Origin of the sequence: Burkholderia sp. BCC0322 (assembly GCF_902833045.1) — a bacterium.
In the GTDB taxonomy this organism is placed as follows: domain Bacteria; phylum Pseudomonadota; class Gammaproteobacteria; order Burkholderiales; family Burkholderiaceae; genus Burkholderia.
The window spans coordinates 637927-693359 of the sequence record NZ_CADFDU010000001.1 but is presented as its reverse complement, the minus strand read 5'-3'; the positions used below and the strand labels follow the sequence as shown (position 1 = coordinate 693359).

At 67.4% G+C, this 55433-nt stretch carries 55 protein-coding genes, 1 pseudogene and 1 riboswitch (1 of these 57 running past the window's edge); of the genes and pseudogenes, 21 read left to right on the top strand and 35 right to left on the bottom strand.

The genetic code is table 11. The features are described from left to right. The 4 genes from HWX39_RS03255 to HWX39_RS03240 form a co-directional block, all read right to left on the bottom strand. Positions 1 to 704, bottom strand: partial view of a copper oxidase gene (locus tag HWX39_RS03255; protein WP_175965534.1) — the 5' portion only. The gene continues 592 nt to the left of window position 1, outside the view; 704 of the gene's 1296 nt are visible here — the first part of the coding sequence; the start codon lies at positions 702 to 704; its stop codon lies beyond the left edge, outside the window. Position 705: 1 nt separating this feature from the next. Further along, positions 706 to 2202: a TolC family protein gene (locus HWX39_RS03250; RefSeq protein ID WP_175965533.1), complete on the bottom strand. Its 1497-nt coding sequence runs from the start codon at positions 2200 to 2202 to the stop codon at positions 706 to 708. Next, positions 2199 to 2480: a hypothetical protein gene (locus HWX39_RS03245; RefSeq protein ID WP_175965532.1), complete on the bottom strand. Its 282-nt coding sequence runs from the start codon at positions 2478 to 2480 to the stop codon at positions 2199 to 2201. Before HWX39_RS03245 ends, HWX39_RS03250 begins: the two co-directional genes overlap by 4 nt. 90 nt (positions 2481 to 2570) lie before the next feature. Then, positions 2571 to 2963: a hypothetical protein gene (locus HWX39_RS03240; protein ID WP_175965531.1), complete on the bottom strand. Its 393-nt coding sequence runs from the start codon at positions 2961 to 2963 to the stop codon at positions 2571 to 2573. 233 nt (positions 2964 to 3196) lie between these two features. Here HWX39_RS03240 and HWX39_RS03235 point away from each other — a divergent pair, with 233 nt between their 5' ends. Together HWX39_RS03235 and HWX39_RS03230 are read left to right on the top strand one after the other, a co-directional pair. Next, a complete protein-coding gene (locus tag HWX39_RS03235) occupies positions 3197 to 3868 on the top strand; it encodes a heavy metal response regulator transcription factor (RefSeq protein ID WP_175965530.1) in 672 nt (223 codons plus the stop codon). Next, entirely contained in the window at positions 3865 to 5274 is a 1410-nt protein-coding gene (locus tag HWX39_RS03230) for a heavy metal sensor histidine kinase (RefSeq protein ID WP_175965529.1), read from the top strand. The genes HWX39_RS03235 and HWX39_RS03230 overlap by 4 nt, the downstream gene beginning before the upstream one ends. A gap of 82 nt (positions 5275 to 5356) precedes the next feature. Here HWX39_RS03230 and HWX39_RS03225 read toward each other — a convergent pair whose 3' ends face one another. The 3 genes from HWX39_RS03225 to HWX39_RS03215 are packed head-to-tail and all read right to left on the bottom strand — an operon-like array spanning position 5357 to position 7114. Beyond that, positions 5357 to 5542 (bottom strand): DUF1289 domain-containing protein, encoded by a 186-nt coding sequence (locus HWX39_RS03225; protein WP_175965528.1) that lies wholly within the window; start codon positions 5540 to 5542, stop codon positions 5357 to 5359. Positions 5543 to 5544: 2 nt separating this feature from the next. Next, positions 5545 to 6828 carry a CDF family Co(II)/Ni(II) efflux transporter DmeF gene (dmeF, locus tag HWX39_RS03220; protein WP_175965527.1) on the bottom strand — a complete coding sequence of 428 codons (1284 nt, stop codon included), beginning with the start codon at positions 6826 to 6828 and terminating at the stop codon, positions 5545 to 5547. A 10-nt stretch (positions 6829 to 6838) separates the two neighbouring features. Then, positions 6839 to 7114: a metal/formaldehyde-sensitive transcriptional repressor gene (locus tag HWX39_RS03215; RefSeq protein WP_039354022.1), complete on the bottom strand. Its 276-nt coding sequence runs from the start codon at positions 7112 to 7114 to the stop codon at positions 6839 to 6841. Between the two features lie 120 nt (positions 7115 to 7234). Beyond that, a riboswitch (yybP-ykoY riboswitch) is annotated at positions 7235 to 7402 on the top strand. An 81-nt stretch (positions 7403 to 7483) separates the two neighbouring features. On the opposite strand from HWX39_RS03215, the gene HWX39_RS03210 reads away from it, so the two are divergent. Next, positions 7484 to 8494, top strand: a complete 1011-nt coding sequence (locus HWX39_RS03210) for a sodium:calcium antiporter (RefSeq protein ID WP_175965526.1) — start codon at positions 7484 to 7486, stop codon at positions 8492 to 8494. An 81-nt stretch (positions 8495 to 8575) separates the two neighbouring features. Here the strand turns inward: HWX39_RS03210 and arsH are convergent, their stop codons facing one another. From arsH to HWX39_RS03160, 10 genes are all read right to left on the bottom strand, one after another. Next, the gene (gene arsH / locus HWX39_RS03205; protein ID WP_175965525.1) at positions 8576 to 9313 is read right to left on the bottom strand and encodes an arsenical resistance protein ArsH; all 738 of its coding nucleotides are present in this window, start codon (positions 9311 to 9313) and stop codon (positions 8576 to 8578) included. Beyond that, positions 9291 to 9713, bottom strand: a complete 423-nt coding sequence (arsC, locus tag HWX39_RS03200; protein WP_175909135.1) for an arsenate reductase (glutaredoxin) — start codon at positions 9711 to 9713, stop codon at positions 9291 to 9293. Before arsC ends, arsH begins: the two co-directional genes overlap by 23 nt. Positions 9714 to 9733: 20 nt before the next feature. Continuing rightward, the gene (gene arsB / locus HWX39_RS03195) at positions 9734 to 10804 is read right to left on the bottom strand and encodes an ACR3 family arsenite efflux transporter (RefSeq protein ID WP_175965524.1); all 1071 of its coding nucleotides are present in this window, start codon (positions 10802 to 10804) and stop codon (positions 9734 to 9736) included. Then, on the bottom strand, positions 10801 to 11133 hold the full coding sequence (locus HWX39_RS03190; protein WP_175965523.1) for a metalloregulator ArsR/SmtB family transcription factor: 333 nt from the start codon (positions 11131 to 11133) through the stop codon (positions 10801 to 10803). The genes arsB and HWX39_RS03190 overlap by 4 nt, the downstream gene beginning before the upstream one ends. A 193-nt stretch (positions 11134 to 11326) precedes the next feature. Continuing rightward, complete coding sequence (locus tag HWX39_RS03185; protein WP_175965522.1) at positions 11327 to 11695, bottom strand: copper-binding protein; 369 nt, start codon at positions 11693 to 11695, stop codon at positions 11327 to 11329. Next, a complete protein-coding gene (locus HWX39_RS03180) occupies positions 11692 to 14898 on the bottom strand; it encodes an efflux RND transporter permease subunit (protein ID WP_175965521.1) in 3207 nt (1068 codons plus the stop codon). The genes HWX39_RS03185 and HWX39_RS03180 overlap by 4 nt, the downstream gene beginning before the upstream one ends. Next, positions 14895 to 16430: an efflux RND transporter periplasmic adaptor subunit gene (locus HWX39_RS03175; protein ID WP_175965520.1), complete on the bottom strand. Its 1536-nt coding sequence runs from the start codon at positions 16428 to 16430 to the stop codon at positions 14895 to 14897. Before HWX39_RS03175 ends, HWX39_RS03180 begins: the two co-directional genes overlap by 4 nt. Before the next feature lie 11 nt (positions 16431 to 16441). Continuing rightward, positions 16442 to 17734, bottom strand: coding sequence for a TolC family protein (locus tag HWX39_RS03170; RefSeq protein ID WP_175965519.1), 1293 nt, complete (start codon positions 17732 to 17734; stop codon positions 16442 to 16444). 92 nt (positions 17735 to 17826) lie between these two features. Next, entirely contained in the window at positions 17827 to 18213 is a 387-nt protein-coding gene (locus HWX39_RS03165; RefSeq protein ID WP_175965518.1) for a hypothetical protein, read from the bottom strand. Positions 18214 to 18289: 76 nt separating this feature from the next. After that, complete coding sequence (locus HWX39_RS03160; RefSeq protein ID WP_175965517.1) at positions 18290 to 18922, bottom strand: glutathione S-transferase C-terminal domain-containing protein; 633 nt, start codon at positions 18920 to 18922, stop codon at positions 18290 to 18292. A 136-nt stretch (positions 18923 to 19058) separates the two neighbouring features. On the opposite strand from HWX39_RS03160, the gene HWX39_RS03155 reads away from it, so the two are divergent. Genes HWX39_RS03155 through HWX39_RS03145 form a run of 3 tightly spaced genes read left to right on the top strand, consistent with a single transcriptional unit; the run spans position 19059 to position 20771 of the window. Further along, positions 19059 to 19454 carry a helix-turn-helix domain-containing protein gene (locus HWX39_RS03155; protein ID WP_175965516.1) on the top strand — a complete coding sequence of 132 codons (396 nt, stop codon included), beginning with the start codon at positions 19059 to 19061 and terminating at the stop codon, positions 19452 to 19454. A gap of 31 nt (positions 19455 to 19485) precedes the next feature. Then, the gene (locus HWX39_RS03150; RefSeq protein ID WP_175965515.1) at positions 19486 to 19854 is read left to right on the top strand and encodes a hypothetical protein; all 369 of its coding nucleotides are present in this window, start codon (positions 19486 to 19488) and stop codon (positions 19852 to 19854) included. Between the two features lie 47 nt (positions 19855 to 19901). Continuing rightward, the gene (locus HWX39_RS03145) at positions 19902 to 20771 is read left to right on the top strand and encodes a hypothetical protein (RefSeq protein WP_175965514.1); all 870 of its coding nucleotides are present in this window, start codon (positions 19902 to 19904) and stop codon (positions 20769 to 20771) included. A gap of 157 nt (positions 20772 to 20928) precedes the next feature. Here the strand turns inward: HWX39_RS03145 and HWX39_RS03140 are convergent, their stop codons facing one another. From HWX39_RS03140 to HWX39_RS03125, 4 genes are all read right to left on the bottom strand, one after another. Beyond that, on the bottom strand, positions 20929 to 22005 hold the full coding sequence (locus HWX39_RS03140; protein ID WP_175965513.1) for a C45 family peptidase: 1077 nt from the start codon (positions 22003 to 22005) through the stop codon (positions 20929 to 20931). 71 nt (positions 22006 to 22076) lie between these two features. Continuing rightward, complete coding sequence (locus tag HWX39_RS03135; RefSeq protein WP_244134925.1) at positions 22077 to 23642, bottom strand: DUF3138 family protein; 1566 nt, start codon at positions 23640 to 23642, stop codon at positions 22077 to 22079. Positions 23643 to 23754: 112 nt separating this feature from the next. Continuing rightward, positions 23755 to 24870: a polyamine ABC transporter substrate-binding protein gene (locus HWX39_RS03130; protein WP_175965511.1), complete on the bottom strand. Its 1116-nt coding sequence runs from the start codon at positions 24868 to 24870 to the stop codon at positions 23755 to 23757. A 216-nt stretch (positions 24871 to 25086) separates the two neighbouring features. Continuing rightward, on the bottom strand, positions 25087 to 26817 hold the full coding sequence (locus HWX39_RS03125; protein ID WP_175965510.1) for an amidohydrolase: 1731 nt from the start codon (positions 26815 to 26817) through the stop codon (positions 25087 to 25089). Between the two features lie 238 nt (positions 26818 to 27055). On the opposite strand from HWX39_RS03125, the gene HWX39_RS03120 reads away from it, so the two are divergent. Further along, positions 27056 to 27886, top strand: a complete 831-nt coding sequence (locus HWX39_RS03120; RefSeq protein WP_175965509.1) for a helix-turn-helix transcriptional regulator — start codon at positions 27056 to 27058, stop codon at positions 27884 to 27886. 15 nt (positions 27887 to 27901) lie between these two features. Here HWX39_RS03120 and HWX39_RS03115 read toward each other — a convergent pair whose 3' ends face one another. The 4 genes from HWX39_RS03115 to HWX39_RS03100 all read right to left on the bottom strand — a co-directional run bounded on the left by HWX39_RS03115 (position 27902) and on the right by HWX39_RS03100 (position 32136). Further along, positions 27902 to 28822 carry a LysR family transcriptional regulator gene (locus HWX39_RS03115; RefSeq protein ID WP_175965508.1) on the bottom strand — a complete coding sequence of 307 codons (921 nt, stop codon included), beginning with the start codon at positions 28820 to 28822 and terminating at the stop codon, positions 27902 to 27904. A 129-nt stretch (positions 28823 to 28951) separates the two neighbouring features. Next, a complete protein-coding gene (locus HWX39_RS03110; RefSeq protein WP_175965507.1) occupies positions 28952 to 30142 on the bottom strand; it encodes an MFS transporter in 1191 nt (396 codons plus the stop codon). 105 nt (positions 30143 to 30247) lie between these two features. Continuing rightward, positions 30248 to 31705 (bottom strand): FAD-dependent oxidoreductase, encoded by a 1458-nt coding sequence (locus tag HWX39_RS03105; RefSeq protein ID WP_175965506.1) that lies wholly within the window; start codon positions 31703 to 31705, stop codon positions 30248 to 30250. 86 nt (positions 31706 to 31791) lie between these two features. Next, on the bottom strand, positions 31792 to 32136 hold the full coding sequence (locus tag HWX39_RS03100; protein WP_175965505.1) for a cupin domain-containing protein: 345 nt from the start codon (positions 32134 to 32136) through the stop codon (positions 31792 to 31794). A 197-nt stretch (positions 32137 to 32333) separates the two neighbouring features. Here HWX39_RS03100 and HWX39_RS03095 point away from each other — a divergent pair, with 197 nt between their 5' ends. The 3 genes from HWX39_RS03095 (at position 32334) to HWX39_RS03085 (ending at position 35840) form a co-directional block, all read left to right on the top strand. Continuing rightward, on the top strand, positions 32334 to 33218 hold the full coding sequence (locus HWX39_RS03095; protein WP_175965504.1) for a helix-turn-helix transcriptional regulator: 885 nt from the start codon (positions 32334 to 32336) through the stop codon (positions 33216 to 33218). Positions 33219 to 33385: 167 nt separating this feature from the next. Continuing rightward, complete coding sequence (gene speB / locus HWX39_RS03090) at positions 33386 to 34336, top strand: agmatinase (RefSeq protein WP_175965503.1); 951 nt, start codon at positions 33386 to 33388, stop codon at positions 34334 to 34336. 22 nt (positions 34337 to 34358) lie between these two features. Further along, positions 34359 to 35840 carry an aldehyde dehydrogenase family protein gene (locus HWX39_RS03085; RefSeq protein ID WP_175965502.1) on the top strand — a complete coding sequence of 494 codons (1482 nt, stop codon included), beginning with the start codon at positions 34359 to 34361 and terminating at the stop codon, positions 35838 to 35840. Positions 35841 to 35979: 139 nt separating this feature from the next. On the opposite strand, the gene HWX39_RS03080 is transcribed toward HWX39_RS03085, so the two are convergent. After that, entirely contained in the window at positions 35980 to 36906 is a 927-nt protein-coding gene (locus HWX39_RS03080; RefSeq protein ID WP_244134886.1) for a patatin-like phospholipase family protein, read from the bottom strand. Positions 36907 to 37344: 438 nt separating this feature from the next. Between HWX39_RS03080 and motA the strand changes: the two genes are divergently transcribed. From motA to HWX39_RS03065, 3 genes are all read left to right on the top strand, one after another. Further along, complete coding sequence (motA, locus tag HWX39_RS03075; protein WP_175965500.1) at positions 37345 to 38214, top strand: flagellar motor stator protein MotA; 870 nt, start codon at positions 37345 to 37347, stop codon at positions 38212 to 38214. Between the two features lie 10 nt (positions 38215 to 38224). After that, positions 38225 to 39181 carry a flagellar motor protein MotB gene (gene motB, locus HWX39_RS03070; RefSeq protein ID WP_175965499.1) on the top strand — a complete coding sequence of 319 codons (957 nt, stop codon included), beginning with the start codon at positions 38225 to 38227 and terminating at the stop codon, positions 39179 to 39181. A gap of 427 nt (positions 39182 to 39608) precedes the next feature. Continuing rightward, positions 39609 to 40964, top strand: a complete 1356-nt coding sequence (locus HWX39_RS03065; protein ID WP_175965498.1) for a DUF2325 domain-containing protein — start codon at positions 39609 to 39611, stop codon at positions 40962 to 40964. 97 nt (positions 40965 to 41061) lie between these two features. Here the strand turns inward: HWX39_RS03065 and HWX39_RS03060 are convergent, their stop codons facing one another. The 4 genes and pseudogenes from HWX39_RS03060 to HWX39_RS03045 form a co-directional block, all read right to left on the bottom strand. Continuing rightward, a complete protein-coding gene (locus tag HWX39_RS03060) occupies positions 41062 to 41385 on the bottom strand; it encodes a LysR family transcriptional regulator (protein ID WP_175957278.1) in 324 nt (107 codons plus the stop codon). A gap of 105 nt (positions 41386 to 41490) precedes the next feature. Further along, positions 41491 to 41706 (bottom strand): annotated as a pseudogene (locus tag HWX39_RS03055) (molybdopterin-binding protein); the annotation flags it as partial. Between the two features lie 50 nt (positions 41707 to 41756). Next, on the bottom strand, positions 41757 to 42524 hold the full coding sequence (locus HWX39_RS03050) for a DeoR/GlpR family DNA-binding transcription regulator (RefSeq protein ID WP_175965497.1): 768 nt from the start codon (positions 42522 to 42524) through the stop codon (positions 41757 to 41759). Positions 42525 to 42567: 43 nt separating this feature from the next. Then, positions 42568 to 43248 carry an MgtC/SapB family protein gene (locus tag HWX39_RS03045; RefSeq protein WP_175965496.1) on the bottom strand — a complete coding sequence of 227 codons (681 nt, stop codon included), beginning with the start codon at positions 43246 to 43248 and terminating at the stop codon, positions 42568 to 42570. Between the two features lie 270 nt (positions 43249 to 43518). On the opposite strand from HWX39_RS03045, the gene HWX39_RS03040 reads away from it, so the two are divergent. The 4 genes from HWX39_RS03040 to HWX39_RS03025 are packed head-to-tail and all read left to right on the top strand — an operon-like array spanning position 43519 to position 47974. Continuing rightward, complete coding sequence (locus HWX39_RS03040) at positions 43519 to 44469, top strand: choline ABC transporter substrate-binding protein (protein ID WP_175966066.1); 951 nt, start codon at positions 43519 to 43521, stop codon at positions 44467 to 44469. 22 nt (positions 44470 to 44491) lie between these two features. After that, entirely contained in the window at positions 44492 to 45172 is a 681-nt protein-coding gene (locus tag HWX39_RS03035) for an HAD family hydrolase (protein WP_175965495.1), read from the top strand. 46 nt (positions 45173 to 45218) lie between these two features. Then, positions 45219 to 45479, top strand: coding sequence for a hypothetical protein (locus tag HWX39_RS03030; protein ID WP_244134884.1), 261 nt, complete (start codon positions 45219 to 45221; stop codon positions 45477 to 45479). Positions 45480 to 45523: 44 nt separating this feature from the next. Next, entirely contained in the window at positions 45524 to 47974 is a 2451-nt protein-coding gene (locus HWX39_RS03025; RefSeq protein ID WP_175965493.1) for a phospholipase C, phosphocholine-specific, read from the top strand. A 156-nt stretch (positions 47975 to 48130) separates the two neighbouring features. Here the strand turns inward: HWX39_RS03025 and HWX39_RS03020 are convergent, their stop codons facing one another. Next, positions 48131 to 48304 (bottom strand): hypothetical protein, encoded by a 174-nt coding sequence (locus HWX39_RS03020; RefSeq protein WP_175965492.1) that lies wholly within the window; start codon positions 48302 to 48304, stop codon positions 48131 to 48133. A gap of 264 nt (positions 48305 to 48568) precedes the next feature. Here HWX39_RS03020 and HWX39_RS03015 point away from each other — a divergent pair, with 264 nt between their 5' ends. Further along, complete coding sequence (locus tag HWX39_RS03015) at positions 48569 to 49159, top strand: GNAT family N-acetyltransferase (RefSeq protein WP_175965491.1); 591 nt, start codon at positions 48569 to 48571, stop codon at positions 49157 to 49159. 29 nt (positions 49160 to 49188) lie between these two features. On the opposite strand, the gene tam is transcribed toward HWX39_RS03015, so the two are convergent. After that, positions 49189 to 49974, bottom strand: coding sequence for a trans-aconitate 2-methyltransferase (gene tam / locus HWX39_RS03010; RefSeq protein ID WP_175965490.1), 786 nt, complete (start codon positions 49972 to 49974; stop codon positions 49189 to 49191). 137 nt (positions 49975 to 50111) lie between these two features. Here tam and HWX39_RS03005 point away from each other — a divergent pair, with 137 nt between their 5' ends. From HWX39_RS03005 to HWX39_RS02995, 3 genes are all read left to right on the top strand, one after another. After that, complete coding sequence (locus HWX39_RS03005) at positions 50112 to 51002, top strand: LysR family transcriptional regulator (protein WP_175965489.1); 891 nt, start codon at positions 50112 to 50114, stop codon at positions 51000 to 51002. A 146-nt stretch (positions 51003 to 51148) separates the two neighbouring features. After that, positions 51149 to 52432 (top strand): cystathionine gamma-synthase family protein, encoded by a 1284-nt coding sequence (locus HWX39_RS03000; RefSeq protein ID WP_175965488.1) that lies wholly within the window; start codon positions 51149 to 51151, stop codon positions 52430 to 52432. A gap of 95 nt (positions 52433 to 52527) precedes the next feature. Then, positions 52528 to 53103 carry a hypothetical protein gene (locus HWX39_RS02995; RefSeq protein WP_175965487.1) on the top strand — a complete coding sequence of 192 codons (576 nt, stop codon included), beginning with the start codon at positions 52528 to 52530 and terminating at the stop codon, positions 53101 to 53103. 28 nt (positions 53104 to 53131) lie between these two features. Here the strand turns inward: HWX39_RS02995 and HWX39_RS02990 are convergent, their stop codons facing one another. From HWX39_RS02990 to HWX39_RS02980, 3 genes are all read right to left on the bottom strand, one after another. Then, complete coding sequence (locus HWX39_RS02990) at positions 53132 to 53566, bottom strand: GNAT family N-acetyltransferase (protein WP_175965486.1); 435 nt, start codon at positions 53564 to 53566, stop codon at positions 53132 to 53134. A 166-nt stretch (positions 53567 to 53732) separates the two neighbouring features. Continuing rightward, on the bottom strand, positions 53733 to 54572 hold the full coding sequence (locus HWX39_RS02985) for an ABC transporter permease subunit (protein ID WP_175965485.1): 840 nt from the start codon (positions 54570 to 54572) through the stop codon (positions 53733 to 53735). Continuing rightward, on the bottom strand, positions 54569 to 55433 hold an 865-nt coding region (locus HWX39_RS02980), incomplete at its 5' end, for an ABC transporter permease subunit (protein WP_175965484.1). The genes HWX39_RS02980 and HWX39_RS02985, both read right to left, overlap by 4 nt.

The window sequence follows — 55433 nt, the reverse complement described above, 5'->3', positions numbered from 1 at the left end:
CGCGAGTTGAAGGTCCACATGTTGAAGTCGGTCATCTCGTTCACGCGAGGCGTGTAGCTGCCCGGATCGATGTCGTACGCGGCGAGCAGGAACACGAAATCACGATCGACCGGCATCGTGCCGCGGTCCTTCGGATGCACGATGAACATGCCCATCATCCCCATCGCCATCTGCACCATCTCGTCGGCGTGCGGGTGGTACATGAACGTGCCGTGCGCTTCCAGCTGGAACTCGTAGACGAAGGTCTTGCCGGGCGGGATATGCGGCTGCGTGAGGCCGCCGACGCCATCCATCCCGTTCGGCAACCGCAGCCCGTGCCAGTGGATCGTCGTGTGCTCGGGCAGCCGGTTGGTCACGAAGATTCGCACCTTGTCGCCTTCGACGGCCTCGATCGTCGGGCCCGGCGACTGGCCGTTGTAGCCCCACAGGTGCGCGTTCATGCCGGGCGCCATTTCGCGCACGACGGGTTCCGCCGTCAGGTGGAATTCCTTCCAGCCGTTCTTCATCCGCCACGGCAGCGTCCAGCCGTTCAGCGTCGCGACGGGCGTGTACGGGCGGCCGTTCGGCGGCATGAGCGGCGGCTGCGTGGCGGTCTTCGCCATCGTGGGCGCTTCGGGCAGCGACGCGGCGCCGGCCTTGCTGACCATCGCCGCGCCCAGCAGCGCGGCGCCCGAGCCGCTGAGAAATTGTCGACGGGACACCATGTCAATGACCTTCCGGATGCGGTTGCGTCGCGGGCACCGGTTGCGCCGCGGGGGTGGAAGCCGGCTGCGGCGCAGCGTCGGCGTTTGAAGTGGATGCGGGTTCGACGGATTGCGTCGTGCGCGGCGTGGCGCCCTCGGTCGGCAGCCGGCCCCCAACGGCCATCTGCAGATCGGTTTCGGCGAGCCAGTAATCCTTCAGCGCATCGATGTAGCCGTTGACCGCGCCGACCTGTTCGCGTGCGTCGGTCAGCAGCTCGAACACGCTCGCGAGCATCCCGTTGTAGCGCAGCAGCAGCTCGTCGGAGATCGTCTTGCGCAGCGGCACGACTTCGTCGCGATAGTGGGCCGCGACGTCGTAGCTCGTCACATATGCCGCATACGACTCGCGCACTTCGGAACGCGCATCGATGGCCGTCTTCGCGAGCCGGTTCGCCGACTGCATGTAGACGGCCTCGGCCCGCGCGACCTTCGCGCCGCCCCAGTCGAACAACGGAATCTCGACGCTGATCTCGTAGCCGTGCTCGTGCCCCTTGCCGGTCTCGTAGTTGTTCACGTAGCCGAGGTCGACCGCATTGACGAAGCGCGTGGCCTTGCTCAGCCCGAGCGACGACGCGACGCCCTGCGTCTGCAGCTTCGCGGCCTGGATGTCGAAGCGGTTGGTCATCGCGAAGCGTTCAAGATCGGGCAGGTTCGGCCGCGCTTTCGGCAGATCGGGCAAGCGCTCCGGCAGCGCGTACTGCGTGCGCTCGCCCCACAGGCCCATCGCGCGCGTGAGCTTCTCGCGCGCGGCCACGGCCTGCTGGCGCGCCTTCGCGTGCTGCGCGACCGCGTCGGCATGAAACGCCTGTTCGCGCGCGTAATCGAGGCGGCTGAAGTTGCCGGCCTGCCGCATGCGCAGCGCGAGTTCAGCGGCGGCGCTCGCGGCATCGCGCACCTGCTCTGCATAGTTCGCGGCCTGCTCGGCTGCGACGGCCTCGACGTACGCATGGCGTGCGTCCGCTGCGACCTTCAGCATCGCGTCGGCCGTCTCCAGCTTGGTCTGCTCGAAGCGGCGGCGCTCGATGTTCGTCGCGAGCGGCATCGTCAGCAGCGCGAACACGTTCGCCGAGAACGTGCGGCCGAGCGTCAGCTCGCCGTCGCCGGCGCGTGTGCGGCTGAACGCGAAGCGCGGGTTCGGCAGCCGGCCGGCCTGGACGAGATCGGCCTCCGATAGTCCCAATTCCGCGTAGGACGCCTGCAGGCCACGGTTGTTCAGCAGCGCGACCTGCACCGCGTCGTCGATCGACAGCGGCTTGGCAAGCAACTCCTTCGTCCGTTTGTCGACGGCTTCGCGGTCGGCGTCGGTCTTGACCACGATCGCATCTTGTCCGATGCGTTCCGATGCGGCGGACGACACCGTGTCGAAGCCGCCGTCCTTCGAGAACGTCGTGCAGCCGGCGAGGAACACCAGCATGGCCGCGGCCGCGCCGATCCTCGGCGATATCGCAAGCATCGTCATTGCGCGGCTCCTCCATGTTTCGAATGCGCGGCGCCGCTTCCGGCCGTGCCGCCAGTCGCTCGTCCTTTCGCCGGTCGTTCCATCACGTCCCGGTTCAGTTGCTTCCAGCCCGGGCCTTCGTCGTCCCGGTACGGCCGGTAGCCGTCGAACGCGGACGTCACTGTGACGTCCGGCACCGCCGCAGCGGCGTCCGCCGGATCGGGCAACGGGGTTTGCGCAGGCGCGAACGACGGCACCAGGGCCGCCGCGCCAAGCAGCGCCGCAGTAATCAATCGCATGAATGGGTCTCGTCTTGAGTCGCCCGGCGGACGGGATGCCGCCGCCGGAGCGGATTGCGGAGCGCGGCCGGTTGGGGCCGCGGGCTGGGGCTAGACGAGAAGCCGGCGCGGCGGCCGGTCGATGCCGCCGGTCAGGAACGACACGACGACCGGCGTCGGCGCGAACGAGACGATCGCGATACCGGTACCCGACGCAACGGACATCGCGGGAAGATCCGCCATGCTGGTGCCGAGGCAGCAGGACCCGCACGCGGCGCACGGCTGGGCATGTCCCGCATGATCACCGTGCGCGTGCGTATGCTGGCCACCCTGCGTGCCCGGCATCGCATGCGGCACGGCCGAGTCACCAGCGCTTGCCCCGCTCTCCGCGTACGGCATTGCCACGCCCGCACCCGCACATGCCATCGACACGGTCGCGAACGACTGGATCGGCAGGCTCAGCGCCAGCAGCACGACGACGAAGAATTTGCGCCAGTACGACATGGATGCGGAATCACGCAGGCAACGACCGGATGGGCCGGCGCGACGCGTAGACGGCGCGCTCCGGGGACAAGACGGCCGCAGCTTATCGCCGCCGCGGTGACGACGACATGGCCGATACATGACCGGGGTTTCATGAAAATTCCGTCATCCTCCGGTCATCCTTCGCGCACGCGCGGCGCCGTAAGCTCACGCGTTACACTGACCGACTGGAATCACGGACAGCCTGCCCCACCATGCGGATACTGATAGTCGAAGACGAACCCAAGATGGCGTCGTACCTCCGGAAGGGGCTGATGGAGGCGAGCTACACGGTCGACGTCGCGGAAAACGGCAAGGACGGGCTGTTCCTCGCGCTGCACGAGGATTTCGATCTCGTCGTGCTCGACGTGATGCTGCCGGAACTGAATGGCTTCGAGGTGCTCCGGCGGCTGCGCGCGCAAAAGCAGACGCCCGTGCTGCTGCTCACGGCGCGCGAGGCGATCGAGGACAAGGTCGCCGGGCTCGAACTGGGCGCCGACGACTACCTGCTCAAGCCGTTCGCGTATGCCGAGTTCCTCGCACGCATCCGCTCGCTGCTGCGGCGCGCGCCGCGCAACGTACGCGACATCCTGCATGTCGCCGATCTCGAAGTCGACCTGATCCGCCGCCGCGTGCGGCGCGCCGACACCCGCATCGACCTGACCGCACAGGAATTCGCGCTGCTGCAGTTGCTCGCCGAGCGCGAGGGGGAAGTGCTGACGCGCACCTTCATCACGTCGCAGATCTGGGACATGAATTTCGACAGCGACACGAACGTCGTCGATGCGGCGATCAAGCGCCTGCGCGCGAAGATCGACAACGCGTATGAGACGAAGCTGATCCAAACGATCCGCGGGATGGGCTACGTGCTCGAGGATCGTTCGTGACGCGCAGCCCCGGCTCGTACTCGCTGCTGCGGCGCCTGACGCTCGCGTTCGCCGCCGTCGCCGCGCTCGTGTTCGCGCTGACCGGCGCGTACCTGTATCGCTCGCTGTCCGCCGAGCTGACGCGGCGCGACGACATCGAGATCTCCGGCAAGCTCAACCAGTTCCTGCAGCTCGCGCACGCGAGCGGATCGATCGCCGCGCTGCGGGCCGATCCGGCCGTGTTTCATGAAGTGCTGTTGTCGCACCCAGGCGTGTATCTCGGCATCTACGATGCGCAGAATCGCGCGATCGTCGCGCATTCCGACGAAGCCGGCAACACGCTGGCGTCGGTGATCGCTGCGCCGCATCCGGCCGGCGGAGCCAACGGGCCGTTCACGTGCTCGCCGCCCGGCATCGGCACGTCGCGTTGCGTCTACGCACGCGCCACGCTGCCGTCCGGCGACGCGATCCAGGTGGCGCTCGCGCGCACGGCGACCGATCGCCAGTCGCTGCTTGAAAGTTATCGCGTCGACATCTGGCTCGCGGCGGCGGTGGGCGCACTGCTGGTCGGCGCGTTAGGCTACGCGGTCGCGTCGCGCGGCCTGCGTCCGGTCGAGAGCCTCGGCCGGCAGACGTCGCGCATCGAGGCCCATAACCTGAATGCCCGGCTCGACGCACGCGGCGGCCCGGTCGAGCTGCGCGAACTCGCGACGTCGGTCAACCGGATGCTCGACCGCCTCGAACGCGCGTTCGTGCGGCTGTCGCAGTTCTCGTCCGATCTCGCGCACGACATGCGCACGCCGCTCGCCAACGTGATCAGCTCGTCGCAGGTCACGCTGTCGCGCGCGCGCACGACCGACGAATACGAAGCGCTGATCGATTCGAACATCGAGGAATGCGAACGGCTGCAGCGGATGATCGAGAACATGCTGTTTCTCGCACGCACCGACAATGCGCGGCAGCACCTGAAAACCGCCGAACTCGACGCGGGCAGCGAGCTGCGCCGGCTCGCTTCGTATTTCCAGGCGCTGGCCGATGAAGCCGGCGTGCGCCTCGACGTGCACGGCGAGGCGCCGGTCGTCGCGGACGCGACGCTGTTCCGGCGTGCGGTGAGCAATCTCGCGTCGAATGCGCTCGAACATGCGGAAGCCGCGTCGACGATCGAGCTGGCGGTTTCCGCGCGAGGCAGCTACGCGGTCGTCGAAGTCACGAATCGCGGCGCCGCGATTCCGCCCGAACAGGTCGACAAGATTTTCGAGCGCTTCTATCGCATCGATTCGTCGCGGCACGGTGCGGCGCGCAACGCGGGGCTCGGGCTCGCGATCGTGAAGTCGATCATGGAGCTGCATCGCGGCAAGGTCGAGGTCGCGAGCCGCGACGGGCACACGACGTTCGCGCTTTATTTTCCGCGGGGCACCGAAGGGTAAGCCAGTTACCCCGCCTGTCGCATCGGCATGACGGCCGGTGCGACGCCGAACGAAACACGACAACCACCGTCGCCGAACACCTTCACTCTCCCAGCTCGCGCCGGATCTTCGCCTGGCGGCGATTGCGGTCGTTCAGTATCTGGTGCCGGCGATGGTCGGTCAGTTTCTTCCAGTCACGTGCCTCGTCGCGCGTCCTCAAGCAGCCCACGCAGAATCCGGTGCGGCCATCGAACGCGCACAGCTCGATACACGGCGATTTCACGGCCACGGTCAGGCCGCCTTCGCCGGCGCCATCACTTCGACGGTCACGTGCGACAAGCCGCCAAAGCTCTTGACCAGTGCATGGTAGAAGCGCGCGTCGCGCACCGCATCGACGGTCTCGACCGACACGATCGCGCTCATGTGGCCGGGGCCGACACGCCACACGTGAAGATCGTTGACCTTGTCGCCAAGCGCCTCGATCGCATGACGCACGCGCTCCGCCAGCTTGCGATCGACGTTGACGTCGAGCAGGATGCCGCCCGTATCGCGCATCAGACCGTACGACCAGTTCGCGATGACGAGTGCGCCGATGATGCCCGCGACGGGGTCCATCCAGACCCAGCCGAAGGCACGCGCGAGCAGCAGGCCGATAATGGCCAGCACCGACACAGCGGCATCGGCGATCACGTGAACGTAGGCCGACCGGATGTTGTGATCGCGGGCCGCGGCAGCGTGCACGCCTTCATGATGATCGTGTTCGACGAACGCAAGTGCGCGCTCGTTGCCGTTCAGCGTCACGATCGCATCGAACGCATGGGGCTCGGGAATGGTCTCGCGCGATTCCAGGAAGCCGTCACGCGCGACCATCGTGAAATGCTGTCGCGATTGGTCGGAGCGGACGGTCGTGATCGATGCAGAAACCCCGTCGAGGCTCGACTCGCCGGTTGCAGGCGCGATCCGGAACACCGGCGGCACGCCGTCCTCGAACACCGATACGTCGAACACGCCGGCTGTCGAGAACACCCTCATGGCTTCATCCGCGTGATCGTCGTGCACGTGCCCATGGCCGTGTCCATGCCCGTGATGGTGGCCATGATCGTGCCCGTGATGCCCACCGCTCAGCAGCCACACGCTCGCCAGGTTGACCGCGAGACCGAGCACCGCGATCGGAATCGCCTCGCCAAAATGGATCGGCACCGGCGCCAGCAAACGCGCAATCGCCTCGTAGCCGATCAGGATCGCGATCATCGCGAGCACGATCGCGCTCGTGAACCCGGCCAGGTCGCCCAGCTTGCCGGTGCCGAACACGAAACGCGGATCGTCGGCATGCCTGCGCGCATAGGTATAGGCCAGTGCGGCGATCAGCATCGCGCCCGCGTGCGTCGACATGTGCAGCCCGTCGGCGACGAGCGCCAGCGACCCGAACAGCGTACCGCCGACTATCTCGGCCACCATCATCGCCGCGCACAGCCCGATCACCATCCATGTCCGCCGCTCGTTCTGCTCGTGCGCGGCGCCGAGGAAGATGTGGTCATGCCCCGCGCCGAACGCGTCATTCGTGAAATTGCTCATATCCCCCCGATTACTTGAAATAGCTGTGCACCACGTCGATCAGTTGCTCGGTCGCGCTGCCTTCGTGCTCATCCGGCCCATGGGCATCGACCATGTGTTCGCGAATGTGGTCCTCCAGCACGACGGCCAGCAGCCCGTTCATCGCGCCGCGACAACTCGTGATCAATTGCAGCACCTCGTTGCAGCCGCGCTCTTCCCCGAGCGCGCGCTCGATCGCCTCGACCTGGCCCTTGATACGGCGCACTCGGTTCAGCAGCTTCTGTTTTTCACGAACGGTATGGCTCATCGCCGACGGACTCCTGGATAGGGAGGGGGAGTATATATCCAGAAGGCTGCCCCTATAGGGGAGAGGGGTATATTTTTGCGAGATGAAGGCTTGCCGAAAGCCATTCGCTCCGCTAGACTGCCCTTCGTCTTTGGGGAGTAGCCTGCTTTCCGTCTCCGGAAAGCGAACGCGTCAACACACTCGGCCTGCGGCCGTGGCGCGTTCAGCCTGATCGGCTTGGCGAGACCATGGGCGCATCGCGTCGTTCCTGGTCGGACGTCGGTGGATGCGCCATGGTTCGTCAGCGTCCGACCACGGAGTCCCCATGTTCCCCACCGTCTTCCCCTCGCGTTTCGCCGCCGTCCGCACCCTTGCCTGCGGAGGTGCCGCATGACTTTCATGTTCGTCGAGCTGGCGTTCATGCTGATCGTCATTCTCATCGCCGCCGAAGTCTTCACCAATGCGCTCGAACATCTCGGCGAACGCCTGAAGATTTCCGAAGGCGTCACCGGTTCGCTGTTCGCGGCCGTCGGCACCGCGCTGCCCGAAACGATGGTGCCGCTGCTCGCGCTCGCCGGCGGCACCGCGAACCATGCCGTGAACGAGGAGATCGGCGTCGGCGCGATTCTCGGCGCGCCGCTGATGCTCGCGACGCTCACCACCTTCCTGATGACGCTCGCCGTGATCCGCTCGCGCGGGCTGCGCGGCACGATCGCGCCCGAACGCACGGGATTCGTGCGCGACATGAACTACTTTCTCGCCGCGTTCTCGCTGGCCACCGCCGCGATGTTCGTCCCGCATCACAACGGGGCCGTGCGTGCGCTGCTCGCGGCGATGCTCGTCGGCCTCTACGTGATGTATGTGGTGATGACGTTCCGCGCATCGAATCAGCTCGTCGATGCCGGGCATGGCACCGAGGCGCCGCACACGATGTTCCTGTCACGCCTCGGTGTGCCGACCAACCTCGCGACGATCGCGCTGCAATTGCTCATCGGCCTCGCGCTGCTGGTTGGCGGCGCGAAGGGCTTCATTCACGGCGTGGAAGGCGTATCGCACGTGCTCGGTGTCTCGGCGCTGCTGCTGTCGCTGATCGTCGTGCCGATCGCGACGGAGCTGCCGGAGAAGGTCAACAGCGTGCTGTGGATCCGCCGCGGGAAGGACACGCTCGCGTTCGGCAACATCACCGGCGCGATGGTGTTCCAGGGCACGCTGCTGCCGGCGATCGGCATCATGCTCACGCCGTGGGAGCCGCGCCCCGAAGTGCTGACCGGCGTGATCATCACGCTCGCGGCGGCGGCATGGCTGCGCTTCAATGCGCGCACGCGCGGCCTCGCGATCCGGGCGTTGCTGGCGAACGGCGCGGGTTATGCGGGCTACCTGTTCCTGACGCTGGCGCGCTGATCCTGCTCAACGGGCCCGCCGCGCGCGATCCCGCTGCCCCGCGCGAACGAAGCACCACTGCACCGCCCGCCGGCGCGCGATTCAGATGCGCGTCTGGTTCACACGCCGCGACAGTTGCTCGGCGCTTTCCTTGCGCTCGCTGTACCGGTCCGTCAGGTACGCGCCGACGTCGCGCGTCAGCAGCGTGAATTTGACCAGTTCCTCCATGACGTCGACGACCCGATCGAAATACGCGGACGGTTTCATCCGGTCGTCGTCGCCGAATTCCATGAACGCCTTCGCGACGGACGACTGGTTCGGAATGGTCAGCATGCGCATCCAGCGCCCGAGCACGCGCATCTGGTTGACCGCGTTGAACGACTGCGATCCGCCGCTGACCTGCATGACCGCCAGCGTCTTGCCCTGCGTCGGCCGCACCGCGCCGACCGACAGCGGAATCCAGTCGATCTGCGCTTTCATCACGCCGGTCATCGCGCCGTGACGCTCGGGCGAGCACCACACCATGCCCTCCGACCATTGCACGAGCTCGCGCAGCGCCGCCACTTTCGGGTGGTCGTCGGGCGCATCGTCGGGCATCGGCAATCCGGACGGATTGAAGATCCTGGCTTCGGCGCCCATCGCCGTCAGCAACCGCGCCGCTTCCTCGACCAGCAGCCGGCTGAACGAGCGCGTGCGCAACGACCCGTACAGCAGCACGATTCGAGGCGGATGGGTCGAAGGCTGCACGGGCCGCAGCCGGCTCGCGTCCGGCACACGAAAGAGCGTGGCATCGAGTTGCGGCAGGTCGTTCAGGCCGTCAGACACGCTTGCCCGCCGCATCGATCACGATTTCGCCGTCCTCCTTCGCAAACGGCCCTTGCTGCGGATCGGGCAGGATCTCGAGCACCCGCTCCGACGGGCGGCACAGCCGCGTGCCGAGCGGCGTCACGACGATCGGGCGATTGATCAGCAGCGGGTGAGCGACCATGAAGCCGATCAGATCCTCGTCACGCCATTTCGGATTGTCGAGATCGAGCGCGTCATAAGGCGTCCCCTTGCGCCGCAGCACGTCGCGCACGGGAATGCCCATCGCCGCGATCAGCGCGCGCAGTTCCTCGTGACCCGGCGGCGTGTCGAGATAAAGCACGACGCGGGGCTCGACGCCGGTGTTGCGGATCATCGCCAGCGTGTTGCGCGACGTGCCGCATTCGGGGTTGTGATAGATCGTGATGTCGGTCATTTCCGGATTCCTGAATGATTTCACGCGCGCTCGTACCAGCCCTTCGAGCGGTTGACGACGCGCACGACGAGCAGCATGACCGGCACTTCGATGAGCACGCCGACGACGGTCGCGAGCGCTGCGCCGGAGTGGAAGCCGAACAGGCTGATGGCGGCCGCCACGGCCAGCTCGAAGAAATTGGACGCACCGATCAACGCCGACGGGCACGCGATGCTGTGCTGCTCGCCGACGAGGCGATTGAGCCCGTAGGCGAGCGCTGCGTTGAAGAACACCTGGATCAGGATCGGCACCGCGAGCAGCGCGATCACCAGCGGCTGCTTCAGGATCGCCTCGCCCTGGAACGCGAACAGCAGCACCAGCGTGGCCAGCAGCGCGACAATGGACCACGGGCCGACCTGCGCCATCGCACGGTCGAACGCCGCCGGCCCCTTCGCGAGCAACAGCCTGCGCCACCCTTGCGCGACGATCACCGGGATGACGATGTAGAGCACGACCGACGTGAGCAGCGTCGCCCACGGCACCGTGATGGCGGACATCCCCAGCAACAGGCTGACCAGCGGCGCGAAAGCGATCACCATGATGCTGTCGTTCAGCGCGACCTGCGACAGCGTGAACAGCGGATCGCCGCCCGTCAGCCGGCTCCACACGAACACCATCGCCGTGCACGGCGCGGCGGCCAGCAGGATCAGGCCGGCGATATAGCTGTCGATCTGGCCGGCCGGCAGCATCGGCGCGAACAGCTGCCGGATGAACAGCCAGCCGAGCAACGCCATCGAGAACGGCTTGACGAGCCAGTTCACGACGAGCGTGACGCCGATCCCCCGCACGTGCCGCCGAACCTCATGCAATGCACCGAAGTCGACCTTGACCAGCATCGGCACGATCATCACCCAGATCAACAGCCCGACGGGCAAGTTGACCTGTGCGTATTCCATGCGGCCGATGTGCTGAAAGAGCCCGGGCAGCGCCTGGCCCAGCGCGATGCCGAGCACGATACACAGCGCCACCCAGATGCTCAGGCAGCGCTCGAAGCATCCGATCGCGGGCGCGGCCGCCGCGGCGTGCGGCCGTGCAATGTTCGAGCCGCTCACGCGCCGCCTCCGCAACAGTCGGGCGCAGCGGGTACGTCACAGGGAGCGCCGGCGCAGCAGTTCTCGGTCAGGAACCCGATGACCCCGCGCATCGATTCGAAATTCGCCGCGTAATAGATGAACCGGCCGTCCTGGCGCGCGGTGACCAGGTCTGCGTGCGACAAATCCTTCAGATGAAACGACAGACTCGATGGCGACAGCCCGATCTGCTGGGCGATCGCGCCGGCCGGCAGCCCTTCGGGGCCGGCCACGACCAGCGCGCGAAAGATGGCGAGGCGCGCTTCATGAGCAAGCGCGCCCAACGCGCGCACGACGAGATTGGAGTCCATGGCGCGAAGGATAGCGCCATCATTTCAACATTTCAAGCATTGTTGAAATGATGGCGCCGAGCCCGTGCGCGGCTGCCCGCAAGCCCTTCGCGCACCGTCAGACGCAGCCGCCCGAGCCGCTTCCGGCCGATACGCGCGGCGCCGGTGCAGCCGCCCGCCTCGCGGACGGGCGATGCACCGGCGTGCGCTCAGGTCAGGACGCCTTCACCAGCTTGACGATCGTCAGCGCGCCGTCGACCTTCTCGATCCGCACCTTGACCTGGTCGCCCGGATGCGCGTGCTCGAGCATCGCCGCGTCCTTCGCCTTGAACGCCATCGTCATCGGCGGCATCCCGACGTTCTCGAGCGCGCCGTGCTTCAGCGTGATCCTGCCGGTCGCGGCATCGACCTTCTTCACTTCGGCGTCGGTCAGCGCGGCATTCGACTCGGCCATGCCGCCCGACGACATCTTCATGCCGGACATGTCCATGCCGGCCATGTCGCCGGCGGCAAAGGCGGGGGTGACGGCCGTGCCGGCAGCAAGAACGGCAGCAGCAACGGTGAGGGTAATCAGCTTCTTCATCGGGATTCTCCGGTTGGGTTGGATGGCACGTTCGTGCCGTGAGGAACTGCTTCGGAATGCCGCGCGCGGCCCGCGCTTCGCGCACGACGGCGGTGCAGCAGGAGCCATGCGGCGGGAATGACGAACATCGACAGCAGCGGCGCCGTGACCATGCCGCCGACCATCGGCGCGGCGATGCGCTGCATGACTTCGGAACCGGCGCCGTGCCCGACCATGATCGGCACGAGGCCGGCGAGCACGACGGCGACCGTCATCGCCTTGGGGCGCACGCGCAACACCGCGCCTTCGCGGATCGCGTCGAGCAGCAGCGCATCGGTCAGCGATTCGCCGGCATCCAGCCGGCGCTGCAGCGCGCCCTTCAGGTACAGCAGCATCACGACGCCGAATTCGGCGGCCACGCCCGCGAGCGCAATGAAGCCCACCGACGTCGCGACGGACACCGCATGGCCGAGCGCCCACACGAGCCAGAAGCCGCCGACCAGCGCGAACGGCACCGTCGACATCAGCAGCAGCGCATCGGCCGCCGAGCCGAACGTGAGGAACAGCAGCACGAAGATCACCACGAGCGTCACCGGTACGACGGTCCGCAGCTTGGCCGCCGCGCGTTCGAGATACTCGAACTGCCCCGACCACGCGATCGAATAGCCGGGCGGCAACGCGACCTGTTGCGCAACGACCTGCCGCATCGCGCGCACGGCACTCCGCAGATCGGTGCCGCGGATGTCGACGTACACGTAGCCGGACAGTCGCGCGTTCTCGCTGCGGATCATCGGCGGGCCGTCGGCGATCGCGATGTGCGCGACGTCGCCCAGGCGGATCTGCGCGCCGCGCGCGGTGACGACCGGCAGTTGCCGCAGGTTCTCGACCGAATCGCGCACCTCGCGCGGGTAGCGGATGTTGATCGGGAAGCGCTCGCGCCCCGCGATCACTTCGCCGACATCCTCGCCGCCGACCGCCGACGACACGACCGACTGGATGTCGGCCACCGACAGCCCGTAGCGCGCGGCGGCGAGGCGGTCGATGTCGACGTCGATGTAGCGGCCGCCGTTCAGCCGTTCCGCGAGCGCGGACGTCACGCCCGGCACGGGCTTCACCGCGGCCTCGACCTGCTTCGCGATCGCGTCGATCCCGGCCAGGTCCGGCCCGGAAATCTTCACGCCGACCGGCGTCTTGATGCCGGTGGACAGCATGTCGAGCCGGTTGCGGATCGGCGGCACCCACACGTTCGACAGCCCCGGCACCTTCACCGTGCGATCGAGTTCGTCGACGAGCTTCTCCGGCGTCATGCCGGGCCGCCAGGCACTGCGCGGCTTGAAGCGGATCGTCGTCTCGAACATCTCGAGCGGTGCGGGATCGGTCGCGGTATCGGCGCGGCCCGATTTGCCGAACACCGTGTCGACCTCGGGCACGGTCTTGATCAGCCGGTCGGTCTGCTGCAGCAGCACGCTCGCCTGGTCGGCCGAGATGCCGGGCAGCGCGGTCGGCATGTACAGCAGATCGCCTTCGTCGAGCGGCGGCATGAATTCGCCGCCGAGCCGCGACAGCGGCACGGCCGTCAGCACGAGCGCGACGACCGCGACGCCGATCGCGACCCACGGGCGCCTGAGCGTCGCTTCGAGCAGCGGTCGGTACGCACGGATCAGCACGCGATTGATCGGATTCGCGTGCTCGTGCGGAATGCGGCCGCGCACGAGATAACCCATCAGCACCGGCACCAGCGTCACCGACAGGCCGGCGGCGGCGGCGATCGTGTAAGTCTTGGTGAACGCCAGCGGCGCGAACAGCTTGCCCTCCTGCCCTTCCAGCGAAAACACCGGGATGAACGACAGCGTGATGATCAGCAGCGAGAAGAACAGCGCGGGCCCGACCTCCGCGGCCGACGTCGCGACGAGCTCCCAGCGTCGCGCGGCCGTGATCGGCTCGCCTGAATGCGCGTGGTCGTACGCCTCGAGATGCTTGTGCGCGTTCTCGATCATCACGATCGCCGCGTCGATCATCGCGCCGATCGCGATCGCGATCCCGCCAAGCGACATCAGGTTCGCGTTCACGCCCTGGTAGCGCATCACGATGAACGCCGCCAGCACGCCGAGCGGCAGCGACAGGATCGCGACGAACGCGCTGCGCAGATGAAACAGGAACACCGCGCAGACGATCCCGACGATCACGAACTCCTCGATCAGCTTGTCCTTCAGGTTGGTAACCGCGCGCTCGATCAGCTGCGAGCGATCGTAGGTCGTGACGATCTCGACGCCGGGCGGCAGCGCACGCTTCAGGTCGGCCAGCCTGGCCTTCACCGCATCGATCGTGGTCAGCGCGTTCTTGCCCGAGCGCATCACGACGACGCCGCCCGTCACCTCGCCCTGCCCGTTCAGCTCCGCGATCCCGCGCCGCATCGCCGGGCCGACCTGAATGCGCGCGACGTCGCCGAGCAGCACCGGCGTGCCGGCGTCGTTCGTGCGCAGCACCACGTGCCGGAAGTCGTCGAGCGTGCGCAGGTAGCCGGTCGAGCGCACCATGTACTCCGACTCGGCCAGCTCGACGACCGAGCCGCCGGACGCCTGGTTCGCGTTGCCGAGCGCGTTGGCGACTTCCGCCTGCGTGATGCCGTACGCGCGCAGCTTGTCCGGATCGAGCACGACCTGGTACTGCTGCACCATGCCGCCGATGCTCGCGACTTCCGACACGTCGGGCACCGCCTTCAGCTCGAACTTCAGGAACCAGTCGTTGAGCGCGCGCAGTTGCCCGAGATCGTGACGACCGGTGCGATCGACGAGCGCGTACTCGTACACCCAGCCGACGCCGGTCGCATCCGGCCCGAGCGACACCGTCGCGCCGGCGGGCAGCCGGCTCTGCGCCTGGCTCAGGTATTCGAGCACGCGCGAACGCGCCCAGTACGGATCGGTGCGGTCGTCGAACAGCACGTAGACGAACGCGTCGCCGAACGACGAATACGCGCGGACGGTTTTCGCACCGGGCACGCCGAGCAGCGTGGTCGTCAACGGATAGGTCACCTGATCCTCGACGACCTGCGGCGCCTTGCCCGGATACGACGCCTTCACGATCACCTGCGTATCCGACAGGTCGGGCAACGCATCGAGCGGCGTCTGCGCGAGCGAGTGGACGCCCCATGCGGCGAGCAGCACGGTGGCGAGCAGCACGAGGAAGCGGTTGTGGACGGACCAGCGAATGATGCGCGCGATCATCGTTCGCCTCCCTGCGGTTCGACCTTCGTCAGCCGATAACCGTCGTCGCTCCGCGTGAACGCGAAGCGCACCGTCTGGCCCGGCTTCACGTCCGGGAACGCGGTGGCCGACGGTTTGCCGAACGTCATCGTCATTGCCCCCCAGCCGAGCGCCGGAACGGGTTGATGCGAGAACGTGATGTCGTCGGCCGTGACCTGTTCGACCTTGCCGGTGGTCTCGTAGGTGGGTGCCGCCGCTGTCGGCGCCGACGCGGGCATCGCCCCCGCCGCGCTCGCGCCGGCGCCGCTTTCCAGCCGCGGCAGCACGCTTTTCAGGCTCGCCTCGGAATCGATCAGGAACTGCCCCGACGCAACGACCGTGTCGCCTTCGTTCAGCCCGCCGAGCACTTCGGTGTCGCCGCCGACGTCGTTACCCGGCGTCACCGTCACGGGCTGAAGCCGGCCGTCGCGGCTCCTCACGATGACGATCGAGCGCTTGCCCGTCGCGATCACCGCTTCGGACGGCACGAGCAAGCGCGACACGGTCTGCCGCGCGGCGACCCGCACACGCATCAGCATGCCGGGCGTGAGCTTCAACGCGGCGTTGTCGAGCTCGACCCGTGCCTGCAGCGTGCGGCTGCTCGTGCTGATGCCGGGCAGCACTTCGCGGATGCGTCCGGTGACATGCTGCGCCGGGTCGCCTGCGAACGTCGCGTCGACCGCCATCCCCGGCTGCACGTTCAGCGCCAGCGCTTCCGGCACCTCGACGATGAGCCACAGCGTCGACAGCCCGGCGATCTTCGCGAGCGTCTGACCGGGCGCGATCATCGCGCCGTCGCGTACGTTCAGCTCGCTGACGACGCCGGTTTCCGGCGCCGTCAGCACGACATGCGTCTGCGCGCGACCGGTGCGATCGAGGCTCGCGATCATGCCGTCCGGAATCGACAGCGCCCGCATCCGTGCGCGCGCCGCATCGAGCAGGCTGCCGTCCATCCCGCCGCGCTTGAGCGCGAGGTATTCCTCCTGCGGCGCGAGCCAGTCCGGCACGAACAGCGACGCGATCGGCGCGCCCTTCACGATGCGCTGCATCGGCGCGCGCGCATAGAGACGGTCGATGTAGCCGGTGACACGCGACTGGACGACATCCGCGCGCGATTCGTCGAACTGCGTGGTGCCCACCGCATCGAAGCCGGCGGCCGTCTGCCGGCGGCGCACGGTCGCGTAGCGGATGCCGAGGTTCTGCTGCAGGCCCGGATCGATCCGGATGCCTGACGAACCGCCGCCTTCGTCCACATAGACAGGTTGCAATGGCATGTCCATGAACGGCGATTTGCCCGGTTTGTCGAAGTGCTGGTTCGGCACCATCGGATCGTGCCAGTACAGCACCTTGCGGCCGCTCTTCGAATCGGCGTTGCCCGACGCGGGCGATGCGGTGATGTCGGTTGCCGCTGCGGCCGTCGTCGCGTGGCGTGTGCCCGCGACATAACCCGCGCCGAGCAGCGCGGCACCGGCGAACGCCAGCACGGCCGCACGGGCCCATATTTGCTTCGTCATGTCGTTCTCCTTTATTGCGCCGCGGCCAGCGTCGACGGCACGACCTGGTATTCGAGCTGCGCCCAGGTCTGCGAGACCTCGCGCCGGAGATCGAGCACCTGCAGTTGCGCATCCAGTTGCGCGCGGCGCGCGGCGAAGGTATCCGCGAGCGCGCCGGTGCCCGCACGGTAGGCCGCGTCCGCCAGTTGCACGCGCTGATCGGCGGCGGGCAGCAATGCGTCGCCGAGATTCGCGATGCGTGCGCGACCGCTCGCGAGCGTCGCGGACTGCGTGCGGATATCGGCCTGCACCTGGCGCAGCGTGTCCTCGTACATCAGGCGGGCCTTCGTCGCGAGCGCGGCCTTTTCGGCGACGTCGCGGTCCTGGCGGTTCTTGCGATTGAGCGGCAGCGGGATCGTGACGCCGACCGACACCATGTTCGAATACGCACCGCCGCGCTGCTGGTACGCGACTTCCCACGTCCAGTTCGGGCTGCGTTCGCTGTTCGCGACGGCGGTATCCGCTTCGGCAACCGCGATATCGTCGGCGGCCGTGATGAGCGCCGGTTGCGACAGGCGAAGCTCGTCCGGCGGCAGCGACGATACGAACGATTCCGGCGCGGGCGGCGTGCCGGTGACATCGTCGGCCGGCACGGCGGTCCAGCGCGACAGTGCGATGAGCGCGGTCTGGTAGACCTGCTGCGCTTTCAGCCGTTGATCCTGCGTCTGCGCGAGCATGGCCCGCGCCTGGACGACATCGGCCGCACTGGCCTTCGCGCCGCGATACGACGCCTTCGTCGCCTCGAGCTCATGGTTCATGTGATCGAGCAACGCCTGCTGCAGCGCGAGCGCCTGCTTCGCGTAGACGGCGTTCAGCCAGGCCGACGCGGTTTGCTGGCGCACGCTCGCGAGCTGCGCGAGATAGCCGGCGCGCTCGCGCCCGACCTGCTCGTTGGCGAGCGCCGAGCGCAGGCGCCGCTTGTCGCCGGACACCCACTCCTGCTCGATGCCGATGCGGCGCATCGTCATGAAGTCCTGGCCGATGGTGAAGCGCTGGCCGCCATTGACCGGCAGGTTGTCGATGCCGGCCTTGAGCATCGGGTCGGGCAATTGGCCGGCCTTCACGGCCGACTCCGAGCGGGCGCGCACCGACGCCTGGGCGGCCTGCATCGAAGCGGAATGATCGGTGGCGGCCTGCAGCGCGGCGTCCAGCGTGAAAGGCGGTTGCTGCGCGTGAACGGCGCCCGCAACCAGCAGCGCCGCCCACAGCATGGGCGCGCGCCGACGCGCACGCCGCGCGGGCGGCGTGCCGAGATGGAATGACATGGTTTAACCCCAACGGCGGAACCCCATAGGGATTCCACGTCCTGATACAGGACGAACCTCACCGCGAATGCGGCGAACCTATCGGATCGGGATCAGCTGATGCGTGGAGGGCGCCACAATCCGTTCGGATCGCGGACCGGGAGAATTTGCGCGTAGTGGAACGCGACGGTACGGGCGTATGCAGCGGGACGACTGACGTCGGCGCGAGCGGCCGGATGATAGAGACTGCCGAACTGGCATTGCGCCGTCAGCTTGCACGACACGCCCTTCGCTTTCGCGTGAGACTTGTCGGTAGGCGACGGCTTCATCGAATCGCAGCCCAGCATGTCGGCGGACATGCCGGACATGCCAGCGTTCGTGTCCATCGACATGCCCTGCTGCATCATCGGACATTCCCCGGCCAAGCCGCTGGCTGCCAGCCCGCTGATGGGCAGCACCGCGCAGAGCAGCAGCAGGATGACGGTCCGGAGGAATTTCATTGCGGGGATTATAGCGCGGGGTTTTGTTGCGTGTCGGCGCGGCGAAGCGGCGGCCCAACTCCACCGCCGCAACACGCTACCGCGCGAGCCCGTCGGCCGCCAGTACCGCCTGCACCGCGGGCCGCGCCCGCACCCGCTCGTACCACGCACGCAGATGCGCATACCGGGTCAGGTCGATATCCGCGTGGTACACCGACCGCATCCATTCGGCCTTGCCCCACCCCGTCAGCGCGAACAGATACGCATCGGCGACTGTGAACGTGTCGCCGGTCAGGAACGCGTTGCCGTCGAGCTGCCGGTCGATCCACGCGAAACGGCTGTCGAGCTTCGCTCTCGCCGGGTCGACGTATTGCCCCGCCTGCACCGCGTACAGCAGCGGAATGAAACCCTTGTGGATTTCCGCCGTGAGAAAGTTCAGCCACTCCATCAGCCGATAACGGCCGAGCGTGCCGTAGGCGGGCGCGAGCGCGGCTGGCGGGCACCGATCCGCGAGATACTGCGCGATCACCGGCCCTTCGCGCAGCAGCGTGCCGTCGTCGAGTTCGAGCAGCGGCACGTAGCCGAGTTCGGTCACATCGTAGTAATTGCGCCCGTCTTCAATGACATGCTTGCGCGCGTCGACCTTGACGATCTCGGCCTCGATGCCGCCTTCGCGCAGCACGATGCAGATGGCCTGGGAGCAGCTTCCGGGAGCGTGATAGAGCTTCATGCGTGTCCTTCTTGGGTTGTCCATGTATCGATTCGCCGCGACGCGGGCGCTAATATCTCGCATCGGCGCAGGGCTGGGAAGACGGCAGTCGTTTGTGCCGTAGTCACAAAAAATTTACCGACCAGGATTGGGCACGATGAAAACGAGTGCGACAGGATGTTCCGTTGAAGAAGCGATGCGCCTGCTCGGCGGCCGCTGGCGGCTGCTGCTGGTGTCGTATCTGCTCGACGGGCCGCGGCGCTTCAGCGACCTGCGGCGCGACATGCCCGGCATCTCGCAACGGATGCTGACGCTCGACCTGCGCGCACTCGAAGACGCCGGGCTCGTGCGACGCACCGTCTATCCGGAAGTGCCGGTGCGCGTCGAGTACGATCTGACCGCCGACGGCGACCGGCTGCGGCCGGTGGTCGACGTCATGCGCGAATTCGGGCTCTGGCTGAAGGCGCGCGATGCCGATGCGTCGTGCGATACCGGCGTAACACCTCCTGGTACGGAAGCCGTGATCGAAGCGGCCCTCCCTTCAACCCGATAACCGTTACCCCCTTACGCAGGAACCCACATTCATGGAACTTCACGCCACGATCGGCGCGGCGACGTCCGATCTCGACGACGACGAGAGCTTCGCCAACATCTACTGTCACGACGCCGAGCAGGACTATTGCTTCGCGCTGTCGCGCTTTCCGGACGACGCGCTGATCGAAGTGATGGTGCGCGACCAGATCAACGTGCGCGTCAAGGATCTGTCGGTACGCCTGACGGACGACACGATCGACGTCGAGCTCGAACCCGCCGTTGCCGCGCGTCTCGACGGCCAGACGCGCTACGTGATCCATCTCGCGCCCGGCCAATACGATCCGGTCGTGCTGCGCGCCGCGCTGAAGGAGATCTTCGCCGGCAAGAACGGGGTTCAGGACGACAGCACGCTCGGCTAGGCAGTCGTCAGCCCGCTCATCCTCGACCCTCGCTCCTACGTTTGCCCATGATGCGCACCCCGCGATTCCGCCCGCTTCCCCGCCTTGCCGCGACCACGCTGCTGCTCGCCGCCTTCGCATCGATCGCGCCCGCCGCGCATGCAGCGAAACCGCTGCTCACGTTCAAGGTCGACGACACCGTCACGGCCCGCGTCGAACGCGCGGACAGCGCGCACATCACCGTGCGCTTCCTGCCGAGCGGCAAGACGCAAACGCTCGACGTGATTGCCGCCGACGAGGAAGGCCACTATCACCTCTCGTCGGACGACTACAACTTCGACGGCCACCGCGATCTCGCCATGCACGCGACGCTCGGCATGGTCAACGACAGCTACGGCATCTACCTGTACGACGCCGCGCGCCAGCAGTTCGAGCCGCTGCGCATGCCGGCGGGCAACCTGCCGCATGGCAACTGCGACGACCTCGTCAACGTGGTCGCGAAACCGAAAGTGCGCACGCTGTACAGCTCGTGCCGCGGCGGCCCGATCTGGTACACCGACGCGTACCGCTTCGATGCCGGCGGCAGGATGTACCTGTACCAGTCCAGCGAAGCGATACCCGACGACCTGCGCGACCTGCTCGACGGCGATTCCGGCCTGTCGTCGATGCTGCTGACCTACGATGCGCAAGGCAAGCGCGTATCGCGCCGCCCCGACGCGTACGGCGGCGGCACGGTCACGTTCAAGGTGCGCCCGGCGCGGCTGCCGCTGCACGACGCGATGAACGACGCACCCACGCGCCGCTACGTCGTCGCAGGCGACACGGTCGAGCTGATCGACGCGAGCGCCGATTTCCAGTGGCTGAAGGTGCGGTATCGCAATCCGCGCGCCGGTGCGGTGCAGGGCTGGGTCAGCGCGAAGGAAGCGATGGCCAACTGATGCAGGCGGCGCCTTTTCCCACCTATTGAGCGCATCGCGTCCCATTGATAGGGATGCCTGTCCAAATGTCGACGCCCCCGCGCACCACGGCGCCAACGTTCGCCCCAACGCCATTCGATTCGCCCGCCCCGCTTTCGGGCGCCGGCCGCGCGTCGCGTCAGAACCGCCGAGCCCCGTCGCGCGCGAGATCGTGCGGATTGCCGGCCACGTAGTCGAGCGCGCACGCCTCGGTATCGATGCCGACGGTCAGCAGCGTTGCCCAACGCTCGGTGTCGGGCGTCGACAGGTCCGGATGGAAACAGACGACGGCCTGGCCGCCGGCCGCGCCGCACATCGCCGCCGCGCGCTCGCGCACGTCGTCGCGCGTCATCCCGCTCACGACGTCGTTCAGGTGCGCCAGGCGCTCGCGCGTCGTCGAGCTGTCGGGCATGCACTCGCCGCCGCTCAGCGCGCGATCGAGGAAGTGGTTCGTATGCAGCAGCCAGCCATCCGGACGCGGCACCACCACGCCGACACCCGACGGGCTCAGCTCGATGCTCGCCGCACGCGGATTCGCGTCGTCGCGCGTGAACACGGTCAGCACGGTCGACGCGCTCACGCGTGCGGTGCGCGCCATGTCGATCGCTTCCTGCACGGACGTCGCCTCTTCGAGCAGGCGCCGCGCAATCGCGTGCACGGGCACGCCGGCGCTGTCGTTGTCGCTCGCGTGGTGCAGGATGTTGAAGTGCAGCCCCAGCCCCGCGCCGTTCACGCCGAGCTTCGCCAGCATCCCGAATTCCGAGAACAGCTTGACGGTGCGGCCGTGCGGCGTCGCGACCCGCATCAGCAGCCCCTGCGGGGCGAGGCTGTCGTGCCAGTCCCACGTCTGCAGCGTGCGCGGCGCATGCGGGCCGGCCGGCGCATGGACGGCCGTCGAGCACTCGCCTTCGGCCGACGCGGGCGCGGTGGCGAGAATCTCGGTGCGTGCGTTCAGGCACGCGAGCTGCCAGCGCGGCAGGTCGACGCCGTCGGCGATCGCCTCGACTTCGGCGGCCAGGCGCGGGCACCACGCACCGAGCGCGGCCAGGCTCGCTTCGCCGATCTCCCGCGCGCGCTGCGGCGCGATGCCGAGCTTCGGGAAGAACGCGAGATACAGCGCGACCGTCTCGCGGATCTCCGGCGCGAAGCGCTCGCCGATCAGGCGGCCGCGCTCGCGCGGATCGGTGATGTCGGTCACGAAAGTGTGCAGCTTCAAGGTCAAGTCTCCTGTGGTGAATGCGCTCCGGGCTCGCGCGGCCCGGAACGTGATGCGGCGCGCGCCGCCCGTCAGAACGCGTAGATGAACTGCATCCCGGCCAGGTCGTTGCTGCGCGAGTACGTCCCGTTGCTCTTCAGGAACACCGGATGGTTCGCCGCGTCGTGGCGGTATTCGACCTTCACGGTGATCTGCTGCGTCGGATAGAACAACAGGTCGGCCGTGATCGCGTAGCGCTGCGCACCCTTGCACTCGGTACCGTTCGCCGACGAGCGCTGGAAGCACGCCGGATCGATGCCGAAGCCGCTCGACCCGTTCACCGACGGATTGCCGCCCGCGAGCCCGTACTGGATGTTGGTGCCGCCGCCGCCGTTCGACGCGTCGTTCAGGTAATCGAAGCGCAGCGTCGCGCCCATGCGGCCGACCCACGACGTCGTCCACTTCGTATGGCCGAGCAGCGACATCCCGTACCAGCGCGCGGTGCCGCCGTTCCATGCGCCCTTCTGCAGCTCGCCGTAGTCAGCCTGCGCGTTGACCTGGGTCTTGTCGTGCGTATAGGTCACGTCGGCTTCCACGTACTTGTAGAGGCCGGTCGGCGACGCGCCGTTGCACTGATAGCCGTAGCCGCCCGCCTGCGCACACGGCGAGAACAGCGACTGCCGGCCCAGCATCGCGGAGAGGCCGAAGTCGAAGGCGGTCGACGTCGCGTTGTCGAAGCGCGCGGTGATCGTCGGCGTCCAGTTGGTCTTCGTCGTGTTGTTCGCCGCGTTCGCGATCGCGCCGGCGGTGCGCAGCACCTCGTTGCCGATCACGACCTGCCAGAAACGCGTCATCGCCGCGTTGGAGCCTTTCAGCCCGACGCCGATCAGGTTGCCCGGTTCGCTGAAGTCGTACAGCAGCCCGTGCGTGAGCGTCAGCATCTGGGTCGACGGCTGCACCTCGTAGCCGGCGAGGCTCGGCATCATCCCGACCTCGAAGGTACGCGTCGTGCCGAGCGGCACGGTCACCACCGCCTGCGTGACGATGTTGTTGCCGACGCCGCCGTGCGCATTGCTGAACACGTTGCCGAAGCCGCGGTTCGGCTGGATCACGACCTCCGCCGACGGCGCCATCGGGCCGACGCCGAAGGTCTTCTTGATGTCGAGGTAGACGTCGCCGATCGTGCTGTTGAAGTAGTCGTACGCGCCCGGGTCGTGGTTCAGGAACTGGAAGCCGGACGTGCGCTGCGCCCGGTTGAACAGGTACACGGGATCGACGTAGCCGGTGACGCTCAGGCCCGCGAGCGGGCCGGTGGTCGCGGCTTCCTGCAGCGAGTCGACCTTCAGCGACGCGTTCGCGATCTGCTCGCGCATCTGCTGCAGGTCGTCGTTCGTGAACGCCGGCGCCGAATCGGCGGCCGGCGCGGCGGCCGCTGCCGTGTTGATCGAACCGATCTTCGCGCCGCCCGAGGCGGCAGTGGCGCTCGTTGCGGCGCCGGCGGGCTTCGCCGCCAGCATGCTCGCGCGCAGTTCGTTGACCTGCTGCTGCAGCGCGTCGACCTGCGCCTGCAGCGCCTTCATCCTGCTCGCGTCGGTCGCCTGGGGCGTGTGCGCGAATGCCGAGGCGGCGTCGAACGCCAGCAGGCACAGCGCCGTCATGTGTCTGATTTTCATGTTTGGGTGGTCGTCGGGACGAGCGCGCCCCCCGCCCGCCGCGATGAGCCGCGGGGCGCGCGAAAGGTGTACGGGAATGCGGAGCGCGGCGGCCGGCTTACTCGGTCTTCAGCTTCGTCCAGAGACGGTTCTGCAGACGCATCAGCTCAGGCGGAACCGGCTTGCTGAGGCTCAGCTTGCGGATCACGTCGGCGGGCGGGAACACGGCCGGATCGCTCGTCACCTCCGTGCGCACCAGCTTCTTCGACGACGGCACGGCCGACGGATACGACGTGTCGTTGGTCAGGTTCGCGCTCTCCTTCTCCGACAGCACGAAGTTGACGAACTTCAGCGCGGCGTCCGGATGCGGCGCATCCTTGGGAATCGCCATCATGTCGAACCACATCGCGCTGCCCTCGGTCGGGATCACGTACTTGATGTGATACGACTTCTTCGCGGTGGCAGCCGCGATCCGCGCGGAGTTCACGTCGCCCGACCAGCCGAGCGCGAGGCAGATGTCGCCGCCCGCGAGATCGTTGATGTAGCTGCTCGAATTGAACTGCGTGATGTACGGCCGCACCGACTTCAGCAGCTCGTACGCGGCCTGGTAGTCGGCCGGGTTCGTCGTGTTCGCATCCTTCTTCAGGTAGACGAACGCCATCCCGAACGCATCGACCGGCGAATCGAGCACCGATATGCCGCAGTGCTTCAGCTTCTGCGCGTACTTCGGGTCGAACAGCAGCGCCCAGCTGTCGAGCGGCGCGTCGTTGCCGAGCGCGGCCTTCACCTTCTCGACGTTCATCCCGAGGCCATCCGTGCCCCACGTCCACGGAATGCCGAACTGGTTGCCCGGGTCGTCCTTCGCGAGCACCTTCATGATTTCCGGATCGAGCAGCCCGTAGTTCGGTACCTGGCTCTTGTCGATCTTGCGGAAGATGCCGGCCTGCAGCTGCCGCGCCCAGAAGATGTCGGACGGCACGACGACGTCGTAGCCCGACGTGCCCGACAGCAGCTTCGCCTGCAGCGTCTCGTTCGAATCGAACTCTTGGTAGACCACCTTGATGCCGGTCGCCTTCTCGAAGTTCGCGATCGTCGCCTTGCCGATCGAGTTGCCCCAGTTGTACACGTTGACGACGTCCGCCGCGTGCGCCGCCGGTGCGCCGCCCCACAGGACGCCGCCCAGCGCGAGCGCCGCGCATGCCGTTCCCAGATGCTTGCTCCAATCCCCTGCCATGGTTTCCTCCGTCGATATCATGATCCGCTCGCGATGAACGGTGTGTGCTTCGGTCCGGAAAAATGTAGCCAGAGGAAATTGGCCGGTCTGCCCTGCCGATAGGGGGGCACACCGCACAATCGGCGCATCCGGTTCCGGACGGATGCCCCGATCGGCACGCCATGGAAGCGATTTGAAAGCGTCCGTCGCCGCTTCGCCAGGCCAGCCGAAAACCGCTCAGGACGCCTGCACGCCCGTGCGCACGCCGAAGTCCTCGCCGACGTGCGTGATGCGGCCGTCCATCATCGTCAGCGCGACGTCGATACGGCCGATGTCGTACTGGCCGACTTCGAACAGGTCGTTTTCCAGCACGACGAGATCCGCGCGCTTGCCGGGCGTGAGCGACCCGACCTCGTGCTCCATCCCGAGCTGGTACGCGCCGTGGATCGTGTATGCGGCGATCAGCTGCGGAATGCTCAGGCGCTCGGCGAGGTCCGGGAATACCGGCGCATCGGGTTCGCCCGCGAGCTGGCGCGTATGACCCGACTCGATGTGTTCGAGCGGCTTGTGCTGGCAGCGGCACTGGCACGCGAGGCCGTCCATGCCGATCGACACCGTCACGCCTGCGTCGACGAACGTGCGGAACTTGTACATGCTGCTCCAGCGCGCGTGGCCGTAGTGGTCGCGCAACTGCTCGGTGTACGCGTCGACCACGCCCCACTGCAGCTGCGTGTTCGCCATCACGCCCGCGCGGCGGAAGCGCGGGATGTCCTCCGGATGCGTGAGGAACGCGTGCGTGATCACGTGGCGGCGGTCGCGCGGCGGGTTCGTGCGGTTGACCGCGTCGAAGCCGTCGAGCGCCATCCGCACGGCCGCGTCGCCGACGCAATGGACCATCACGTTCGCGTTCACGCGATCGGCTTCGACCAGGTAGCGGTTGAACGTGTCGGCCGGCATCGTCGGCGCGCCGCAGGTGTCGGGGCGGTCCGCGTACGGTTCGAGCAGGTACGCGGTGTGGTTCGCTTCCGTGCCGTCGAGGAACAGCTTCAGCGCGCGCGCCTTCACGAGCGGCGAATCGTACTGCTCGCGGTATTTGACGAGCGTGCCGACCGGGTCGTCGATCTCGCCGATCACCGCGACGCTGCCGACCACGCGCAGCTTCAGGTCGCCCGCGCGCTCCATCGTCTGCAGCGTCTCGTACAGCAGCGACTGGTCGCCGCTCGCGTCGAAGAAGCCCGCGTCGAACACGGTCGTCACGCCCGCCGCGCACAGCTTCTCCTGCCACGGCGGGATCGACTTCAGGTACAGGTCGATGCCGGTCGGCAGCAGGCCGGCCGCGCTGATCCGCTGCATCAGCAACGAATACGCGGCGCCGTCGACGATCAGGCCGGTCGGCTCGCCCGTCACGGCGTCCTTCTCGAACCAGCTCGCGCCTTCCTGCACGGGGGGCGTCGATGCGTCGATACCGGCGATCTCCAGCGCCTTCGAGTTCACCCACATCGAATGGAAATCGGTCGACAGCAGGCACACGGGGCGATCCGCGCAGATCGCGTCGAGCGTCTCCTTGCGCAGCAGCGCCGGCGGAAGGGTCGCCTGCACCCAGCCCATCCCGGTGATCGCCGGCTCGTCCGGATGCGACTCGACGTACGCGCGCAGCGCGGCGAGCACCTTCTGCGGATCCTCGTGGTTCACGAACGCCTGGAACGCGAACGCGGTCGTCTCGAAGTGCCAGTGCGATTCGACGAAGCCGGGCAGCACGAGCCGGCCGGCCGCGTCGACGACCTTCGTGCCGGCGCCGACGTAGGCCTGCACGGCCGCCGTGTCGCCGACGTAGACGATCCGGTCGTCGCGCACGGCGACCGCCTGCGCCCACGGCTTGTGCGGATCGACGGTGTAGACCTTCGCGTGGGTCAGAACGAAATCCGCCGGCGTCGAATCGCTGGCGGCGGGCGTCGGGTGCATCTGCATGGCCGGTCCTTTCTGTTGATCAAGTTTTCGAAGTGCTTTCACTATAGGCAGACGATACGCGCCGGTATGCCCCCCCGCCGCGGGGGCTTGGACGCATTCCGGCCGCCGCGCGCACGGTCTTGTCATCGTTTTGGGGACAACGCATGAAATCCGTGGGACTCATCCGGTGAATTCCCGGCTGACGCGTGCGCGGCGTTCGCGTAACGTCGCGTGGTCCCCTGACCGCCCACGCCCGACCATGCGACTTCTCCAGCCCGACCCGGCCGCCCGCGGCCACTACCTGATCGGCGTGCGCCCCGACACGCTCGGCGCAACGTTGCGCGCGGTCGGCACGCCGGATTTCGTCGGCGCGGTCACGGCGTTCGTCAACGACAGCATCGACGCCGACGCGGTGCACCTCGAACGCTGGCGCGCCGACACGGGCAGCACGTCGGGCTTCGTCGTCGAATGGCTCGGCAGCGGCAGCCTGCGCTTCGCGGCCGATACGCTGCGCGTGATGGATGTCTATTACCAGGACTACTGCCAGGTCGATCCGCTGGTCGCGCCGCTGCGCGGCAAGGCCGGCACGCTATTGGTGCAGCGCCATGTCGACGGCATCGCGCAAGGCGAATTCCGCCGCCGGATTTTCGACGAGCCCGGCATCGCGCAGGAATGCCTGCTCGTGCACGGCAACGCACACCTGCAGTACGCGCTCGGCCTCGCGCGTACGGTCGGGCGGGCCGCGTTCACGACGGACGAGCTGTTCCACTTCCGGCAGATGGTCGACCTGCTGTTCCCGATGTTCGAGCTGCATGCGCGCACCTGCGCGGCGCGGCGCGTGGCGGCGGTGTCGGTGAATGCCGCGTCGCAGGCGAGCTTCGACGCGCGCCTGGAACGGCAGGACGTGCAGTTGTCGCGCCGCGAGCACGAGATCTGCCGGCTGATGCTGTGCGGGCGCTCGGTGCCCGAGGCCGCGCAGCAGCTCGACGTGAAGCTGTCGACGGCCGAGTCGTACGTGAAGCGCGCGTTCGCGAAGCTCGGCGTGCGCACGCGCCGCGAGCTGTTCGACTGGGTGCTGGTCGACTGCTGAACGCGCGCCGTCGGCTTACGCGGCCAGCGCAGCCGCCTTGATGTTGAAGGCGCGCAGCAGGTCCTCGCAGAACGCGTCGACGATCGGCTTGTCGCTCGCGCTGCGCTTCATCGCGAGATGCAGCGGCACGTCGAAGCTGAACGTCGTGCGGCCGACGGCCTTCACGAGCCCGCGCTGCTCGAACGGCTCCGCATAATGCGCGGGCAGGTAGCCGAGATGGCCGCCCGACAGGATCAGGATCGTGGCCGCCTCGATGCTGTCCGCGCTCGCGGTCACGCGCCGCTCGGGCAGCGGATACTGCTCCTCCGGCACCGGATAGGTGCGCCATACCCAGTCGTGAAGCTGCAGGTCGTCCGCGGTCACGGGCCGCGACGCATGGAACAGCGGATGCCCGCGCCCGCAGTAGATCACCTGCTGCTCGGTGAAGAGCGGCGTGTAGAGCAGCCCGGGCACGCGATGCCAGAAATAGCCGATCGCGAGATCGAGTTGGTGGTTGACGAGGCTTTCCTCAAGTTCCTGCGGCGACGCCACCTTCATCGCGAACGTGACGGCCTGGTCGCGCTGGCGGAATGCGCCGATCGCCTCGGCCACGCGCGCGTTCTCGACGAGCGGCGCCTGGCCGATCAGGCCGATCGACAGCGTGCCGACCAGCTTGCGGTCGATGTCGCGCACACGCGCGACGAATTCGGAGGTGGCCGCGACGAGCGTGCGCGCGGTGGCCGCGAAGCGTTCGCCCTTCGACGTCAGGCGAAAGCCGCCGCGCCCGCGATCGCACAGCTTGAAGCCGACGCGCGCTTCGAGCGCCGAGAGCTGCGTGCTGATCGTCGACTGCCGCACGCCGAGCGACGCCTCGGCGGCCGTGATGCCGCGTGCGTCGACGACGGCCAGAAAGACCCGGATGAGCCGGAGATCGAGATCGGAGGTATTCGAGAACATGCTTCCAGCCGCTGCGCGTGTGCGCGTTGCCCGGCCGGCACGACGCGCATCGCACGCCACGCCGGCCGCCTTCGCCGATGAACCGAACCGGACGCGCGCCGCCATCGGCAGCGGCGCGCGTCGCAACCGTCATTCAGGTGCTGCCGCGAGCGCGCGTTCCCTGCCGAACACGGCCGGCCGCAGCCGCCGGTAGCAGAGGAACGCCACCGCGCACAGCACGATCGCCGCGATCAGCGCCGATTGCGTACCCGCGCGCTCGATCAGCGACCCGCCCGCGACCGAGCCGACGCCATAGCCGAGCGCGACGCAGCCGGGCGACAGCGCGGCCGACTTGCCGACCAGGTCGTACTGCGGAATCGTCGCGTAGATCAGCAGCGCGCCGCCGGTCCAGCAGCCGATGAAGACGATCGCGCCGAGCGTGAACGTCACGGCCGATGCCGGCATCGCGAGCAGCACGGCCGCGACCGCGCAGCCGCCGAGGTTCACGAGCGCCCAGCGGCGCAGGCCCGCGCCCGCACCGAGCTTCGGCATTGCCGCGCAGATCACGAGGCTCGCGATGTTCGCGATGCCGAGCACGAGCGACACCGACTTGCCGCTCAGGCCTGCCGCGGTGCCGATCGTCTCGAGGAAGGTCCACACGACGCCGACGCCGCCGTACAGCGCGAGCTGCGCGCACAGCACGAGCATCGCGCCCCGGCGGTCGATGCGGCCGGCAACGCCGGCCGGCGCCGGGGCGGCCAGCGTCTCGCCGCGGCGAAACAGCGGCGCGGCGAGCACGAACGCGCCGAGCACGCACGCGACGAAACCGAACACGCCGTGGGCACCCCATGTATCGCTCAGCATCGGGAAGATGTACGCGAGCAGCACCATGCTCCACGTCACCTGCCCCATCAGCATGATCCCGAGATTGCGTTCCGGCGCGCGCGAATACGACAGGTAGCGCAGCGCGATGCCGTTCAGCCCGCCCGAGCCGACGCCCGCGATGAACTGCAAGGCCGAATACGCCACCAGCCCGTGCGTCGCGAGCGTGCCGAGGTTCGCGCCGGCCGCGAGCGTCACCGCGCCCGCGAGCACCCACCGGACCGGCTGGCGGCCGAGCACGAACGCGACGAGCAGCGTGCCCGTCGATTCGCCGAGCACCTCGATGAAGCTCGACAGCCCGAGCGCCGCTTCGCCGAAGCCCCAATGACGTTCGACCTGCCCGACGATCGCGGGCAGGCCGAGGAAGACCGTCGGCCCGAGCATGCCGAGCAGCAGCATCACGACGACGAACAGCGCGCTTTCCTGTCGCGCCTCATCCTGCAGGTTGACTACATTCATCTGGTGTCTCTCTCCGTGTCCGCGGCGCGGACCGTCTCCCCTGGGGATCGTTTTTTGTATCGGCACGCGGCGGCCCGGCGCGACGTGAGGCCGCCGCGTCGTCGCTTACATCGGGAAGCCCATCGCCTTGATGCCGCTGATCCACGCACGCTTCCAGCCGCCTTCCGCATCCGCGCCGTCGAACGCATGAAACGTGATCTTCGCGGCGACCCAACGCATCGGCTCGGGCGGGATGTAGCTCGGGCTCTGGTTCGCGATGTCGAGCTTGCGCTCGGGGCTGTCCCGGTCGAACAGGATGTTCAGCCCCATGAACGCGCCGAACCGGCTCGCCGCGACGCCGAAGCCCGTATAGCCGGCGACGAACACGGCCTTGTCGCCGAGATAGCGCTTCGCGAACACCGAGCCGCGCGAGCAGTAGTCGATCGGGCCGCCCCATGCGTGCGAGAAACGCACGTCGCACAGTTGCGGGAACGTGCGGTAGAACGCTTCCGCGAGCCGGTAGTACGTTTCGCGCTGGCTGTCCTGGCGCGGTTCCGGATCGCCGTCGAAGTGATAGCTCACCAGCCCGCCGAAAATGATGGTGTTGTCCTTCGTCAGCCGGAAATAGTTGAGCTGCGTGCGCGTGTCGTACACGCCCTGGCGGTTCTTCCAGCCGATCCGCGCGAGTTGCTCGCCCGTGAGCGGCTCGGTCGCGAGCACGTGGTCGCGCACCTGCATCACGCGGCGGTTGATGTCGGGAATCCCGACCTTCGCGGTGCCGCTGCCGAACACGACGCGCGGCGCGCGCACGCTGCCCTTCGGCGTCTTCACGAACACCGTGCTGCCTTCGTCGGTCACGGTCACGAGCGGCGTGTGCTCATAGAGCTTCACGCCGAGCTGCAGCGCCGCGCGCTTCAGCCCCCACGCAAGCTTCGCCGGGTGCACGATGCCGCTGCGGTTGCGCGACCACAGCGCGCCCGCGAACAGCGGCGAATTCAGTTGTTCGAGCGTTTCCTCGCGGTTCAGCAGCACAACGTCGTGGCCGTACTCGCGATGCAGGTCGTAGTCGCCCTTCAGGTGCGCGACATGCTCGGGATCGACCGCGACCGTCATCTCGCCGTTCCACTCGATGTCGGCGTCGATGTCGTAGCGCTTCAGCGTGTCCTCGAAGCCGTCGAGATTGCGATGGCCGAATGCCTCGAGCTGCGCGATGTCGTTCGGGAACACGCGCACCGCGTTCGGCAGCCCGTGCATCACCGACGTCGAGATGATCCCGCCCGCGCGGCCCGATGCGCCGTGCGCCACCTTGCCGGCCTCGATCAGCACCACGTTCAGGTGCGGCATCTGTTCCTTCGCCTGCACGGCCGACCACAGCCCCGTGAAGCCGCCGCCGACGATCAGCAGGTCGGCCGTCACGTCGCCCGCGAGTTCCGGCTCGGCGGCCGGCGCCGCCGGATTGTCGAGCCAGTACGGGAACAGCTTCGTATTCGCGAGCGCCGCCTCGACGCCCAGTGCGACCGGCGCGCCACGCATTGCGTGCGCCTGCACCGGTGCGGTCTCTCTTGCCTTGACTTCCATTTCCATGATCCCAGCCATCACACGCGAAAAAACGAAACCGCCGCCGGGCGCGCGTCACAAGGACGACGACACCACGGCGGCGGCTCCAGGCATCACGACTTCTCGAGCAGCACGTAGAACTTCTTCGCGTCCTCGATCGTCTCCCAGCGGCCCGCGAAACCGGCCGGCAGCAGGTAGCCCTGGCCCGGCGCGAATTCCTTGCGGTTGCCTTCGACATCGGTCAGCGCGATCCGGCCCTCGACGAGCCACACGGCTTCGTCAGCCGCGGTTTCCGGAAACTCCACCGCGCCGGCCTTGCCTTCCCACCAGCCGATGATGTAGTTGCCGCTCTTGCCTTCCGCCGCGCGCCAGTCGCTTTCGTCCATTCCGAAGTCGAGCTTCGTGAATTCGCCGATGCCTGCGCCGAGCGGCAGGATGTCCTTGATCAGTTTGGTCATCTGAATCTTTCGTCTCTTGATTGAAAAAGCAGGGACAACGTTACGCATTTACACTGCCCCGGTATGCCCCCCTCCGGGGGGGACAAGCGGTGTTTTCCGGGGCGAACGGGTCGGCAGGACAACCGACGGTGTTTCCCCCTAATGACGTTTTTCGTTGCGGACGCTACAATCCGCCCGCTTTTCACCCGGGGAACCGCATGCTGCTCAACGTGAACCCCTTCCATCGCGACAACGACCGCTTCAACGTGTCGTTCAAGGCGCTGGGCGAGCTGATCGAGACGGTCGGCACGCCGCACTTCGTGCCGCGCCTCACGCAACTGCTGAACGACGTGGTGCCGCTCGACGTCGCGCACGTCGAACGCTCGCGCGTCGACGGCTCGATGCCCACCGGCTACCGATGCGAATGGATCGGCAGCAGCGGCATCGATACCGAATCCACCGAAATCTCCGACGTGATGACGCTCTACTACGAGCGCTTTCTCGACAGCGACCCGCTGTTCGCCGGGCTGCGCGGCAAGACGGGCACGATGCTCGTGGTGCGCGACATCGCGGCGATCCCGCCCGGCGAATTCCGCCAGCGGCTGTTCGACGACGTGCATATCGGGCACGAATGCGTGCTCGCGCGCGGCACGCGCTATTCGCAGCATTCGATCGCGCTGGAGCGCGGCCGCGACCGGCCGCCGTTCACGCTCGCCGAGATGAACCGCTTTCGCAGCATCAGCGACATGCTGTTCCCGCTGCTCGAACTGCACGCGTCGACCACGGCCGCGCGGCGCATCGCGCACCCGACGCCCGAAGTCCATCCGCTCGCGCAGTTCGATGCGCGGATCGCGGCCGACGGCGTGAAGCTGTCGAAGCGCGAATACGAAACCTGCAAGCACCTGCTCTCCGGCAAGACCGTGCCTGAAACGGCCGAGATCCTCGGCGTGCGCGTCGCGTCGGCCGAGTCGTACGTGAAGCGCGCGTTCGCGAAGCTCGGCGTGCGCACGAAGCGCGAACTCGCCGCATGGGGTTCGGCCTCCACCGCGTTCCCTTCCGCCGGCCCGCACGACGGCGCCGCGCCGTCGGCCATTCCACGCTGACACGCCCGGCCACGCCGCGCGGCCACGCTCGGTTGCGCCGCGTCGATGCGGCGGCGCCACTTGCATCGAGACCCGTCGATGTAAACGTTGCGACTTCAAAATCTTCACGCGGGCGTTCTCCTCTACCATCGGCCGATCGCTTTACCTGAGAAAAAAGGAGACGGCCCATGCCCCGCGAACTCAATCAGCCGATGGGCGGCAACGACATGCCGCGCTTTGGCGGCATCGCCACGATGATGCGGCTGCCGCAAGCCGCGACGACCGACGGCCTCGACGTGTGCTTCGTCGGCGTTCCGCTCGACCTCGGCACCTCGAACCGCTCGGGCTCGCGCTTCGGCCCGCGCCAGATCCGCACCGAATCCGTGCTGCTGCGCCCGTACAACATGGCCACGCGCGCGGCGCCGTTCGATTCGCTGCAGGTGGCCGACATCGGCGACGTCGCGACCAACCCGTACGACCTGAAGGATTCGGTGCGCCGCATCGAAGAGGCGTACGACGCGATCGTCGCGAACGGCTGCCGGCCGATCACGCTCGGCGGCGACCACACGATCGCGTGGCCGATCCTGCGCGCGCTGCATAAGAAGTACGGCCAGGTCGCCGTCGTGCACGTCGACGCGCATGCGGACGTGAACGACACGATGTTCGGCGAGAAGATCGCGCACGGCACGCCGTTCCGCCGCGCGGTGGAAGACGGTCTGCTGCAATGCGACAAGGTCACGCAGATCGGCCTGCGCGGCACCGGCTACCACGCGGACGATTTCGACTGGTGCCGCGAGCAGGGCTTCACCGTCGTGCAGGCGGAAGAATGCTGGAACAGGTCGCTCGCGCCGCTGATGGCGCAGGTGCGCGAGCGCGTCGGCGACACGCAGGTCTATCTGAGCTTCGACATCGACGGCCTCGATCCGTCGTTCGCGCCCGGCACCGGCACGCCCGAAATCGGCGGGCTCACCGTGCAGCAGGGCCTGGAGATCGTGCGCGGGATGCGGGGCCTGAACATCGTCGGCGCGGACCTCGTCGAAGTCGCGCCGCCGTACGATCCGACCGGCACCACCGCGCTCACGGGCGCGAACCTCGCGTTCGAGATGCTCTGCGTGATGCCGGGCGTCGCCTACCGCTAACCCGACCGACAGGATGACCCTCATGTCCACCGCCGAGCTTTCCCGTTCCACCGCCACGTTCGTGCTGCCCGCGGCGCACATCGCCGGCCGGCCCGTGCACACGCAGGGCGACGCGCCCGGCGCGCCGATCTTCAACGCATCGACCGGCGCGGCAATCGGCTGGCAGGCATTCGCGACGGCCGCGCACGTCGACGCCGCGGTATGTGCCGCGCGCGATGCGTTCGCCGGCTGGCGCGATACGCCGCCGGCCGAACGCGGCCGCATGCTCGCCGCGATCGCCGAGCGCGTCGAGGCGTCGCGCGATCGCCTGGCGGCGCTGCAGATGCAGGTAAGCGGCAAGCCGCCGTTCGAGGCCGAGGCCGATGTCGGCGACGTCGCCGCGACGTTCGCGTACTACGCGAAGCTGTGCGAGGACCCGGCGCTGTTCGCGCCCGAACCGGTCGCGCTGCCGAGCGACGCCGTCACGGCCGAGCGCTTCTATGATTCCGTCGGCGTCGCGGCGCTCGTCATGCCGTGGAACTTCCCGATGGTCACGACCGCGTGGAAGCTCGCCCCCGCACTCGCGGCCGGCTGCGCGGTCGTGCTGAAGCCGTCCGAACTCACGTCGCCGGCCGAGCATGCGCTGCTCGACCTCATCGCCGAAGCCGGTGTGCCGGCCGGCGTCGTCAACGTCGTCAACGGCGGCGCCGAGGTCGGCGCGGCGCTGACCGCGCATCCGCTGATCGACAAGATCTCGTTTACCGGAAGCACGGCGGCCGGCCGCAAGGTGATGCAGGCCGCGGCCGTCGACATGAAGCGCGTGACGCTCGAACTCGGCGGCAAGTCGTCGCTGATCGTGCGCGACGACGCCGACCTCGACGTCGCGGTGTCGCTCGCGGTTGCGGGCGCATTCACGAACGCGGGCCAGATGTGCTCGGCCACCGCGCGCATCCTCGTGCACGACAGCGTGTACCGCGGCTTCATGGCCGCGTTCGAGACCGCCGTGCGCACGCTCGTCGTCGCGCCGCCCGCCGCGGAACACGTCGCGATGGGGCCGCTGATCTCGGCCGCGCATCGGATGCGCGTCGAAGCGATGCTCCAGCAAGGCATCGATGCGGGCGCACGTGTCGCATTCAGCGGCCGCGTGGCGGACGCCGGCGGCGACGGCTTTTTCATGGCGCCCGTCGTGATCGCCGAGCCGGCCGCCGACAACCCGCTGTGGACCGACGAAGTGTTCGGACCCGTCGCGTGCGTGAAATCGTTCCGCACCGACGACGAGGCAATCGCGCTCGCGAACGACACGCGCTACGGGCTCGTCGCGACCGTCGTGACGCGCGATGCGCGGATCGCGAAGCAATTCCAGCAGCGCGTGCGCGTGGGGCTCGTGTGGATCAACGCGCCCCAGCTCATCTACCCGCACGTGTGCTGGGGCGGGTTCGGGCTCAGCGGGATCGGCCGCGAACTCGGCGTTGCCGGGCTGCGCAGCTATCAGGAACTGCGCCACGCCATGCGCGCGATCGACTGACCGGCGGCCTTTCAGGCGGTTGGCGGCACCGTGTCTCGCACACGGGGCCGTTTTTCTTGGGTGCTTCGTGGAATTTCCGGGAGCGAACCGGGCAATCGGCGCCCGTCGATCATGCAGTTGCTCGGCGCACGCACCATTTTCAATGCGACAGCGCCGCCGCATGGTCGTGCTCGCGCAGCGGGTCCGGAATCGCGCATTCCGCGAGCCCGCCCTCGTCGATCCACGCGCGCGTGCGTTCCGCGGCCTTGTCGATCAGTTGCGCGCACTGCGAGTAATCGTATGACGACACCTCGAGCGGACACAGCGGCGGCACGACATGGATTTGCGCGCGCGCCGCATACAGTTCCAGATCGCGCACCAGTTGCCGCGCGATCACGAGCGTCAGCGCGTGCGTCGCATGCGCGATCGCGCTGCGCGGCGGGACGCGCAACGCGCAGGCGAACCCGGCCGGCAGCACGACGATCCGCTTGACGCCGAGCGCGATCGCAACCGAGATCGGCGTATTGTTCGCGACGCCGCCGTCGACGAGTTCCAGGCCGCCGATGCTGACCGACGGAAACACGCCGGGAATCGCCGCGCTGGCCTGCACGGCATCCACGACCGAGCCGGCGGACAGCACGACTTCGCGGCCGCTCAGCACGTCGGTCGCGACGATGTGGAGCGGCAACGCGGCCTGCTCGATCCGCCGGTACGGCAGGTTCCGTTCCAGCAGCAGGCGCAGCGCGTCGGCCTCGACCAGATGCGGCCGGTTGCGCAGCAGCATCGCGATGATGCTGCGCATCGAGAACGGCATCACGTCCTGGCGGCGGATTCTGCACCACAGCGCGGCGAGCATCGCGACGCCGTCCGCATCGGGCCGGCCGGCGAAATAGGCGGCATTGATCGCGCCCGCCGACGCGCCGACGACGCAATCGGGCCGTTCGCCGCTCGCGACCAGTTCGCGGAGCATGCCGACCTCGATGGCGCCAAGACTGCCGCCGCCGGCGAACACGAAGGCGGTCGAGGGAGTGGAATCGGACGTCACGGCGCGCCCTCCTGCGGTTGGCTGCGACAGCGCTGTCTCCATGATGGATCGTGCGGCGCTCCGGATGTCCTGATGAAAACCCTGCCAGCACGCGGGCCCACCGGTTGTCCGGCGCGGCGTGCCGCGCGTTGCGCTGCCCGGAATCCGGCGATGCGCGATCGTTCAGGAGGGCTACGTCATTCCCGCCCTGTTTCCGGTTCGCATCCATGCGGACATTCACGCGCCGGCCGCGCATTCTTGACTTCGATCAAGAAAACCGCGCGCATCGGCACGCGCAAACGTGTGCAACGCATGCATCACGCGTGATACGCGGAATCACGGGTTCAGTTGTCCGGACGATCGCCGTTATTGCATCAACACCCGCCGTTCGACGTCGTGTCGCAGCGAATCGGCGCCATCGCGGGCGTGGAGCGAGCGCCCAGGCGCCCCGCTCGCTTTCGAACAACGGATGCAGAGGCGCACGTCGCGGACGAGGTAATCATGTTTGTAGCCATCGGGTGGATCGTCGTCATCGGGTCGGTGATCGGCAGTTTTGTCGGCGTGGGCGGTCATTTGCCGGCGTTGCTGCAGCCCTTCGAATTGCTGTGCATTCTCGGCGCCGCGCTGGGTGCGTTCGTCGTCAGCAATCCGGTCACGACGCTGAAGAAGACGATCACGAGCCTGCCGACCTGTTTCAAGGGCGGCGGCTATACGAAGCAGCAATACGTGGAACTGATCGCGCTGCTGTACGAACTGCTGCAGAAGGCGCGCCGCGACGGCATGATGGCGCTCGAGGCCGACGTCGATGCGCCCGAGCAGAGCCCGCTGTTCCAGAAGTATTCGCATGTGCTCGCGGATCACCATCTGCTCGACTTCATCGTCGACTACTTGCGGATGATGTCGGGCGGCAACGTGAACGTGCTGGAGATGCAGGACCTGATGGACGAGGAACTGCATACGCACCATGCGGAGGCTTCGGTCGCGGCCAATGCGATCCAGAAGATGGCGGACGGCTTGCCGGCGTTCGGCATCGTCGCCGCGGTGATGGGGGTCGTGCACACGATGGGCTCGGTCGGCGCGCCGCCCGCCGTGCTCGGCAAGATGATCGCCGGCGCGCTCGTCGGCACGTTCCTCGGCATCCTGCTCGCGTATGGCTTCGTCGGTCCGCTCGCCGATCTGCTCAATGCGAAGGGCCGCGCCGCGGCCAAGCCGTTCCAGTGCGTGAAGGCCGTGCTGCTTGCGTCGATGAGCGGCTACGCGCCGCCGGTGGCGGTGGAATTCGGCCGCAAGGTGCTGTTCACGGCCGATCGTCCGAGCTTCAAGGAGCTCGACGAGGCCGTCCGCGCGACGAAGTCGCCCAAGACCGCGTAACGGAGGCGTCATGGCCGACAGTCGCTCCAACCCGTCGAAACCGTCCGTCGCGGCATCGCTCGTCGTCGTGCGCCGCAAGAAAAGCGAGGACCACGACGCCCACCACGGCGGCGCATGGAAAATCGCCTACGCCGATTTCGTCACGGCGATGATGGCGTTCTTCCTGCTGATGTGGCTGCTCGGCTCGGTCTCCAAGTACGACAAGCAGGGAATCGAGGACTACTTCAACACGCCGCTGTCGACGCTCCTGTCCAGCGGGCAGGACGCCCAGGCGCCGCGTCCGAGCATGGTGCAAGGGGGCGGCCGCGACATGTCCGACCCGACGCCGGCGATCGACACGAAAGCGCAACCGGCGCCGGCCAGCTCGCCCGCCGCACTCGCCGGCACCGTCGACACGCAAAAGCTCGAACGCCTGAAGGCGAAGCTGACGGCGGCGATTGCACAAAGCCCGTCGCTGCGCGCGTATCAGGACCAGATCCGGATCGCGATCACCAACGAGGGCTTGCGCATCGAGATCGTCGATTCGCTCAAGCGCCCGATGTTCGCGTCGGGCAGCTCGCAACCCGAAAGCTATGCCACCGCGATCCTCGCCCAGATCGGGACGGCGCTCGACGATGTCGAGAACCGCGTGTCGATTGCGGGGCACACCGACTCGACGCCGTACCCCGACGGTTCCAAGGGCTATTCGAACTGGGAGCTCTCCAGCGATCGCGCGAACGCCGCGCGGCGTGCGCTGGTCGCGGGCGGGTTGCGGGAAGACAAGCTGCTCCAGGTGCGCGGGCTCGCGGATGTCCTGCCGCTCGACAGGAATGTGGCGGACGAGCCGACCAATCGCCGCATCAGCATCCTCGTGATGAACAATGCCGCCGAGCAGGCATTCTTTCACGACGGCGGCCGGACGACCGTGGGCGAGACGGCGGGTACCCAAGCCGGCGTGCTGCCGGCGCCGGTGACGCGGCAGCATTAGGCGCGTTAGGCGCGTTCGCGGCCTTGGGCCGGGTGTGTCCGCCACGCGCGGATCCGCCTGCCCGGCAGCGAGTCCCTCCGCTTCATGGCCACGGTCGGAACGGCCGCGAGCAACGTCGACTGGCCAGTTGGCCGCGATGCGCGACGCGGTCGCCGCGCAGGAGCGCGTCGACGTGCCGTTCGTCGGGCGGCGCGTCGAGTATGTGATGGCGCGTCACGCGTCGGCATCGCTCCCCGTTTCGCTCGCGGCCTCGCCCCCGGCCCCTGCCGCAACGCCGCTCACCGACCAATCAACCGCTCCCTGCTGACCTCACCACGCCGCGTCGCCCGGTGATTTCCCCGGAATTTCGTTCGTTATATTCCGTGGTATATTTCGCGAATCTTTCGCGCATCCGTCTCCGGCCCGACCACGCCGGACAGAGGTCAACATGCACGCTCCGCCCTTTCGCCTTGCCCGCACGGCGGATCTCTCGCCGCCCGGCGGTAACCTGCCCGCGGCAACCGGCGTGCGGGTCGACCCGTGCTGCGCGCCGTCGCGCGCGCAACTGACCGAGCTGAAGCGCCGCACGCGCCTGTCCGAGCTCGATGCGAACCTGCACTGCTCGATCATCGGCACCTGCCTGACCACGCACGAACTGCGCAGGCTCGTGCCGAAGTTCACCGACCTCGACCGCCAGCACGCGACCGACCTCGAGATCCATCACGCGGCCGTCGCGCTCGCGATCGACGGCACGGCGGGCGCCAAGGCGTTGCACAAGGCGCTCGACGCGCGCTACGCCGGCGCGATCCACGCGTTCGACAGCGCGCGGGACGCGGATGAACTCCTCGTGCGCTGGAAGGATGCGCTGCAGAGCGGCGACATTGCGCCCGCGTACTGGGCGCTGATGACGCATCCGCGCACGACGATGGCCGTACGCCAGGCCGCGTTCGGCGACCTGCACATGCTGTCGCACCTGGTCGGCGCGGCCAATCGCGCCGATATCCGGCGGCTGGTCGCGCTGGAGGAAGAGAATGCGGCGCTGCACGCGAAGATCGAACGGCAGCAGGCGCGCCTGCACGAAATGAGCGCGCAGCGCGACGCGGCGCGACAGGAGCGGGATGCCCTCGTTGCGCGCCAGAACGCGCAGCAGCAGCCGGCTGAAAGCGTATTGCGCGACGACGTGCGCGCGCTGCGCGACGCACTGGCCGAGCGCGACGAACGGCTCGCGCTGCATACGAGCCGCCGCGAGGCTGCCGAGCAGCGGATCGCCGCGGAACAGGCGAGCGCCCGCGCGATGCGCGCGCGGCTCGACGACCTGATGGCGATGGTGAAAACGCTGCGTGCCGAAGCGAACGCGATCGAACAGGCGGTGCAGGCGTCGGCGGACGATCCCGCCGAACGCGCGGCCAATCCGCTGTCGATTCTGCAAGGCATGCGTCTCGTGTACGTCGGCGGGCGGCCGGGCTCGAACCGCGCGATCAAGCGGATCGTCGAAACGGCGGGCGGCGAGGTGACGCTGCACGACGGCGGCATCGAGGATCGCAAGGGCCTGCTGGCGGCGGCGCTGCCGGGTGCGCACATGGTCGTGTTCCCGGTCGACTGTATCGACCACGATTCGGCGAACCAGCTCAAGCGCATCTGCGAACGCCACCACATCGCGTACCACCCGCTGCGAACGGCGAGCGTCGCCAGTTTCGTCGAGCTGATCGGGCGGCTCGCTGCGCAGGCGCGCGACGTCACGTCGCCGGAGGCTGCCAGGGATGGCATGGGCGGCACGCCGCGCTTCTGCCTGCGGCATGGCTAGGGCGTGGTTCGCTTCGCCGCATGCATTGCGCGCGGCCCTTCAAGGCGCCAATGAAAGCCCGTCTTCAGCGTGAACGGGCCACAGGCAAGCGCACGCTTCAGCGCCTGACCATTTTCGTGAGCGCGGCGATGTCGGCGGCGCAAGCCGCGTAAGCACGCGCCTCGATCCCGCGATAGAGCCGGATGATCTCCTCGCCGACCGGCGTGAGCACGCTGCCGCCGCCGCTCTGCCCGCCGTGTTCGGACACCGTCGCCGGCGATTTCAGCGAGCGGTTCAACTCGTCCATCAGCAACCACGCACGCCGGTACGACATCTTCAGGCTGCGTGCCGCCGCCGAAATCGAACCGTGCTCGCGCACGGCTTCGAGCAGCGCGACCTTGCCCGGCCCGAGCGCGATCGTGTCGGCTTGCTGGATACGCATCCTGAACCGCACCTCAGGCTTGGGGTGTGCCGCTGTCTTCATGTTGTCCCGCCCTTTGAACGATGCGGGCAAGCATACACGATGGCCGGTACGGCGCGCGCCGGATCAGACCTCGAGCACGCGCGCGACGATGCCGGCCAGCCGCTTCACGTGGCGCGGCGCGGGCAGGAGGTCGGCGCCCGAGAACAGCAGCGGCGCGCCGTCGTCGATCGACAGCGGCGTGCCGCCGCATGCGAACGCGACGATCGCGTGTTCGCCAACGGGCGTGTTGAACAGTTCATGCCAGGGAAACGTGACCGCGTAGCCGTCGTGCGCATGCGCGCCGCATGGGCGGCATGACGGCGGCCGATCGTGCCCCGCACCGCCCGGCACTACGCCAGCACGATGTTCTTGATGACCTTCTTGAGGCTCTTGAAGCTGTCGACCGATTCCGCCTTCGAGTCCGTCACCAGCGCGCCGATCCGCGCCGGCTCGCAGAAGCTGATCCGGCTGTTCGTGCCGAGCTTGCTGAAATCCGCCAGGATCGCGACGTCCGCCGCGTTGCTGACCATCGCGCGCGCCACTTCGGTTTCCATCCGGTCATAGTTGGTCGCGCCACGGACGGCATCGACGCCCACCGGCGACAGCAGCGCGAGGTCGGCGCGGTAGCGGAAGATCTCGGCAACCGTGCCGTCGCCGACGGTCGCGGCCGCGCGGCTGCCGATCATCCCGCCGAGCAGGATCGTTTCGTTGTTCGCCTGCCCCGGGTCGCTCGAGCGCATCTTCAGTGCGACGTCGATCGAGTTCGTGATGATCGTGAGGCCCGACAGCTTCGCCAGTTCCTCGGCCAGCAGCGTCGTGGTCGTGCCTGCGTCGATGAACAGCGTCTGCGAGCCCGCGACCAGCCGGGCCGCCGCGCGGGCGATCGCCAGCTTCGCTTTCACGTGCGTCTGCGCGCGTTCGGCGATCGGCGCTTCGTCGCCTACCTGCACCGCACCGCCGTGTACGCGCTTCAGTTCACCGAGCGCCTCGAGATCGACGAGATCGCGCCGCACGGTTTCCCGCGACACGTTCAGTTCGGCCATGATCCGGTCGGTGGAAACGCGCTGCATCTTCGATAACAGAAGCCGGATCCTCTGGTATCGCTCTTCTTGCCACATGGAATGTCCTCGGAATGAACGTCAATGTTATTCGAACGGCGAACTAGGCTGCGCTCTCCTCCATCTTTTTGATGCCCACGAGGGTCTGCAGGGATTGACGGACTGCCTGGAACTCGCGGCTCGTCATCTTTGAAAACACCACGTGGATGCGGTCGTCGTCCGGCGCGGCATCGTCCTGTTCGATGATGAACTGGACGATGCGCGCCTGGTCGATGCCGGGCATCGCCTGCAGCGACGTCAGCTTCACCGCGCCGCGGCTCGCGAGGATACGGACGCCCCAACGCTGCCGCGCGGCGAAGAAACGCTTCTCGATCGGCTTCAGGCCGGCCAGGATCGCGAGCACGATCGCCGTCGCGGCGATCGCGGCCACGTACATGCCGCCCCCCACGGCGAGCCCGACCGCCGCCACGACCCACAGGCTCGCCGCGGTCGTCAGGCCGCGGATGATCTCGCCGCGCAGCATGATCGAACCGGCGCCGAGGAAGCCGATGCCCGACACCACCTGCGCGGCGACCCGCGACGGGTCCAGCGACACGTTCCTCGCGTTCTGGATATCCGCGAAACCGAACGCCGACACGACCATCACGAGCGCGGCGCCCACGGCCACCAGCATGTGCGTGCGCAATCCGGCCGCCCATGACAGGCGCTCGCGCTCGATGCCGACGATGCTGCCGAGCAATGCCGCCAGCAACAGGCGGGATACGATTTCCAGCTGACTGATCATGCGAGATCTCCTTGCTTTGCCCGGTCTACCTGATGAAGCGCGGCCCGCCTGGGCCGTCGCCCGATGCTTCCTGCCCTCGCCCGCCCGTCGCCACGGCGGCCACCGGCAAGTTGTATTTTTGTGCGATGTTGCGATTTTGTGCTTTCTAATATACGGTACGAAAAACGACAAAGCCAGACCCAGGTTCGCTTGTTTCATCCGATCGGCACGATCAACCGTCAGACCATTCAGGTAACACGATCCGGAACCCTTGCTTAGGAAACCAACATGATGAAGAACGCATGGATGCTGGCTGCAACACTGCTGGCGGCGCTGGCGGCGCTGGCGGCGGCCCCCGCTCACGCGTCGGAGGGCGACGTCTGCAAAAAGGTCACGCTCGGCGATGTCGGCTGGAGCGACATCGCGGCCACCACCGGCGTCGCGATGATGCTGCTCGACGGGCTCGGCTACGAGGCGACCAAGACGATCGCGTCGCCGCCGATCGTGCTGGCCGGCGTGAAGAAGGCGCAAATCGACGCGTTCCTCGGCTACTGGGATCCGAGCATGACACCGACGGTGAAGCCGTTCGTCGATGCCGGCGCCGTCCACCAGTTGCCGCAGCCCAACCTGGTCGGCGCGCGCTACACGCTGGCCGTGCCGCAATACGCGTCGGACAAGGGCCTCAAGCGCTTTGCGGATATCGCGAAGTTCCGCGACCAGCTCGACGGCAAGATCTACGGGATCGGCGCCGGCAACAACGGCAACGCGCTGATCCAGCGGATGATCGACAGGAACGAGTTCGGGCTCGGCGGCTTCAAGCTGGTCGAGTCGAGCGAGGCCGGGATGCTCGTGCAGGTCGCGCGCGCGGTGCAGGAGCACCGGATGATCGTGTTCCTCGCGTGGGAGCCGCATCCGATGAACATCAACTACAAGATCGCCTATCTCGACGGCGGCGACGCCGTGTTCGGCCCGAACTACGGCTCGGCGAAGGTCTATACGCTCGTCACGCCCGGCTATCTCGAACGCTGCCCGAACGTCGGCCGGCTGCTGACCAACCTGACCTTCACGACCGACGAAGAGAACCAGCTGATGGTGCCGATCATGAATCACGCCGATCCGGTCGCCGTCGCGAAGGAGTGGGCGAAGAAGAACCCCGGCGTGCTGTCGAAGTGGCTCGACGGCGTCACGACCATCGACGGCAGGAACGCGAAGGACGCGATCGAGAAGCTCATCGGCGCATGAACACGCCAGGCAAGGAACCCCCATGTACAAGAACCTCGCGCTGTTCGACCTCGACCACACGCTGCTGCCGCTCGACAGCGACCAGGCCTGGAGCCGCTTCATCACGCGGGTCGGCTGGCGGGAGGACGACGCGCATGTGGCGCTGATCGACGCGCACTACGGTCACTATGCGGCCGGCACGCTCGACATGGACGCGTATCTCGCCGTGACGCTCGCGCCGCTCACCCGCTATCCGCGCAAGGTGCTCGAACGCTGGCATGCGCGCTTCATGGACGAAGTGATCCGCCCGGCGATCACGCCGCAGGCGCGCGAGCTGGTCGACCGCCATCGCGAGAACGGCGATCTCTGCTGCATCGTGACGGCGACCAACGTCTTCGTCACGCGGCCGATCGCGGCGGAATTCGGTATAGAACACCTGCTCGGCATCGAGCTCGATACCGACGACGGCACGCCGGACGGCGCGTTTACCGGGCGCAGTACCGGCGTGCCGAGCTTCCGCGAAGGGAAGATCGTGCGCACGACCGCGTGGCTGGCGTCACTCGGCTACGCGCCGACCGATTTCGAACGCACGTACTTCTACAGCGATTCGATCAACGACGTGCCGCTGCTGGATTACGTCACGCATCCGGTCGCAACCAATCCCGACTCGAGGCTGTTGCAAGTGGCAGGCACGCGCGGGTGGCCTGTCATGAAGTTGTTCTGATTCGGGCGATATTCTCTGCTGTCCTTTTTTCATGTCTGGAGGGGTAATGAAATACGGAGCACGCAGCAACAGTCACGATCATTCAGGAATCCGACTCGAATCGGATCGAAAGCCTGTCGTCAAGCCGAGCCGGCCGGAAAGCCGCTTTCCGCACTGGCGCGGCGTTTTCACGATCGCACTCCTGTGCACGCTGGCCGCTTGCGGCGATGGCGACCCGGGCACGCCAGCCAGCGTCGCGGCCGCGCGCGCGGCCGCACCGGGCTCGGCGTCCACGCCTGTCCTGCACTGCGCGAGCGCGTGCCACTGACCGACGCCGGCCCCCACGCCAGCCATCCACGACAGAGAGCGATCATGCAAAACAAACCCACGACACGACGTCAATTCCTCGCCGATGCGTTGAAGCTCGCCGGCGCCACCGCGATCACGGGCATGCTGCCCGAAAGCATCGCGCGCGCGCAGGCCATTCCGGCAGCCACCGTGACCGGCACGATCCAGGACGTGAAGCACGTCGTGATCCTGATGCAGGAAAACCGCTCGTTCGACCACTACCTCGGCACGCTGGGCGGCGTACGCGGCTTCGGCGATCCGCGGCCGGTCGTGATTTCGAGCGGGTATCCGGTGTGGCGCCAGCCCTGGCTGACGTCCTACGTGTTCCCGTTCAACCCGTCCCCGCCCTCCGGAACGGCGAACGGCGACACCTACTACGGCGACCTCGACCACAGCTGGAGCGGCACGCACAGTGCCTGGAACAACGGCTGCTACGACAACTGGGCCGACGCGAAGACCAGCGGCACGATGTACTACTTCACGCAGAACGACATTCCGTTCTACTACGCGCTGGCGAGCGCGTTCACGGTGTGCGACGCCTACCACTGCTCGATGCTCGGCCCGACGGACCCGAACCGCCTGTATCTGTGGACCGGCTGCTGCGGCAACGTCGCCGGCTATGCGCCGTACACGACCAACACGATGACGGGCACCGGCTGGACCACGATGCCGGAGCGCCTGAACACGGCCGGCGTCACGTGGAAGTTCTACCAGGACAAGGGCAACGGCCTGGACGCCGGCCATGGCTACGGCGAATACAACGGCTCCAAAGGCGATCTCTGGTGGAACGGCAACTACGGCGACAACGTCATCCTGAACTTCAAGCAATACCAGAACCTCGGTGCCAGCGATCCGCTCGCGCCGGCGCTCAACGGCACGCAGATCGATCCGTCAGGCGGCGGCAAGGAATATGACACGAACCTCTTCAGCCAACTGCGGGCCGACGTCGCCAACGGCACGCTGCCGCAGGTGTCGTGGATCGCCGCGCCGTACGCATACTGCGAACATCCGTCGTGGGCCGCGAGCGGCGGCGAATGGTACGTGAGCAACGTCCTCAATGCGCTGACGTCGAATCCGGCGGTGTGGGCCAGCACGGTGCTGCTCGTCATGTACGACGAGAACGACGGCCTGTTCGATCACATGCCGCCGGCCGTCCCGGCCAGCGCCGCTGCCGGCACCGGTCAGTCGACGGTCTCGACGGCCGCCGAATTCGTCGCCGGCAGCGGCGCGGCATCGGACGGCTCGGCAAGCGGCGACGTGCCGATCGGGCTCGGCCCGCGCGTGCCGATGTTCGTCATTTCGCCGTGGTCGAAGGGCGGCAAGGTCAATTCGCAGGTCTTCGATCACACATCGGTGATCCGTTTCCTGGAAGCGCGCTTCGGGCTGCAGGAAACCAACATCACGCCGTGGCGACGCACGGTGTGCGGCGACCTGACGTCGGCCTTCGATTTCTCGAACGCGGACCAGACGGTTCCCGCCATCCAGCCGCCGGTCAGCAACATGAACCCGAACGGTTCGACCGTGCTGATCCCCTATCCGACCACCACCGCGGTGCCGGCGCAGGCCGCCGGCCGCAGCACCGCCTGCCGCCTGCCCTACGAGTTCTTCGTGCAAGGCAAGGTCAACCGTGCCGGCAACGCGCTGGCGCTGACGATGACCAACACCGGCACCGCCGGCGTCCATCTCCAGGCGTGGGTCGACGGTACGAGCACGATCCCCCGGCACTACACGATCGCGGCCGGCGCGGGCCAGTGCGCGAACCTGTCGGATTCGCTCGCACTGAATAGCGGCGGCAGCTACGACTATTCGATCTACGGGCCGAACGGCTTCCTGCAGACGTTCCGCGGCAGCATCGGCTCGTCCGGCAACACGGGATCGACCGCCGAAATCAGCCTGTGCTACGACGTGGCGAACGGCAACGTGCAGATCACGCTCGACAACTCGGCCGGGGCGGGCGCGACGACGTTCCAGCTCACCGACAACGCCTATGGCATGAACACGCGGCAGTCGGTCACCGTCGCCGCCGGCGCGACGCAAACCGTGACGTGGTATGGCGACGGCGGCTGGTACGACGCAAGCATCCGCGACGCGAACGACCCGAACTTCCTGCGCCGGGTGGCGGGCTGCGTGCAGACGCAATCCGGCGCGCTGCTCACGGATTCGGCGATCGGCAATACCAGCAAGAAGTTCGTCGCGTCGCTCGCGTCGCAGGGCTCGACGTTCGGCACGCTGCGATTCGACTACGTCACGCCGCCCTGGAGCCACAGCCCGAAGAACTGGGTGGGCATCTTTGCGCGTGGCGCGCAGCCGACCCGGGGCAGCTACAAATCGTGGGCGTACTTGCCGAAGAGCACCGGCTCGCTGCTGTTCTCGTCCACGGCCAATCGCTCGCTGGCGTCGGGGCAGTACGACGCGTGGTACCTGTTCGACGACGGCTACACGCCGCTCGCGGGCCCCGTCACGATCACCATCTGACGGAATGGCCGGACCGTGCCGGCCGCCCGCACGGGGCCGGCACGCATTCGGGCGCGACGCACCACGTTGCGCCCGAATGCTTTTCCAGCCGCGCTTCGCCGGATGCCACAGCAAAACGGGCGCCCCGATGGAGCGCCCGTTCGCGTGTGCGGTCGATCAGAACTTGAGACGCAGGCCGATCCGCGTGACGAGCAGCGTGTTCGTGCCCGCGTGTGGATACACGTCGTTGCCGGCGGCCGTCTGGCTGCCCATCGAATAATTCGCGCCGATGTAGTCGGTCGAGAACGAGTACCGGCGGCCGTCACCGCACCGATGCGAGCACTGGGCCAACGCCGAAATCCAGCATAATCAGGCGGTCGAACGAGCGCCTCGGACGGCGCGCGCCCCGCACACGTTTGCGTCGCCGTCCGGTTCATCGCTTGACCGCGCGCCACCGCCACGAACGTAGCCATTCCGTGCCGGTCGCGCGCGCGGCGAATTGTGCCGGTGCAAACAATCGAAGCAAGAACGCGCGCGATGCGGCGCACATCATGACGCCGGCATTCGCATCACGGACACCACCACGCCCTCCCGCGGAAAACAGGACACCGACACATGGACCGAACCGAGCACATCAGCATCGAACAGACGAGCGGGCTGCCCGCCGACGAACTGGACCGATGCGACTTCTCGTTCGACATCGCCTGGGAATTGAACGCACCGTACCAGGACTTGCTCGATCTCCGCGCACTGCCGGCGCGGCGCAAGCACTACGGCTTCGATCCGGCCGGCTGGGCGGACGAGGCGTCCGGCAAGACGGCGCTCTTTCGCGCGACAGCCGGCGGCCGGCTCGCCGGGTTCGTGGCAATCGGCCAGTGCTGGAACGGGATGGCCGAGATCGCGGAGCTGGCCGTCGACCGCCACTGCCGGCGGCAAGGCATCGCACAGTTGCTGCTGGCGGCCGCCGAATCCTGGGCGCGCGGCCACGCGTTCGGCTTCATGCGGCTGGAAACGCAGTCGAACAATGTCGCCGCGTGCAGCACCTATGCGCGCTCGGGCTTCGTGCTGGGCGGACACGATCGCCTGCTGTATGCGGACGATGAAAACGACGGTGAAGTGGCGCTGTTCTGGTACAAGGACCTGCGCGACGGGCAGACCGCACGGATCCGCACGATCGACCCGGAATCGATGCGGCCGGCACGCTGACGCGCTGCCGCCCGCACGTCATTGCCGCGTTACGTCCGCGTCGCGACGATGAACAGGCGCGGGAACGGCAGCAGCACGGTGCCGTCGGCGAGTGCCGGATAGCCGTCCGGCCCCGCGATCGCGTCGCGATACCGCGAGAGAAACGCCGTGCGCTCGCCATCGTCGAGCGCCGCGAGGAATGGCCGCAGCGCACTGCCCTTGAACCACTCCACGACCGCGTCGGCACCGCCGCGCAGCGGGTGGTAGTAAGTCGTGCGCCATACGTCCACGCGCGAGCACAGCGGTGACAGCAGCGCGTGGTAGTGGCGCACGTCGAACCGCTCGGTGCGCGCCGCGCCCTTCAGCTTGTCCGCCCACGGCCCGGCCGCGGCGACCTCGCGCATCAGCCGGTGCGCGGGTTCGTCGAGGTTGTCCGGCATCTGTACCGCAAGATGACCGCCCGGCGCGAGCCGGCCGACGAGTGCCGGAAACAGCGTGTCGTGCGCGGGCACCCATTGCAGTACCGCATTCGCGAGAATCAGGTCATAGCCGCCCGGATCGTCCCAGGTGGAAATGTCCACGACATCGAAACGCAGGCCCGGCAGGCGCTTGCGCGCGGCGTCGATCATGTCCGTCGATGCATCGATCCCGTGAACCGTTGCGTCCGGCGCACGCGCCATCAGCGCCTCCGTCGAATTGCCGGGCCCGCAGCCGATGTCGATCGCGGTATGGATCGGCGTGTTCGGCACGGCGGCCAGCAGATCGCGGATCGGCCGCGTGCGTTCGTCCTCGAATTGCACGTACTGGGCGGCGTATCGATCGAGTGGGGTAGTCATGTCGTTCCTCCTGGTCGGCGTAATCGGCCTCGCCTTCTCTGTGCGCGGGATGCCGGCGGCCGTCGATGCACCGCATTCTGCGATCGTCACGAAGTTCAGTAAAATGAATTTAATATCGTGATTGATTCAAATTTCTGATGAAAATCGATACGCTCGGTGTCCAGGCCTTCGTCGCGATCGCCGACGGCGGCAGCTTCCGGCAGGCAGCCGAAACGCTGCATGTGACGCAGACCGCCATCACGCAGCGGTTGCGCAAGCTCGAAACCTTTCTCGGCGTCGCGCTCGTCGAGCGCACCACGCGCCGCACCACCCTCACCGAAATCGGCCGGCGCTTCCTGCCGCAAGCGCGCCGGCTGCTGAACGAGCTGTCCGACGCGCTCACCGAAATTCGCGAAACCGGCCTGAGCCAGCGCGGCGACGTCACCATCGCGTGCGTGCCGACGGTCGGCGTGCAGTACCTGCCCCGCATCCTGCGCGCCTTCTCCGCGCACCGGCCGCACGATCGCGTGAAGATCCTCGATCACGCGTCGGCGTCGGTGCTGCAGGCCGTGCTGCATCGCGAGGCCGAGTTCGGCATCGGCATCGCCGGCGACCAGCATCCCGAACTGGTCAACGTGCCGCTGACGAGCGATCCGTACGTGCTGGTGTGCCGCGACGATCATCCGCTCGCCAGGCGGCGGCGCATTCGCTGGGCCGCACTGCAGCCGCATCCGCTGATCTTCGCCGGCGAAGTGAGCGGCAATCGCGGGCTGCTCGACGGCGCGCTGAAGACGAGCGGCGTGTCGCTGCATTCGTTCTACGAAGTACAGCGCAGCTCGACGGCGCTCGGGCTCGTTGCCGAAGGGCTCGGGGCAGCCGTGGTACCGAAGCTCGCGATCCAGAAGAACGCGTATCCGATGATCCGCACGATCGAGCTCGTCGAGCCGGCGGTGTCGCGCACGCTCGTGCTCGTCACGCGCAAGAGCGCGCAACTGTCGCCGGCCGCCCGTGCGTTGTACGACATGATCGTCGAGCAGGCGACACCCTGACGACACTGTCAGGGGTGCGTCACGAAGCAGCGCCTTCGGGGTAGTATCGCCACACGCGGTCGCGACGACCGGTGCCTACCCGGCGCCGAGCACGTCACGCCACCGCTGCAACGGCCGTTCCTCACTACCCCTGCACGGAGCACTGCATGGCCTATCGCAACTATCACAAGCGCAAGATTGCAGACCGGGAACTTCATCCCGAAACCCAGATGATGTCGTACGGCTACGATCCGTTCCTGTCGGAAGGATCGGTGAAGCCCCCCGTGTTCCTCACGTCGACGTTCGCGTTCCGCACGGCCGAGGACGGCGCCGAATTCTTCGACGTCGTGGCCGGGCGCAAGCCTTCGCCCGAAGGCGAAGGCGCGGGCCTCGTCTACAGCCGTTTCAATCACCCGAACCTGGAGATCGTCGAGGATCGCCTCGCGCTGCTCGACGATTCCGAAGCCGCCGTCGTGACGTCGAGCGGCATGTCGGCCATCGCCGCGATCCTGCTGACGTTCCTGCGGCCGGGCGACTGCGTCGTCCAGTCCGTGCCGCTTTACGGTGGCACCGAGACGTTGATCTCGAAGTTCCTGCCCGAGTGGGGCATTCGCTCCGAAGTGATTGCCGACGGGCTGTCCACCCGCGCAATCCGCGCCGCGCTCGAAGCGGCCGCGCAAAAGGGCAAGGTGCGGATGTGCTACATCGAGACGCCCGCCAACCCGACCAATGCGCTGTTCGACCTCGAAGGGCTGCGCAGCGAGATCGACGCATTCGAAGCGCGCCACGGCTATCGCCCGCTGTCGGTCTGCGACAACACGCTGCTCGGGCCGCTGTACCAGAAGCCGTCGCGGCAAGGCATCGACCTGAGCGTGTACTCGCTGACGAAATACATCGGCGGGCATAGCGACCTCGTCGCCGGCGGCGTCACGGGCACCCGCGAGCTGATCACGAAGATCCGCTCGATCCGCAGTACGCTCGGCTCGCAGCTCGACCCGCATTCGTCGTGGATGATCACCCGCTCGATGGAAACGCTCGTGCTGCGCATGCAGCAGGCCGCCCGCAGCGGCAGCGCCGTCGCTCGCTGGCTCGCCGACAATCCGCATCGGCCGGTGCGCGTGCTGCATCCCGAGCTCATCGACGATCCGGCCTACCAGGCCGTCTATCGGCGCCAGTGCACCGGGCCCGGTTCCACGTTCGCGTTCCTCCTCGACGGCGGCCGCGAGCAGGCATTCCGGTTCATCAATCACCTGACGCTCTTCAAGTCGGCGGTCAGTCTCGGCGGCACGGAATCGCTGATCTGCCATCCGGCGTCCACGACGCATTCGGGCGTACCGGCCGATGCGCGTGCGGCGGCGGGCGTGTCGGAAGGGTTGATTCGCGTGTCGGTCGGGCTCGAACATCCGGACGACCTGATCGCCGACCTGTCGTACGCGCTCGAGCATTGCTGACCCGTGCGGCATGCGCCCCGTGCCGGTTCGCACGGGGCGGCGCCGGGATGACGGCGTTCGAGCCGCGCAATCGTGCTGACCCAAGGATTCGCACCATGAACACCACGCGGCATCGATACCTGATCGGCAATCTGCAACACGCGCCGAACGTGACCATGACGATCACGCAGACGATCGACAAGCCGGACGAGAAATCCTACCGGTACTGCACCGGGCGCGTGACCGTCGAGCTCGAATACCCGGAAACGTCATGCGGATCGACCACTCAGGTCAAGAAATTCCCGTTCGACGGAAAATGGTTGACGCTGGATGAGCGGTCGTTCGAGATGCACGTCGGCGACTTCATCCTGCCGCCGGAATTGTGCCGTCAGGGCATCGGCACGCTGTGCTGGTCGGAGATCCGTCGAACGCTTCCCCTTCCGTCAAGCTGCCCGTTCTTTCTCAGTGGCGGCCTCAGCAACAAGGATGCGACGATCACCGGCAAGATCCTCGGAAAGCTCACTACCATCGACAACATCGCACGCCGCGACGCCTTCTGGCGCCGCATGCTGGATCCGGCCTCAGTGACGTTCATATCCGACGAGAACGGCGACGGGTCTTTCAGAGGCCGGTTCGTCGATCCGGCCGCTCACCCCGGCTACGCGCCGAAAGCGATCGCCACGAGAATCTGACCGCGCGACGCCAACCGGCCGAACCGGCTCACAGCACCTTAACCATGAACACGCGCGACGTGCCTTCCGGCTCGCACGGCACCTCGCCGAACGCTTCGTAACCCTGTTTCCGGTAGAAATCCGGCGCCTGGAACGAGATCGTGTAGAGCACCGCACGCGCGCAGCCGCGTCGTTTCGCTTCCGCTTCGGCCTCGCGCAGCAGCCGGCTGCCGAAGCCGCCGCCGCGCAGCGATTCGGGCAGGTAGAAGAGATCGATGAAGAAAAGGCCGAGCGACGTGCGCCCCGTGAGGCCGCCCAGGATCTCGCCGGTCGCGGGATCGGTCACGTACACGTCGAGCGTGGCCGCGTCGGCGCGCCCCGTCATCGCGTGATTGAATTCGCCGAGCTTGCGGCTGATGAAGTCGTGTGCGCCCGGCTGCCCGGTGTCGGTGAGCCGGATGGAAACGTCGGGTTGCGTTGTCATGGAGCGGGTTCGGTCGAAGAGCGAGACGGCCGGGCATGCAACACCCGGGGCGGAAATCGCTCGACTATAGCGCGTCGGCGGCCTTGCCGTGGCGGCGCGCCCGTCGCCTTCGCCGCGCATCGCGCGGCCGCCCAGCCGCGTTCATGCCCGTGCCGCACGCCCGTCCTCACGCCACCGCGAACGCCGCCTTCATGTCCGCCACGCGGCGCCGTTCGCGCGCGATCATCATCCGGTTCACGACGATCACGCCGATCGTCACCGCCGTGATGAACAGCGTCGCCAGTGCGTTCATTTCCGGATTCAGCCCCAGCCGCACACGCGAGAACACCACCAGCGGCAGCGTCGTCGAGCCCGGCCCCGACAGGAACGCCGACAGCACCAGGTCGTCGATCGACAGCGTGAACGACAGCAGCCAGCCCGACAGCAGCGCCTGCGAGATCAGCGGCAGCGTCACCACGAAGAACACCTTCAGCGGCGTCGCCCCCAGATCCAGCGCCGCCTCCTCCAGCGACTTGTTCATCTCCTTCACGCGCGACTGCACGATGATCGCCACGTACGACACGCACAGCATCACGTGACCGATCCAGATCGTCACCATCCCGCGCCCCTTCGGCCAGCCGAACATCTGCTCCAGCGCAACGAACAGCAACAGCAGCGAGATGCCCTGGATCACCTCCGGAATCACCAGCGGCGCGTTGATCATCCCCGTGTACAGCGTGAAACCCTTGAAGCGGCCGAAGCGCGCGAGCACGAAGCCGGCCCACGTGCCGATCACGACCGACGCGGTCGCGGTCAGCAGGCCGATCTTCAGCGACAGCCACGCCGCGTTCAGCAGCTCGTCGTCGTCCAGCAGCGCCGCGTACCACTTCAGCGAGAACCCCGACCACACCGTCACCAGCTTCGACTCGTTGAACGAGTACACGACCAGGCTGATGATCGGGATGTACAGGAACAGGAAGCCGAAGGCGAGTACGCCCGTTGACAGCGGTTTGCTCGGCTTGATCATTTCGCGTCCTCCAGTTCCTTGACCTGGTAGTACTGGAACAGCGCCATCGGCACCAGCAGCAGCATCACCATCGCGACCGTCACCGCGGACGCCATCGGCCAGTCCATGTTGTTGAAGAATTCATCCCACATCACGCGGCCGATCATCAGCGTGTCGGCGCCGCCGAGCAGCTCCGGAATCACGTACTCGCCCACCGCCGGGATGAACACCAGCAGGCTGCCGGCGATGATCCCGTTCTTCGACAGCGGCAGCGTGATGCGCGTGAACGCGACCCACGGCTTGGCGCCGAGGTCGTACGCGGCTTCGAGCAGCGTGAGGTCCATCTTCACGAGGTGCGCGTACAGCGGCATCACCATGAACGGCAGGTACGAATAAACCATCCCGATGTAGACGCCCGCGTCGCTGTGATACAGCCGCAGCGGCGTGTGGATGATGCCGAGCGCGATCAGCGTGTGGTTCAGCAGGCCGTCATCCTTCAGGATGCCGATCCATGCGTACACGCGGATCAGGAACGACGTCCAGAACGGCAGCATCACGGCCATCATCAGCACGTTGCGGCGGTTCGGTTCCGAGCGGGCGATGTAGTACGCCATCGGATAGCCGATCAGCAGGCACAGCACCGTCGACACGGCGGCCATCTTCAGCGAGCTGAGGTAGGTCGCGATGTACAGGTCGTCCTGCAGCAGGAACGCGTAGTGCGACAGCTGCAGCGCGAAGTGCACGACGCCGTCCTTGATCTCGACGAGCGACGTGTACGGCGGAATGCCCATCACCTGGTCGGCGAAGCTGATCTTCAGCACCAGCACGAACGGCAGCGCGAAGAAGATCGCGAGCCACAGGAACGGCACGCCGATCGCGACG

Bases quoted from the DNA above. Each gene is read 5' to 3' on its own strand.
- HWX39_RS03250 (WP_175965533.1), bottom strand. From the start codon at position 2,202: ATGACGATGCTTGCGATATCGCCGAGGATCGGCGCGGCCGCGGCCATG.
- HWX39_RS03245 (WP_175965532.1), bottom strand. From the start codon at position 2,480: ATGCGATTGATTACTGCGGCGCTGCTTGGCGCGGCGGCCCTGGTGCCG.
- HWX39_RS03240 (WP_175965531.1), bottom strand. From the start codon at position 2,963: ATGTCGTACTGGCGCAAATTCTTCGTCGTCGTGCTGCTGGCGCTGAGC.
- HWX39_RS03235 (WP_175965530.1), top strand. From the start codon at position 3,197: ATGCGGATACTGATAGTCGAAGACGAACCCAAGATGGCGTCGTACCTC.
- dmeF (WP_175965527.1), bottom strand. From the start codon at position 6,828: ATGAGCAATTTCACGAATGACGCGTTCGGCGCGGGGCATGACCACATC.
- HWX39_RS03215 (WP_039354022.1), bottom strand. From the start codon at position 7,114: ATGAGCCATACCGTTCGTGAAAAACAGAAGCTGCTGAACCGAGTGCGC.
- HWX39_RS03210 (WP_175965526.1), top strand. From the start codon at position 7,484: ATGACTTTCATGTTCGTCGAGCTGGCGTTCATGCTGATCGTCATTCTC.
- arsH (WP_175965525.1), bottom strand. From the start codon at position 9,313: ATGCGGCGGGCAAGCGTGTCTGACGGCCTGAACGACCTGCCGCAACTC.
- arsC (WP_175909135.1), bottom strand. From the start codon at position 9,713: ATGACCGACATCACGATCTATCACAACCCCGAATGCGGCACGTCGCGC.
- HWX39_RS03190 (WP_175965523.1), bottom strand. From the start codon at position 11,133: ATGGACTCCAATCTCGTCGTGCGCGCGTTGGGCGCGCTTGCTCATGAA.
- HWX39_RS03185 (WP_175965522.1), bottom strand. From the start codon at position 11,695: ATGAAGAAGCTGATTACCCTCACCGTTGCTGCTGCCGTTCTTGCTGCC.
- HWX39_RS03180 (WP_175965521.1), bottom strand. From the start codon at position 14,898: ATGATCGCGCGCATCATTCGCTGGTCCGTCCACAACCGCTTCCTCGTG.
- HWX39_RS03175 (WP_175965520.1), bottom strand. From the start codon at position 16,430: ATGACGAAGCAAATATGGGCCCGTGCGGCCGTGCTGGCGTTCGCCGGT.
- HWX39_RS03170 (WP_175965519.1), bottom strand. From the start codon at position 17,734: ATGTCATTCCATCTCGGCACGCCGCCCGCGCGGCGTGCGCGTCGGCGC.
- HWX39_RS03165 (WP_175965518.1), bottom strand. From the start codon at position 18,213: ATGAAATTCCTCCGGACCGTCATCCTGCTGCTGCTCTGCGCGGTGCTG.
- HWX39_RS03160 (WP_175965517.1), bottom strand. From the start codon at position 18,922: ATGAAGCTCTATCACGCTCCCGGAAGCTGCTCCCAGGCCATCTGCATC.
- HWX39_RS03155 (WP_175965516.1), top strand. From the start codon at position 19,059: ATGAAAACGAGTGCGACAGGATGTTCCGTTGAAGAAGCGATGCGCCTG.
- HWX39_RS03150 (WP_175965515.1), top strand. From the start codon at position 19,486: ATGGAACTTCACGCCACGATCGGCGCGGCGACGTCCGATCTCGACGAC.
- HWX39_RS03145 (WP_175965514.1), top strand. From the start codon at position 19,902: ATGATGCGCACCCCGCGATTCCGCCCGCTTCCCCGCCTTGCCGCGACC.
- HWX39_RS03135 (WP_244134925.1), bottom strand. From the start codon at position 23,642: ATGACGGCGCTGTGCCTGCTGGCGTTCGACGCCGCCTCGGCATTCGCG.
- HWX39_RS03130 (WP_175965511.1), bottom strand. From the start codon at position 24,870: ATGGCAGGGGATTGGAGCAAGCATCTGGGAACGGCATGCGCGGCGCTC.
- HWX39_RS03125 (WP_175965510.1), bottom strand. From the start codon at position 26,817: ATGCAGATGCACCCGACGCCCGCCGCCAGCGATTCGACGCCGGCGGAT.
- HWX39_RS03120 (WP_175965509.1), top strand. From the start codon at position 27,056: ATGCGACTTCTCCAGCCCGACCCGGCCGCCCGCGGCCACTACCTGATC.
- HWX39_RS03115 (WP_175965508.1), bottom strand. From the start codon at position 28,822: ATGTTCTCGAATACCTCCGATCTCGATCTCCGGCTCATCCGGGTCTTT.
- HWX39_RS03110 (WP_175965507.1), bottom strand. From the start codon at position 30,142: ATGAATGTAGTCAACCTGCAGGATGAGGCGCGACAGGAAAGCGCGCTG.
- HWX39_RS03105 (WP_175965506.1), bottom strand. From the start codon at position 31,705: ATGGAAATGGAAGTCAAGGCAAGAGAGACCGCACCGGTGCAGGCGCAC.
- HWX39_RS03100 (WP_175965505.1), bottom strand. From the start codon at position 32,136: ATGACCAAACTGATCAAGGACATCCTGCCGCTCGGCGCAGGCATCGGC.
- HWX39_RS03095 (WP_175965504.1), top strand. From the start codon at position 32,334: ATGCTGCTCAACGTGAACCCCTTCCATCGCGACAACGACCGCTTCAAC.
- speB (WP_175965503.1), top strand. From the start codon at position 33,386: ATGCCCCGCGAACTCAATCAGCCGATGGGCGGCAACGACATGCCGCGC.
- HWX39_RS03085 (WP_175965502.1), top strand. From the start codon at position 34,359: ATGTCCACCGCCGAGCTTTCCCGTTCCACCGCCACGTTCGTGCTGCCC.
- HWX39_RS03080 (WP_244134886.1), bottom strand. From the start codon at position 36,906: ATGGAGACAGCGCTGTCGCAGCCAACCGCAGGAGGGCGCGCCGTGACG.
- motA (WP_175965500.1), top strand. From the start codon at position 37,345: ATGTTTGTAGCCATCGGGTGGATCGTCGTCATCGGGTCGGTGATCGGC.
- motB (WP_175965499.1), top strand. From the start codon at position 38,225: ATGGCCGACAGTCGCTCCAACCCGTCGAAACCGTCCGTCGCGGCATCG.
- HWX39_RS03065 (WP_175965498.1), top strand. From the start codon at position 39,609: ATGCACGCTCCGCCCTTTCGCCTTGCCCGCACGGCGGATCTCTCGCCG.
- HWX39_RS03060 (WP_175957278.1), bottom strand. From the start codon at position 41,385: ATGCGTATCCAGCAAGCCGACACGATCGCGCTCGGGCCGGGCAAGGTC.
- HWX39_RS03050 (WP_175965497.1), bottom strand. From the start codon at position 42,524: ATGTGGCAAGAAGAGCGATACCAGAGGATCCGGCTTCTGTTATCGAAG.
- HWX39_RS03045 (WP_175965496.1), bottom strand. From the start codon at position 43,248: ATGATCAGTCAGCTGGAAATCGTATCCCGCCTGTTGCTGGCGGCATTG.
- HWX39_RS03040 (WP_175966066.1), top strand. From the start codon at position 43,519: ATGAAGAACGCATGGATGCTGGCTGCAACACTGCTGGCGGCGCTGGCG.
- HWX39_RS03035 (WP_175965495.1), top strand. From the start codon at position 44,492: ATGTACAAGAACCTCGCGCTGTTCGACCTCGACCACACGCTGCTGCCG.
- HWX39_RS03030 (WP_244134884.1), top strand. From the start codon at position 45,219: ATGAAATACGGAGCACGCAGCAACAGTCACGATCATTCAGGAATCCGA.
- HWX39_RS03025 (WP_175965493.1), top strand. From the start codon at position 45,524: ATGCAAAACAAACCCACGACACGACGTCAATTCCTCGCCGATGCGTTG.
- HWX39_RS03015 (WP_175965491.1), top strand. From the start codon at position 48,569: ATGGACCGAACCGAGCACATCAGCATCGAACAGACGAGCGGGCTGCCC.
- tam (WP_175965490.1), bottom strand. From the start codon at position 49,974: ATGACTACCCCACTCGATCGATACGCCGCCCAGTACGTGCAATTCGAG.
- HWX39_RS03005 (WP_175965489.1), top strand. From the start codon at position 50,112: ATGAAAATCGATACGCTCGGTGTCCAGGCCTTCGTCGCGATCGCCGAC.
- HWX39_RS03000 (WP_175965488.1), top strand. From the start codon at position 51,149: ATGGCCTATCGCAACTATCACAAGCGCAAGATTGCAGACCGGGAACTT.
- HWX39_RS02995 (WP_175965487.1), top strand. From the start codon at position 52,528: ATGAACACCACGCGGCATCGATACCTGATCGGCAATCTGCAACACGCG.
- HWX39_RS02990 (WP_175965486.1), bottom strand. From the start codon at position 53,566: ATGACAACGCAACCCGACGTTTCCATCCGGCTCACCGACACCGGGCAG.
- HWX39_RS02985 (WP_175965485.1), bottom strand. From the start codon at position 54,572: ATGATCAAGCCGAGCAAACCGCTGTCAACGGGCGTACTCGCCTTCGGC.